The following is a 56,268-nucleotide window of genomic DNA, read 5'->3' on the forward strand; positions in this document are numbered from 1 at the left end:
TACCGGCCAGCTTGAGGGGATCAACAATAAGATCAAAGTGATCAAGCGCATGGCCTATGGGTACCGCGACACCGATTACTTCTTCCTGAAGATCAAGGCCGCGTTCCCCGGACATACGTGATGAACCTAAAAAAAGGCCTAGCCGAAGCTAAGCCTTTGAAATCGTTGGTGGCTACACCTGGACTTGAACCAGGGACCCCAGCATTATGAATGCTGTGCTCTAACCAACTGAGCTATGTAGCCATCCGAGGCTGCGCATTATTCATTTCCGCGCGGGGGTTGTCAAGCCTGCGTGCTTATTTTTTAACTGGCATTTCAACTGGTTAACTTTTTCAGTCGGCAGACGTTGCGGGTTGCGCTGTTACCGTAACCGGGCAGTGCCTGGTTGCCGGTTATTCACTGCCCAAATGCAGTGCCGACGCTACGTGGCCGTCGCTTGCTTGTTCGGTGATGCTAACGTCTATCAGGTAAACGCGTTCGGGGTCCAGGCCGCCAGCGTCAACCAGATAGCTTTTTATTGCCGCGGCACGGCGCTGTGCCAGTTTGCGTAACATCAGGTTGCTGTGACTCCACAGGTCCAGCAACGCCTGTTCCATTTTTGCCGCGCGTTCCTCCTGGTTGAGTTGGCTCCATTCCTCCGGGGGCTGTTGTTTCAGGCGGGCGCGATAGATGCCTTCAAGCAGAGCAGGCTTATCTTCATCGTCGACCTCTATCAGCTCGCGAGAGGCGGGTACTTGTTCGCCCATGGCTTGTAGTGATTTGAACTGAAGTCGCTGGTATTCGCGGACGAGGCGCTCGCTTGCCAGTTGCGGGCCATCTACTGCTGCCGAGCTTACGCCCTCTACCTCCAGGGTGAGAGCCGGGCGCTGTTGCAGCGCGCTCGCCAGGGTGGTCAGCGTGGCCTCTGCGCCACTGCCAAGGGTCTCTCGGCCCGCGGTGAAGCTGACTTCGCTCAGGTCTTGCTCGTTGCCGCCAACGAGACCGGCAATAAACTTGAAAGGTGCCTGTGCGGCTCTGCCCACCAGATTGCGCAGCGTTTGCCAGATAATGGGCATGACGCTGAATTGCGGATCTGCTAGGTTGCCGGCTACCGGCAGTTGAATATCGATATTGCCTTTGCTGTCTTTCAGTAGGGCGATGGCCAAGCGTACTGGTAGATCCACGGCATCCGGACTATCGACCTTTTCACCGAGCTGCAGCCCTTCCAGCAGCACCTTGTTTTCGGCATTCAGTTGGCCTTGCTCAATCCGGTAGTGCAGATCCAGGTTTAGTCTCCCTTTGCGAATGCGGTAGCCAGCAAATTTGCCGGAATAGGGCGTGAGTGTGGTCAGTTCTACGTTGCGAAAGGTGGTCGCTATATCGAGGCTGTTGAGTGGGTCAAAGGGGGTCAGGCTACCTTTGATGCTGACCGGTGCGTAGCGGTCAATTTTGCCGGTCACGTTTACGCTGGCAGGTTTTGTACTTTGGTTATCCAAAGTGCCAATGTCGCCGTTGAGCTGGCCGATAGCTGCCGAGAAATCCGGCTGCAAACTGAAGTCGGCAAAATTGGCAGAGCCATCAGCAATGGTGACGCCACCAATACGAATAGCCATCGGAGCGCTGCTGCTTTGTTTCTGACTGGTGCCGGGTTGCTCAACGAGCAGGCCACTGAAGTTGGTGGTCAGGTTTTCGTTGATAATGAAACGGACATAGGGCTGTTGCAGCGCTACCTTATTGATTGTCAGGCTGTTGCCCTGATAATCGATGCTGCTGAGCTCAAGCTGTTGCCATTTCAGCAGGTCGCGCTCGCGCTCGGCATCAATGATGTGCAATTGGCTGACCTGTGCATCTCCGCTTACTTCAAGCGCTAGTGGTTCAAGTCCGTTTAAATTGATGTTGAGGTCGCTGTTGGCTAGTCCGCTGCGCAGCTGGATGCGCACCAGTGGCTCAAAATAGGGTCGAGCCAGTCGCAGGTCTATATTGCGCGTACTGGCTTTCAGAGTGGCACTCAGAGGCTTTAACTGTACCTGTCCGCTAGCGGATAGCTGCCCGTTGTTGTTGAGGCCGGTGGTCAGCTGCACGGAGAAGGGGGTGGTGCCAAGGCTATCGAACTGACTGATGCTGATATCGAGCGGGCCTACCTCCAAGGCAACTGGCTTACTTGGTACCCGATCAACCAGGTGTAGTTGGCTACCGTCCAGTGTCGCGTCCTTCAGTTGCACTCGCCATGGCGGGCTCTGAGTTGCAGGCGTCTGGGCTGCGGTAGCGGGGCTGGGCGCAGGATTGGCGACTTGCTGGGTGCTGTCCGTGACGTCAGCCGCTTGCGTTTGTCTGGTGCTCTGCTGGCTGGGCTCGGGTGTGCTCGTTTCCGCCTGGTTGGCGCTCGCTTGGGGTTTGCTGTCCAGTAGTGCCAGTAAGTCTATTGTTCCGTTTTGTTCGCGGGCGGCCCAAGCTTCCAGTTCGCTGCTGTGCAGCTGACCAATAACGACCTCACGCTTGGCCAGGTTTAGCGCGCTGTCACTGACGGTGAGGCTGGGCAGGCGCAGACGCGGTTTACCGTTGGCGTCGATACTGAGGGTGGTTAGCGCCAACTGCGCATTCTGTAATCTAAAGTCAGTTTGCTCTGAGAGGTCCAATTGATACTCGGTGCTCGCACTGAGCGCGCCGCTGTCGAGGTCCAGGTCGAACTGGTCACGAATATAGGGCCATAAGGTACTCAGTTGCGCATCCTGAATACTGAGGCTGCCGCTGGATGTGATGTTGGGAGCCAGGGTGGCGTTGCCTTGCCAGGCCAGGCGAGCACCGTTAGGGCCGCTGGCATTTAGCGTGATGGCGGTGGTTTCATCGGGTCTGGTGCTCAGGTTCTTGAGCTCCAGCGACAGGTCGTCATAGGCAAACTCGACTGCGGTTTGTGTGCGCTCGTCGATAAAATGCAGACTGTTTTTATTGAGCGCAACGCGGTCGATGCGCAGCGGGAAAAGGGCTTGGCTGGTATCGTCGCTAGCCGCCGCGTCCGCCTCAGGCAGGTTGAACAGCTTTGCCAGGTTGAGCGTGCCATCTTTGGCAAAGTGAACCTCGCCGTGCGCAGCATCCAGTTCAACGTCGGCCAAGTGCAGGGCCCCGGTCCACAGGCTATCGAGCTCGGCGTTCACGTAAAGTCGCTGAAAGGAGATATCTGGAGCGTCAGGGTCGCCGATCTGCAGATCCCAGAGCGTGGATTGCATGCTGAAAGGATTGAACTCGACCCTGCCCAGTTGCGCAGGCACTGTCGCCAGCCTGGACAGTTGGCTATTGATGGTATGCAGCGCTATGGCTGGGACTAGCAGAAACCCTGCTGTTGTGTAGATAAAGCTGGCGATCAGTAGTCCGACCGCAAGGCTTTTCTTGCGTATACGCATGAGCTAGCCGTCTCGGATGCAATAAGTAGGGAGATTATGGCACGTGAAGGCCGGTTCTGCGGCCCATGTCAGGCAAATATCAAGGCTGTTGCGACCTACACGGTCGTGCTTTGATATACCTGAAAGCCCTTACAATGGTTCTATAAAAATAAATAAGCGAATGACCATGCAGATAAAAAGATCGGGGGCAGTAGCTCTCCTGGCGCTGTGTTTATTGGGTGTTTTGGGGTTTGTATGGCCTCACTCTGGCAACGATATGATTTTCTTCGGCGGCCCCATCCTGACTGTTAATGCGAGCAACGAGGTCGTTGAGGCGCTGGCGGTGCGTGATGGCATTATCGTTGCTGTCGGCAGTCTGGATGAGGTCATGGGCGTCCGGTCCGCAGACACGCAACTTGTCGATCTGCAGGGCAGAGCCTTGATGCCGGGGTTTGTTGCGGCTCATGAGCATCCCACGTTAACCGCTGTATTCAATGGCGCGCATGACCTGTCGGGATTCAGTTACAAGCATAATGCTGAGGTATGGGCGGCGTTGCGTGAGGCGATTGCGGCTACACCCAAAGGCGACTGGGTGTATGCCGGCGGCATTGATGCGATTCTGACGCCTGATCTGCAGGTGCCCATGCGCGAAGCGCTGGATCAGTTGGCGCCGGACAATCCGGTGCTGCTGATTTCGCAGACGCTGCATTCGGCCTGGGCCAATTCTGCCGCCTTTGCCGCAGCGGGCGTGACCCGCGATACGCCTGATCCGGGTAAAGGGTCGTATTACGAGCGTGATGCTAACGGTGATTTCACGGGCTTCATCGCTGAAACACGTGCAATGCAGCCCTTTGTCACAGGCCTGCGCTCGCCGTTGCGGCTGCTTGGGCGTTATACCGATACCCTGGACGGATATCTTGCCGAAGGTTTCACCTCGGTCGCCTCGCTAGGCTACAACGTGCCGCCTTTGCTGGCTCGGTTTGCCGCTTCGCGACACCTTCAGCCGCGCATCCGGCAGTTCTTTTATCTGGTTGAGAGTGAGCTCGATTACCTGCCGGATTTGCCAGATACGCGTAACCCGTTTTTTCGTGTGCTTGGCGTCAAACTGTGGCACGACGGTTCACCTTATACCGGCAGCATGTTCACCTCGGCACCTTACCTTGATAGTCGGTTGGGCCGCACATTGGGTATTGAAGCGGGCAGTCACGGTGCGGCGATGATTGCCGAGCAAGAGCTGATCGAAAAAATCCAGGGATACCGTTCACAGGGCTGGCAGGTAGCGATCCACAGTCAGGGCGATGAATCTAATCGTCAGGTGGCTAAGGCCATCCTGGCGGCAGGTCAGCCCGGTTCCGGCGACGCCCTTATCCGGCTGGAGCATGCTGTGCTGTTACCGGCGGATTTGATGCCGGCGCTGGCGGAGCAGGGCGTGACGGTCAGTTTTCACATTAACCATATTCGCTATTACGGCGATGCTCTGGCGGAATCGATCATCGGCCGCTGGGCGGCGCAGCAGGTATTGCCAATACGCACCGCAGTGGATCTGGATATGCAGCCATCGCTGCACGCAGACAGCCCTATGTTTCCGACCGATGGATTTAGCCTGATGCAGACGGCGATCACTCGCAGAACTGATAGCGGTCGGCTTTTGAATGCGGATCAGTCTATCAATGTTCGCCAGGCGCTACGCGCGATGACTATTAACGCGGCCTACCAGCTCGGCATCGATAGTCAGACGGGCAGTTTGGAGGTCGGTAAATGGGCAGATCTGCAGGTGGTGACAGAGAACCCGTACGAGGTTGACGCAGAACGGCTCAATCGCTTGCAGACCCAAAAGGTGTATGTGGCTGGTAGGCTGGAGTTTGATAAAGCAGAGTAGTGCTGACGTAAAAAGCCCCTGCTCACTCAAGGCGGGCAGGGGCTTTTATGACAAACGCAATGCCTTAGACGTTGAAGCGGAAGTGGACTACGTCACCATCCTTGACGATGTATTCCTTACCTTCCAGGCGCCATTTTCCGGCTTCCTTGGCTCCGCTTTCACCGTTGTATTGAATAAAGTCTTCGTAGGCGGTGACCTCGGCGCGGATAAAGCCTTTCTCGAAGTCGGTATGAATGACGCCGGCGGCTTGTGGGGCTGTGGCACCGATTTTTACCGTCCAGGCGCGTACTTCCTTTACGCCAGCGGTGAAGTAGGTCTGCAGGCCCAGTAGCTCGTAGCCCGCGCGAATGACGCGGTTCAGGCCAGGCTCTTCCATCCCCATGGTCTCAAGAAACATCTGCTTTTCTTCGTCGTCATCCAGTTCGGCGATTTCGGCTTCGATCTTGTTGCAGACCGGCACGACAATAGCGCCTTCTTCGGCAGCGATGGCCTTCACTACGTCGAGTAGCGGGTTATCTTCAAAACCTTCTTCCGAGACGTTGGCAATGTACATGACCGGCTTGACGGTAAGCAGGTGGAACTGGCGCACAGTGGCACGTTCTTCCGGGCTGAAGTCTTTCAGTAGGGTGCGTGCAGGCTTGCCTTCGCTAAAGTGCGGAATCAGCTTTTCCAGCAGGGCTTTCTGCGCAATCGCCTCCTTGTCGCCGCCTTTGGCATTGCGGCTTACCCGGTATAGCTGCTTCTCGCAGCTGTCGAGGTCGGCGAAAATCAGTTCCAGGTCGATAATCTCGATATCGCGCTTGGGGTCAACACTGTTGGCAACGTGAATGACGTTTTCATCTTCGAAGCAGCGCACTACATGGGCGATGGCGTCTGTTTCGCGGATGTTGGCGAGAAACTTGTTGCCTAGGCCTTCACCCTTGGAGGCGCCTTCGACCAAGCCAGCGATGTCCACAAACTCCATGGTCGTTGGCAACACTTTCTGCGGCTTGACGATGTCGGCCAGCGCATCCAGGCGTGGGTCGGGCATCGGCACGATGCCGCTGTTCGGCTCAATGGTGCAGAAAGGGAAGTTTTCTGCCGCGATGCCGGATTTGGTCAACGCATTGAACAGGGTGGATTTGCCAACGTTGGGCAGACCGACAATACCGCAATTGAAACCCATAGTGATGTCCTTTGCCGTGTGTGGCGGCGCAAATTAGTTCAGGCTTTAAAACTGTGCAGGCGTTGCATGACGGCCGACCACTGTCCCTGGCTGATGCCGGGTAGTTCGCGGATGGCTTCGTCGATGCAAGCGTCGAGTGCTTCCTGTTCGGCTTTGGGCGCGCGGCCCAGTACAAAGCCGGTCACCTGCGAGCTGTGGCCAGGATGGCCAATACCCAAGCGCAGGCGGTAAAAAGTATTCTGATTGCCCAATTGAGCAATGATGTCCCGCAAGCCGTTGTGTCCGCCATGACCGCCGCCCTTTTTGCACTTGACCACGCCAGGCGGTAGATCAAGCTCATCATGGGCTACCAGAATTTCTTCCGGCGTAATGCGATAGAAACCAGCCAGCGCGGCAACAGCTTGCCCACTGCGGTTCATAAAGGTGGTGGGGATCAACAGGCGAATATCCTGACCATCAATTGTCAGGCGGCCGGTAAGGCCAAAAAACTTGCTTTCAGCACGCAGGCCGACGTTATGCCGGTCAGCCAGGCGCTCAATAAAAAGGGCGCCAGCGTTGTGGCGGGTCAGGTCATATTCAGGACCGGGATTTCCCAGTCCTACGATTAACTTGATTCCCTGCGTCACAACGGGCGCCCCTCTCGAGTCAGGCGGGAGTTTACTCCGCAGACTCCTCACCTTCGTCAGCTGCTGGAGCATCTTCTTCAGCTTCAACGGCTACGCGAGCTGCGTGCACGTTGGCGACTGGAAGATCGTGATCAGCGCCTTGGGCCAGAGCAGGAATGCTCACGCCTTTTGGCAGCTTCAGGCTGGACAAGTGAACGATATCGCCCAGATCGACTTCAGCCATGTCCACTTCAATGAACTCTGGCAGGTCTTTCGGCAGGCAGTTAACTTCAACGTCGGTCATGGTGTGAGAAATCACGCCACCGCTTTTCTTGACGCCGACACAAGTGTCTTCGTTCAGGAAGTGCAGGGGAACGTGAACAGTCACTTCGTGACCAGCTACCACGCGCAGGAAGTCAGCATGCATAACCATCGGCTTGGCGGGGTGACGCTGCAGAGCTTTCAGCAGTACGTCTTCTTTTTTGCCGTCAACTGACAGCTTGATGACGTGGGAGTAGAAAGCTTCGTTTTCCAGTGCTTTGTTCAGCTCGCGAGCAGCGATAGAGATGCTCTGCGGCTCTTTGTTGCCACCGTAAACGATAGCCGGCACCAGTGCATCGTTACGACGCAGGCGGCGGCTCGCACCTTTCCCCAGGTCGTTACGGGTATTCGCATTCAGAGAGAAGTCGACCATAAGTAGTCTCCTTGCAAAAACATCCGGGCACTTGCGACCAGTGCGTCGGATGATTGATGAAAAACCCGAGCTTATGCCCGGGTCGTTAAATCAGCGTCTTGTTCCTTAACGGAACATGGCGCTGATGGATTCTTCGTTGCTGATACGACGCATCGCTTCGGCAACAATGGGTGCCATATCCAATTGGCGGATACGATCACAGGCAGCTGCCGCGGGAGACAAGGGGATAGTGTTAGTCACTACCAGTTGGTCCAGTACGGAGTTGCTGATGTTTTCGATTGCCTTGCCCGATAGAATCGGGTGCGTGCAATAGGCAAATACTTGCGCCGCGCCGTGGTCTTTCAGAGCTTTGGCGGCATGGCACAGTGTGCCTGCAGTATCGACCATGTCGTCTACCAGCACGCAGTTGCGACCTTCGATGTCACCGATGATATGCATCACTTCAGACTGGTTGGCCTTTGGCCGACGCTTATCGATGATCGCCAGGTCTACACCCAGGCTTTTTGCCACTGCACGGGCACGCACAACGCCGCCGATGTCAGGGGAGACAATCATCAGATTGTCAAAACGTTGGTCCTGAATATCGTCAATCAGTACCGGTGAACCGTAGATATTGTCGACCGGAATGTCGAAAAAACCCTGGATCTGGTCAGCGTGCAGGTCAACGGTCAGCAGGCGATCAACGCCTACAGTGTCGAGCATGTCTGCTACGACCTTGGCGCTAATAGCGACACGGGCAGAGCGGGGGCGACGATCCTGGCGAGCGTAACCGAAGTAGGGAACGACAGCGGTGATGCGTGAGGCGGATGAGCGACGCAGAGCGTCAGCCATAACCACCATTTCCATCAGGTTGTCGTTGGTCGGTGCGCAGGTTGGCTGCAGGATGAAGACGTCTTTGCCGCGCACATTCTCATTCAGTTCGACGTTAACTTCGCCGTCACTGAAGCGGCCAACAGTGGCATCGCCCAGAGGAATGTGCAGCTCACGCACGACGCGCCGTGCCAGATCGGGGTTGGCGTTCCCCGTGAATACCATCATCTTGGACACGCAGCATTACCTTTTTTGGGTAGTGGTCTTTGCGATTATGGATTCACGTCTGGAGTGCAGAAAGCATCAACCAGTCAGACGTGGATCACTCTGTCTTGATTGCTGCCGGAGAGAAAATGGCAGGGGCGGCTGGATTCGAACCAACGCATGGCAGGATCAAAACCTGCTGCCTTACCGCTTGGCTACGCCCCTGTAACTATCCGGATGCACGGCTGCATCCTTAGTGCTTACTTGTTGATCAATTGATGTAACGGTGAAACGTTACAACCCTTGGCAACAAAGCTTCGCAGTGTGGCTGGCAACCGGGCGCGAACTTTATCAGCTTCGCGTTCATTTGGGAAGGCCCCAAATAAGCAACTGCCAGTTCCGGTCATCTTAGCCTCACAATAATTGTTTAGCAAGATCAACGTGTTACGAATTTCTGGGTAACGCGCTGCAACAACCGGTAAGCAGTCATTCCGACCGCCGACCTCACGGAAGGCCGCTAATGTAATGGGCGATGTGTCGCGCGTCAACCTCTGATCTGAAAAAATCTCTGCAGTACTGACTGAATAGGGCGGAATAACCACCAGATACCAGGGTTCTTCCAGCTCTACCGGGGTTAGTTTTTCGCCCACGCCTTCCGCCCAGGCGGCCTTGCCGTGCACGAATACCGGCACGTCAGCGCCCAGGGCTATTCCGATAGCAGCCAACTGGTCGTCGCTTAGATTGCTTTCCCATAGACGATTTAGCCCTACCAGAGTGGTCGCAGCGTCAGAGCTGCCGCCGCCGATACCGCCACCCATGGGCAGGCGCTTCTCAAGCGTGATATCAGCGCCGAGTGATGTTCCTGTGGCGTTTTGCAGGCGTTTAGCGGCTTTGACGATCAGGTTGTCTTCTGGAGCGACGCCCGGCAGCTCGGTGTGCAAGTTTATCTGGCCGTCGTCGCGGCAACTAAAGTGCAGGGTGTCGCCATAGTCAACAAACTGAAACAGGGTCTGCAGGTTGTGGTAGCCGTCTGCGCGGCGCCCGGTTATATGCAGAAACAGGTTGAGTTTGGCTGGTGCCGGCAGGCTGAGTGTTGCTGTGTTCATTCAGGGATTCGGGGTTTCCAGTCAGTGACGACGAGGGTGAGTAGCAGATCGTGCCCGGAAATTTGCAGTCGCTGCGGCAGTTGTACTTCGCCGACCTGCTGGTAACGACTGTACTCGACGGTCCAGCCACTTTGGTTCAGCCGCGCGAGGCGGCTATGGGTGTCCAGCTGCAATCGGCTGGGCGCATCTGGTGCGGGTAGGCCGCGTACCCACCAGAGCAGGTGTTCGACCGGCAGACGCCAGCCAATTTGCTGCTCCAGTAATGCCTCGGCGGAGTCGGCACTGACGGGTGCGCGACCGGCCACTTCAAGCGTGGTCTGTTTGTCGTCACCCTGAATGCGGGTCGCTCCGCGCCCCATGGGGCCGGACAGGCGAATGTCATAGTAATCATTGCGTTGCAGCCAGAAGAGGGTGCCGCTACCCGACTCTTGCGGTGCCCGCACGCCCAGTTTGCCCTGTAGTTCCCAGCTGCGGATGGGTTCTACCTGCTGACGATGGTGCTTCCATGCCTGAGGGTCACCGCCGAGCTCCAGCGTTTCCTTCTGGTGCAGGCTACTGCAGGCTGCGAGAGTCGTGGCTAGCAGGATGACGGTCAGGGTGCGCATAAATGACATGATTTACTCAGCTTCCAGGCGTTCGCGGGTGGCAGGGATCAATTGGCTGTCAGGTGCCTGTTCCAGGCCTTGCCTCCAGACCTGGCGGGCCTCCCGTTTGTTCCCTTGGCGCCAGAGCACTTCGCCCAGATGAGCAGCGACTTCCTGGTCAGGGAAGTTGGTAAAGGCGTCCCTCAGTAACTGCTCTGCGCGATCAAGATTACCGAGTCGATAGTGAACCCAGCCAAGGCTGTCGCGCACTGCCGGGTCATCCGGCGCTAGTGCGGCGGCCCGCTGCAGCAGGTCGAGCGCCTCGTCCAGCCTTTCATTGCGGTCGGCAAGGGTGTAGCCGAGGGCGTTCAGGGCCATGGCGTTATCAGGTTCGCGCTCAATAATGGTACTGAGATCCTGCACTGCGGCCTCGGAGTTGCCAAGCTGCTCGTTCAGCATGGCGCGGGTATACAATAAGCTGCTTTCCACTGGGTAAGCACGCAGCGCAGCGTTGGTTCGCTCGATAGCTTGCTCGGGCTGGTCGGCAAGCGTTTCAATCTCAATCTGGTATAGCGTCAGTGCGTGTTGTGGATACTCTTCGCGGTCCTTTTGCAGTAGCTCGCTCAGGGCGTCCAGATGCCCCTGTTTAACCAGGAGCTGACTGATCTGCAGGCGAGAAGTCAGCAATTCCGTGCCGCTGTTGATGCTTTGCCAAGTCTCTAGTGCAGCATCCGGGTCGCCGTTAGCCAGTTGCGCGTTGCCCAAATGGTAGCGCGCTGTGTTGTTGTTTGGATTGGTGTCCAGCACCTGTTGCAGTTGATCAACGGCTTCAGCGCTGTCGCCGAGTTCCAGATAGACCAGCCCTAGAGACAGGCGCAGGTCAGGGTCGTCCGGATTATCCCTGACCAGTTTGGCGTATTGGGTGCTAGCGGCGCGGTAGTCGCCGGAGCTCACCAGCATGCGGGCCAACAGTAAGCGCAAGCGGGTATCTGCCGGAAATGACTCCAGTCCGCGATAGAGGATTTCTTGGGCGCGCTTGGGATCGTTTTCTATTACCAGGCGGCTGTGCAGCAGGATGGCGGCGGGTGCCTTGTCCGTGCCGGGATGTTGCTCGAGTAGCTCAAGTGCTTCTTGCGAGCGGCCAGCCTGTTGCAGTAACAATGCCTTGGCAAAGGCTAATTGGGTGTTTTCAGGATGGCGTTGCAGCATCTGCGAAAGACTCTCAAGCAGCGCTTTGCGGGTTGGTTCGTCTGTTTCGGCTGCGGCCAGGGCGAGGAAGTCGAAGTGCGTCTCTCCATGCAGATCCAGAGCGCGCTGCATCATGTCCATGGCCTGCTCGTGCTGACCGGTACGAGCTAGGTGGATAGCCGCTGAGCGCAGGGCTTCCGGGTTCTGACTATCGAGTTCGACCCAAAGCAGCGCCATATCAAGCGCCGGTTTTTCAGCGCCGAGGAATTCGGCCACACGCATAGCTCGCTCGGTTACACCGGCATCGCGGGTCTCACGCGCCTGGTAGATATAGTTATCGAGCGCAATATCGAAGCGGTTGCGCTGCCCGGCAATCTCGGCGGTCAGCAGGTCGTAAAGCGTGTCCTGACGAAACTGGCCATACTCGACCGGTTCGGCCGGCTTTTCGACGGCTACGGCTGGTGCTGGCGCAGCTGGTTCCGGTGTTGACAGCGCACTGCAGCCGCCAAGCAGAAGTCCGCCCAGAGCCAACAGCAGCGGGGACGGAATAGATAAAGCCTTCATAGACACTCTCATACGCGACGTTTTGGTGGCTGTTGAACCGGTGCAGTATGGGGACGCTGCACCGCTGGGGATTGGTTAAGACGGCACGTGGAGGCCGCCGGCCAGGCTGGTTTCATCATGACACAGGATGTGACGCAAACCCATACTCTGCAAGGCGTGCGAGCGAAAACCGCGAAGGGCGCGGCGAATTGCCACCCCATAGGTTGGGAGCGGAAGCCAAGCGGTAATTGATCGACGTGGGGTAACATAGGACAATTAGTCGCTTTAGCAGTCGTTTCGTTCCGGCATCATGAGGCACCATGGGCTTTATTGCATTGGGCATCAATCACAAGACCGCAGGCGTGGAGGTACGCGAGCGCCTGTCGTTTGCACCTGAGCAGCTACCGGACGCGTTGTTGCGCCTGCGGGAAGAGACTGTCACTCAGGAAGTAGCCATTCTTTCTACCTGCAACCGCACCGAGCTTTATTGCGCTCAGGATCAGTTGGATGCAGACGGTCTGGTTAACTGGTTTGCTGCCTTTCACGGTATGACCGCTGAAGAGGTGCGTCGTTGCAGCTATCTGCATCAGGATGCGGGTGCGGTTAATCACATGATGCGCGTTGCTGCCGGACTGGACTCCATGGTGCTGGGCGAGCCTCAGATTCTGGGGCAGATGAAGGACGCCTGGCAGGCGGCGCGCACCGCTGGCACACTGGGGCCGCACCTTGATCGCTTGTTCCAGAGCACGTTCAACATGGCCAAGCAGGTGCGCACTGATACTCGTATTGGTGAAAATCCGGTCTCGGTCGCCTTTGCGGCGGTAAGCCTGTCCAAGCAGATATTCTCTGATCTTGGTCGTAGCACAGCGTTGCTGATTGGTGCCGGTGAAACCATAGGTCTGGTTGCGCGTCACCTCTACGATCAGGGTGTGGGCAAAATTATCGTCGCCAACCGCACGCTCGAACGCGCTGCAGTACTGGCCGAGCCTCTGGGTGGGCAGTCAATCGTGCTTAACCAGATTCCAGACGTGCTGGCGCAGTGCGATGTGATCATCAGCTCCACCGCCAGCCCCTTACCCATTCTTGGTAAGGGCGCGGTAGAACGAGCGCTCAAGCAGCGCAAGCATAAGCCCATGTTTATGGTCGATATTGCGGTGCCGCGTGATATCGAGCCGGAGGTAGGCGATCTGGCTGACGTTTATCTTTACAGCGTGGATGACCTGCATCAGGTGATCGAGGAAAACCTGCGGTCGCGTCAGGGCGCAGCCAATGCGGCTGAGCGGCTGATTGAGGTAGGTACCGATGACTTTATGCAGCGGCTCCGCGCGTTGGCTGCGGTGGACATAGTGCGCGACTATCGCACCAAGGCCGAGCAACTGCGCGACCAGGAGCTGCTCAAGGCGCAACAGAAACTGCAGCGCGGCGTGGATCCTGCGCAAGTGCTGGCCGAAATGGCGCGCGGTCTGACCAACAAGCTATTGCATGATCCCAGCGTCAAGTTAAAGCAAATGAGCGCCCAGGGGCGGGTCGAGGCGTTGGCGTTGGCGCAAGAGCTGTTCGCCTTGGGCGGAACGGCCGCAGACGTTGGCAGCCAAAGCAACACATCTTCATCCGATGCCGCACCGAACGCTAGACCCTCGAGCGCTGCGCATACCATCTTACAAGGCAAACAATGAAAGCATCCCTGTTGAACCGTCTGGATACCCTGAGCGAGCGTTTTGAGGAATTGTCAGCGCTGCTCAGCGATGCCGAGGTGATCAGCGATCAGGATCGTTTTCGGGCCTATTCCAAGGAGTACGCCGAGCTTGAGGCCACGGTAAAATGTTATGAATCCTGGCGCAGCGTGAAAGGCGACCTGGAGGAAGCCCGCAGCTTGCTCAAGGACAGCGACCCTGATCTGCGTGAGATGGCTGAAGAGGACGCTGCGGCCAGCGAGGCGCAGTTGGTAGAGCTGGAAGAGGAGTTGAACCGCCTGTTGCTGCCCAAAGACCCGAACGATGGGCGCAATGTGTTTCTCGAGGTGCGCGCCGGCACCGGCGGTGATGAGGCGGCGATCTTTGCCGGTGATCTGTTTCGGATGTATAGCCGCTATGCCGAGCGTCAGGGCTGGCGTATCGAGATATTGTCGGAAAACCAGGGCGAACATGGTGGCTACAAAGAGATAATCGCGCGCGTAGAGGGTCAGAGCGTGTATGCCAAGCTGAAATTTGAATCAGGTGCTCACCGTGTGCAACGCGTGCCTGCGACTGAATCTCAAGGCCGCATTCATACCTCAGCCTGTACGGTCGCGATTCTGCCGGAGATGGACGCGCAGGCCGAGATTGAGATCAACGCCAATGACCTGCGCGTGGACACCTTCCGCGCCTCTGGTGCAGGTGGACAGCATATCAACAAGACCGACTCTGCAATTCGCCTGACCCACCTGCCGAGTGGCATGGTAGTCGAGTGTCAGGATGAGCGTTCGCAGCACAAGAACCGCGCGCGCGCCATGAGCCTGTTGCAGGCAAAGTTGGTGAATCAGCAACGCGAAGCGCAGGACAAGGAAATTTCCGATACACGGCGCTCACTGGTCGGCTCGGGCGATCGCTCCGAGCGTATTCGCACCTACAACTTTCCGCAGGGGCGGGTCACCGACCATCGTATCAACCTGACGTTGTACAGCCTGGATGAGGTTATTCAAGGTGGTCTGGATGCGGTGGTTGAGCCATTGTTGCGCGAGTATCAGGCTGACCAATTGGCGGCGCTGGAAAACGTATGAGCCTGACGGTTGCAGAGCTGCTGGCGCAAGCCAATCTGCCGGACTCCGAAAGCCCCGTTCTGGATGCCGAGCTGTTGTTATGTCATGTGCTGGGAAAGGGGCGCAGTTATCTGCGTACCTGGCCTGAAGCACAGCCGAGTGCTGAGCAGGTTGAGCGCTTTTTGGTGCTGCTGGCTCGTCGCCGCACCGGCGAACCTGTGGCTTATTTGCTAGGCGAGCGCGGCTTCTGGAGCCTGGATTTACAGGTGAGCCCCGCTACTTTGATACCCCGTGCCGATACTGAGCGTCTGGTTGAGCTTGGCCTGGAGTTGGGGCCGACAGGCGTTGCGCAGGTGCTTGATCTGGGTACCGGCACCGGTGCGATTGCGCTGGCGCTGGCGGCGGAGCGTGGCGACTGGCAGCTGACCGGCAGTGATCGAGTGCCTGACGCGGTAGCCTTGGCGCAAAGCAATGCCGAGCGGCTGCAGTTGAGCAATACCCGCTTTTTGTTAAGTAACTGGTTTTCAGCGCTGCAAGGGCAGTGTTTTGATCTGATTCTTTCCAATCCGCCCTATATTGCCGCAGACGATCCGCATCTTGCCCAGGGCGATGTGCGTTTTGAGCCGCGCAGTGCACTGGTTAGCGGTGCCGACGGGCTGGACGACATTCGATTGTTGGTTGCTGCCGCACCGGATCATCTCAAGCAGGGCGGTTGGTTTTTGCTTGAGCATGGTTGGCAACAGTCTGCAGCCGTTCAGGCACTGTTGGTTGAGCGCGGGTTTGTTGACGTTGATAGTTGGACTGACCTGGCCGGCCATCCCCGGGTTACTGGAGGGTGCTGGCGTGGATGATCAGACGTTACTGCGCTACAGCCGACAAATTCTGTTGCCGCAAATTGACATCGATGGCCAGCAACGGCTGCTTGAGAGCCGGGTTCTGATTGTCGGGCTGGGCGGTCTGGGAGCGCCGGTTGCACTTTATCTGGCCGCTGCGGGCGTTGGCACCCTGGTGCTGGCAGACCACGATCAGGTCGATCTGACCAACCTGCAGCGCCAGATTATTCACCATAGCGACAGCGTCGGTCAGTTCAAGGTCGACTCTGCGCAAGAACGAGTACAGCAACTCAACCCGCAGGTGGTGTGTCGTAAAATTCCCTCTGCCTTGGCAGGAGAGGCGTTGCATGAAGCCATTGCCCAGGTTGATCTGGTACTGGACTGTTCTGATAACTTTCCCACCCGGCAAGCGGTAAACGCGGCCTGTGTCGCATTAGCTAAGCCGCTGGTCTCGGGGGCGGCAATTCGGTTGGAAGGCCAGCTCAGTGTATTTGATCCGCGTGACCCGCTCAGCCCCTGCTACCAGTGCCTGTATGGCGAAGGTGATGATACTGCGTTGAGTTGCAGTGAGGCCGGTGTGCTCGGACCACTAGTGGGTCTGGTTGGCAGTTTGCAGGCACTCGAAGCGCTCAAGCTACTGGTAGGTTTTGGTAAGCCTCTGGTGGGGCGCCTGCTATTGATTGATGCGCTGGATACACGCTTTCGCGAGATGCGCGTGCGGCGCGATCCGGCCTGCAGTTGCTGTTCCGGTGGGCCGCTGCCGTGAGTGCGCCCGTCGGTGTGTTCGACTCTGGCGTAGGCGGGTTGTCCGTGTTGCAGGAGATTCAGCAGCTACTGCCGTCCGAGTCACTGCTCTATGTCGCTGATAGTGCTTATGTGCCTTATGGCGAAAAACCGCCAGAGCAGATTCGTGAGCGCAGCCGCCTGATTGCCCGGTTTTTGTTCGAGCAGGGCGCCAAAGCGCTGGTGCTGGCGTGTAATACCGCGACGGCGGCCGCGATCAACGAACTGCGTGGCGAGTTTGATATGCCCATTATCGGTATGGAGCCGGCAGTTAAGCCCGCTGCTCTGGCGACGCGCAACGGTGTGGTGGGTGTGCTGGCCACAACCGGTACGCTGCAGAGTGCAAAATTCGCTGCGCTACTTGATCGCTTTGCCGGCTCGGTGCGAGTGCTTACCCAGCCATGTCCGGGTCTGGTCGAGTGCGTTGAGCGTGGTGAGTTGAATGGCCCTGAGGTAGAAGCCTTACTGCAACGCTACACCGCGCCGCTGCTGGCTGCCGGATGTGACACCCTGATTCTCGGCTGCACCCATTACCCCTTTCTTCGACCTGCGCTGCAACGCATCTTGCCAGCACAGATACAAGTGGTGGACACCGGCGCAGCCGTTGCTCGGCAGTTACAGGTAAGGCTGGCTGAAAGCGGCCTGCTGGCTGAGCCCGGACAGGCCATAACGCGATTCTGGAGTAGTGGCGACCCGCAATTGATGGGTTCGATATTACCGACTTTACTGAAAGTGGACGGCGCGGTAGATATTCTGCCTGTTTGAGAACTTTTTGCCGAAACACAGTCTATTTACTGTGTTTTTAACGAGAAGCTAAGGATTAAAGGATGAGAAAACAGAGCTTGCTGCTGGGCAGTATGCTGTCAGTCATGGCGTTTAGTTCCTCTGCTTGGGCGCTGGACGGTTTGACCTTCGAGGTAGGCCAGACCAATGAGTCCACGCAGACCTATCGCGTGGGGGCGCAGTTTGATTTTACCAACCCCCTTTGGCGGAGTGACGGCGGCGCCGTTGCCTTGGGTGGCTACTGGGATGCCGGTTTGACTCACTGGAGTGGCCTGGGCAGCGATAGCATCTCTTTGACGCCTATGTTTCGCCTGGAATTTGGGCCGGATAATGGTGGTGTGACACCTTTTCTTGAGGCGGGTATAGGGGCCTCGGTGTTTTCTGAGCCAGACCTGGGTGATGAGCGTGATCTGGGATCCAATTTCCAGTTTGAAGACCGCCTTGGTGCCGGTGTGCGGTTTGCCTCTGGTTCGGAATTAGGCTTGCGTTATTACCACTACTCGAACGCCGGTCTCGATGAGAGTAACCCAGGCATCAATAAGACGGCGCTCTATTATCGCTTCGACATCTAGTATCCAGTTCGACGAGACTTTCTAGTCTCGTCGTGACATTTGCAGCAGCCGAAACTGCTCACGATAGAGATGAGCGAAACCGTGCAGCAGAGGGAATATGAGTGCCCATATCGGCGCAAGTATCAGGGCTGTATGCTGGGGCCCCAGGGGTAGCATCACCGAATCGTTCAGCGCGCTGCCAGTGAAGTAGGACAAAGGTCCTGATATGGCGCCCAGGATGCTTGCCAGCCAGATAGGTTTGGCGGTCCAGGCCAGGCAGTGATTGAGCGTGGTTGCCAATAGCGCCCAGAGCAATACGAGCCAAATGGGCACCAGCGTATCCGTGCTGGCGAAGTCAAATACCCCGAGTTGCAACAGAAAAGAGTCTATCGCCGCTCCTACCAGGGCGACGCTGACCACCAGCTTACCCTCCGCCGCCCATGAACTGATCCAGATGAAGTGAATCAGGAGCGCCGCCGCCGGTATCAGCAACCACCAACTGGTCCCCCCCATGACACAAGCGAACCAGGCTGCTTGAAATAGCAGGGCGTTGGCAATCAGCCGGATTGGCATTTCATTCCCCCATGGCGTAAAGGTCCAGCTTGGGTCTGGCGTCTGGCTTGCTCAACAATACTTGAGCAGTGCCAATCGAGCGCTCGATAAAACCTCCCTCGCAGTAGCAAAGGTAGAACTCCCAGAGCCGAAAAAAGGCGTCATCATACCCGAGATGCTGAAGCTCGCCACGCGCAGCAATCAGGTTGTGGTGCCAGTGGCGCAGGGTTCTGGCGTAGTGGCTGCCGATGTCTTCCAAGTGCAGCATAGCCAGGTCGGTATGTTTGCGCGTCAGCTCACCAATGAGACTGATGGACGGGAGTGAGCCGCCCGGGAAGATATAGCGCTGGATGAAATCGACGCTGCGTCGCGCCTGATCATAGCGTTGGTCACGGATGGTGATTGCCTGCAGCAGCATCAGGCCGTGTGGCTTGAGACGTGCGGCGCAGGTTTCAAAATAGTTGCGAAAGTATTCATGGCCAACCGCTTCGATCATTTCGATGGAGACGAGTTTGTCGTATTGCCCCTCCAGCTCGCGATAGTCCTTGAGCAGCAGGGTAATACGGTCCTCCAGACCCAGTTCGCGGATACGTTGGGCGGTAAAGGCGTATTGCTCGTCAGACAGGGTAGTCGTGGTGACGCGGCAGCCATAATGGGTGGCAGCGTAGATCGCCATGCTGCCCCAGCCGGTGCCAATCTCCAGCAGGTGGTCATCGGCGGTCAGCTCCAGCTTGTTGCAGATGCGCTTGAGTTTATTCCACTGCGCTTGCTCCAGGTCATCTTCGCTCGGCGGGAAGATGGCGGCGGAGTACATCATGCTGGGATCGAGGAAGTTCTCAAACAGTGAATTGCCCAGGTCGTAATGGGCCTGAATGTTGCGCCGCGATCCATCCAGCGTATTGCGATTTAGCCAGTGCAGCCACTTTAGCGCTGGAGCGCCAAGGCGAGCGATACCCGTTTCCATGGCATCGAGCACGTCCAGGTTGCGCACGAACAGGCGGGTGACTGCGGTCAGGTCTGGCGTCGACCAGAAGCCATGGATATAAGCTTCGCCGGAGCCCACGCTGCCGTTGCTGGCAATGGTGGAGTAGGCGGCAGCGTCGTGCACATGGATCTCGGCGTGCAGTCCATCGCTGTCAGCCTGGCCAAAATGCAGCGTTTGCCCGTTCTCGTGGACGCTGAGGGTACCTCGATTCAGTGCCCTGAGCTGTCGCAAAACAGCTTGTCGACTGAGCCGGGTCAACCAGCTTTCCTTGTTGCTGCCAGCCAGGCTGCGGAGCGGTGCCGGCTGATTACTGCTAGTGCGTGAGCTCTTGGATGGAGACACGGGAGTTTGCTCAGGAGGTGTGTGTGTCATCGGACTGCTCCTTGGCTGTCGCGGCGGAGGAGGACTGCAGGGTGGTTTTAGTTTTTTGGTGGTCGAATATCGGCGTGCGTTTGAGCAGCAAACGTCCGGCCTCCCAGTAAATTGCGGCCAGTGTTTTCAACACCATAAACGGGAACGAGAGAGCCTCACCGCGCAGTAGCTTGCGGCTGAGCGGCTGGCGTTGCAGCGTCAGAGTGGCGTCAAATAGCCTGAGTGCTCCGTCCCAGTCTTCCATATGCACTCGCAGGTGTTCTGCGGGCTGGCTGAAGCGCATCCGGTAATCGAGGTCTTGCGGCAGAAACGGAGAAACGTGAAAAGCCTTTCGGGTTTCAACCTGTTGCTCTGTGCTATCCGGGTCTGCCTTGATGACATAGCAAAAGCGCTCATGCCACGGGGTGTTGGTTACTTCGGCGATGATTGCCTGCAGCAGACCCGCACGGTCGTAGCAGTAGAAAAACGAGACCGGGTTGAAGACGAAGCCAAAGCTGCGTACTTGAGTAAGTAGCTGTATCGAGCCATCAGCAATTACCCCCAGCTGGTCGGTTACCACACGCTGGGCACAGGCTTTCAGGGATTCGTCTGCAACACGCTCGTTGCTCAGGTAGTCGCTTTCTCGAAAACGCATGGGTGAGAACCAGCGACCGGACCAGAGTTTGCTCAGACTGAACACCTCACGCTGCTCGTCCAGATCCAGCAGCAGCAGGCTGGTACGGTACTTGAACGCATGCTGGCGCGGAGCGTGCCTGCGGTGGCGGACAAGTCCGCTGTACAGTGCGCTGGCCAAGGCCATTAGATTGACTCACCAAAGGCTTCGGTAACACGCAGGGCACTGACCACGCCATCTTCATGAAAACCGTTTGCCCAGTAGGCTCCGCAGAAGAAACTGTGGTTTTTACCCAACAGTTCTTGCCAGCGCCCCTGGGCTTGGGCCGCGGCCAGGCTGAATTGCGGGTGGGCGTAGGTGAAGCGCCGCAGAATCTTGTCCGGGTTGATTTGCTCGGTCTGATTCAGGCTGACGCAGAAGGTTTCATCCGCCTCCAGACCCTGCAAAATGTTCATGTTGTAGGTGAGGGCAGCCGGTTTTTCCTGCGTATCGCCAAGCCGGTAGTTCCAGCTGGCCCAGGCCAGTTTCCGGCGCGGTAACACGCTGGCATCGGTATGCAGTACCACATCATTATCGGCATAACCGATGGCGCCCAGAATCTCTTGCTCCGCCGCCGTTGCGTCGGCCATTAGGGCCAGGGCCTGATCGCTGTGACAAGCAAATACCACCTTGTCGAAACGCTCTTCGCCCGCAGCGGTAAAAATGGCCACATCCCGCTCGTTGCGCTCCACCCGTTGTACTGGCGTAGATAGGCGAATACGGTCTTTGAAAGGCTCGATGAGCGGCGCCACATAGCTGCGCGAGCCACCACAGATCACGCGCCATTGAGGCCTGTCCTTGATAGCCAGCAGGCCATGATTGCGGAAAAAACGGACAAAAAATTCCAGCGGAAAGTTGAGCATATCCTTTAGCGGCATTGACCAGATCGCTGCGCCCATGGGCACGATGTAATGCTCGGTAAAGCGTTTGCCGTAGCGCCGCTCGCGCAGGTAGTCACCCAGCGTCGGGTTTTGCCCCAGGGTGCCGTCGCGTAAGTCTTGCTGCGCCTCCTGATTGAAACGCAGGATATCGCGCAGCATCATCAGAAAGCCCGGTGAAATCAGATTGCGTTTGCGCGCAAACAGGGTTCTCAGTGTATTGCCGTTGTACTCAACACCACTCTTGGGGTCACTGACCGAAAAGCTCATTTCGGTAGGCTGTGATTCCACCCCGAGTTGTTGCATCAACTTGATGAAGTTGGGATAAGTCCAGTCATTGAACACGATAAAGCCGGTATCGATGGCGTAATCGCGACCACCAACATTCACGTCCACGGTGTGGGTGTGGCCGCCGACCCAGTCGGAGGCTTCAAATACGGTCACCTCGTGACGGCGTGAGAGCAGGCGGGCGCAGACCAGCCCCGATATTCCTGATCCTATGATTGCAACGCGCATTAGTTACTGCCCTCTTCGCTGGCCGGTCGCGCCAGCCGGCGGGTTAAAAGTACCCGTAACGCCGCCGGCAAGCTGCCGATCAGGCGTAGGATGGAAATGAAAACGGTGGGGAAGCGTATTTCGCGCTGTCCGCGCTCAATGCCCCGCAGTATGGTGCGCGCAGCTTTCTCGCTGCTCACCTGCATGGGCATGGGAAAGTCGTTGGCAGCGGTCAGTGGTGTATCCACAAAGCCCGGGCTGACCAGGCTGACCTTGATATCCCACTGAGCCAGGTCCAGTTCCAGTGATTGAAACAGATAGCGCACTGCGGCCTTGGACGCGCCATAGGCCTCAGCGCGCGGCAGCGGAACGTAAGTGACACTGCTGCCTACGCCAACCAGATGGGGTTTTGTGCCGGCACGCAGCAATGGCAGTGCCGCTTCAATGCAGTGCACCGTACCTTGTACGTTGGTTTGCATGACGCGGGCGAACAACGCCGAATCAAACGTCGGCAGGTCCATATACTCGCAGGTACCGGCGTTGAGAATCACCAGGTCCAGCGCCCCCCACGCAGAGTTGATTTGTTCTGCTGCGGTCTGTACGGCGTTGAGATCAGTCAAGTCGGCGGTAATAACCAGGATTTGCCCCGGATAGCGCTCGGCCAGCTCAAGCAGTGGTTTTGCACTGCGTGCGGTCAGTGCCAGTTTGTGGCCTTGTGCCGCGAGCTGTTCTGCCATGTTCAGCCCCATCCCGCTGGACGCGCCAGTCAACCAGACTCGCTTCTGTATGCTCATGCCAATCTCCTTTTCAGCCAGGCAATTATTCGCCCTAGCACGGGTAGGTGTTCGTAGAGCAGGGCGCCGGCGTCGTAGTAGTCGATATGTCGATATACTTTGCCGTCGCGGAACTGAATTAGAGTGCAGCCAGGGACGCAGATTGTTTTGCCGCCGGCCAACCGTGGGTGGCTGTAGCGCATGTTCCAGCGTAACAATGCTTGGTCTTCGTCAATACCGCTGCATTGCAGGAACTCGAACTGCAAGTCGCTGACATTGCTGTAGAGGTTTTCGCAGTAGCTACGCAGCGCGTCCAGCCCATGCACATCGTGTAAGGGGTCGGTGAAATGAATCTGCGCATCATAGAGATCGGCTAAGCGCGCAAGGTTATGCTTGTCTAACGCAGCGAAGCCCTCAGCGAACTCGTTGGCGAACTGGCTGGCGTTCATGGCGATTCTCCCAGGTTGCGAAAAGCATCGATGGCGCGCTGGCGACTGCTTTTCAGGTCGACGATGGGCGCGGGATAATCGAGTTGATTGAACATGTCCGCCGCTGGAGGGCTGTGAATCTGTTTAGCCGAGAGTCCAGCGAGCGCAGGCAACCAGGTACGAATAAAGCTGCCATCAGGATCGCACTTGAGTGACTGGCTGTGCGGGTTGAATACGCGGAAATAAGGTGCCGAATCGGTGCCGGTAGAAGCACTCCATTGCCAACCGCCGTTGTTGGCAGCCAGGTCACCGTCAATCAGGTGCTGCATAAACCAGCGCTCACCCTCGCGCCAGTCAATCAGCAGGTTTTTGCTCAAAAACATGGCGCTGATCATGCGCAGACGATTATGCATCCAGCCTGTTTGCAGCAGCTGCTGCATTGCAGCATCGACGATGGGAATACCGGTTTTACCCTGTTGCCAGGCGCGCAGACCTTCGGGGTCATTACGCCACTCCACCGCTTCGGTATCAGGCCGGAAGGCGCGGTGCATTGAAACTCTTGGGTAGCAGACCAGAATATGTTTGTAGAACTCGCGCCATAACAGCTCGTTTATCCAGCTGACGGCGCCTGGGTTGCCGCTATCAAATTCGCCCTGGTTCAGTTGTAGCGCAGCGTGCAGGCACTGGCGCTGCGAGAGCACGCCGGCAGCCAGATAAGCTGACAGTCGGCTGGTACCGTCGAGGTCAGGACGATCACGAGACTCTTCGTAATCTTCCAGCAGTTGTTCGCAAAAATACGACATGCGCTGTTGCGCCGCCTGTTCACCGGCAGGCCAGAGCTTTTGCTGATTTTCGCTTGTCGGGGTATAGCCGCTGAAGTGATCAGGGAGCGCACTGCTCTCGATGCCTGTGTCGGCCTGCTTGGCTGGCGCTGGATAGCAGGTTGGCAAGTGTCTGTGCAGTGACTCGTAGGCTTTGCGTCTGAACTGACTGTAGACCTTGAACATGGTGTCAGACTGGGTTCTGAGGCTCCCGGGCACGAACAGCAGCTGGTCGGTAAAGCGCTCGCACTGCAAGCCAGCTTCTTGCCAGGTGTCTTGTGTTGCGTCGTCGCGAGCTTGTTCGTGCACGCCATATTCATCGTTGAAGAAGAGCGCATCTGCACCCAGCTTCTGCGCGCAGTCGAGCAGTTTTTGCGGGCATTGTGACCAGCTATCTGCGTGCAGAAGCAGCAGTGGAATATTCAACTTTTGCAGGTCTTTTCTCAGCGCAGCAAGGTTTCTACGCCAGAAGTCGACTTTGATCGGGGCATCGTCGTGTTCTTGCCAGGTGCTGGGTGTGGCGATAAAAACGGCGACTGCCGCGCCGCGCTCCGCGGCGTGATACAGAGCCTGGTTGTCGTTGACGCGCAGGTCTGCGCGCAGCCAACACAGAGATAGCGTCGCCGGTTTTGTCATGACAAGGCCTCCGGCGCTGCCAGTTGCTGATGCAGGAGTTCAAAGCTTTTAGCGGGGCTGTTGCTCAGAAGTTTAATACCGCTGGCGCTCAGCTCATTCGCGTGCATCTGGATGATGGGACCTACAGCGAAGCGCTGGCAGTCCGTTTGCGCATTGAGCCTCGGCAGCTCGCGTTCCAGCTGTGTTGACTCCATGCGCTGGCTGCTGATTAGCACCATCGCTTGCAGCGGACAGCGCTCGTGCAGCAGCGTCAGCTCGCTGGCGGGCACCTGACCTTCCAGCATCACCAGTTGATAGCCAGCGCTGCTGAGTAGCATGCAGAGTAAGCTTTGGCGCGGTTCTGGGCTGGTATCCGAGAGATTGGCGAGGACTAGTCGCGCGCCCTGGTTATGTTCCTGCTCCTGCGTCAACCGGGAGGTAAGTTGGTTATGCAGCCAGGATTGCAGGAACTGCTTTTCCAGTTGGTTGCCGTAGTGGTTTGCCGGACGCTGCTCCAGTTCATCGAGCACGGGCTCAAGTAACTGTGCACAGACCAGTTGTGCGGGATAAAGCGCCATGAGCTCGCGGTATTGGCTTGCCAACTGGCGACCGTCAAAGCGCGAAAGGCTTAACAGAAAGATGTCTATCTGGTGCTGCCACAGCGATAGTTCAGGCGTGCTCGGCTCTGGTTGCTCACGTAGCAGGGTCGCTACCTGGCTGATAGCCACGCCACGCTCCAGCCAGGTAAGGATTTGCTGTATTTGCTGTAGCTGGTCAGCGGAGTAGAGCCGGTGACCCTTGGCGGTACGGTGCGGCTTTACCAGCCCGTAGCGTCTTTCCCAGGCGCGCAGGGTGACCGGGTTTACGCCCGTTTCCCGAGCGGCATCACGAATGGGGAGCATGGTAGGTTTATGGTTGGTCATGGTTGGCCTAGATGGCGTTGCGCAGGCTGAGTTCAGCCGGGTGCGGTTGCAGATAGGCCTGCTCTCCCAGATAAGGGTCTGGATGGTTGAGCAGATGATGTTTGAGCAGGGTGATAGGAACCACCAGTGGAACGGTTCCACGACGATAGTCATGGATCAGCTGGCTCAGCTCCTGTTTTTCCTGGGGTTTGAGCACTCTTTTGAAATGCCCAGCCAAATGTTGCAGGGCATTGCTATGGCCGCTGCGCTTTGCCGGTGTCTTCAAACATTGCATCAGCAGCGCGAAGTAACGTTCGGCCGTGATGTACAGATCTGTTTGACGCAAGTCGGCGAGCAGGGGGCCAAGTTGCCGATAGAGATTTTGCTGATGAGCCATGGCCAGGTACTTGTGGCGGGCATGAAATGACAGCAGCCGCGTAGATGTCAGTCCATCGCGTTGCAGCGCCCGCCATTGCGAGTAGACGATGACTCGGGTAACGAAATTCTCGCAGAGTACCGGGTCGTGCAGACGTCCTTCCTCTTCTACCGGCAGTAGAGGATTGCGCGCCATTAACCGTGCGGCGAAAGCGCCGCTGCCGGTGCCATCAGCCGGGTGACCGTTGTCACGGTATACCTTCACCCGCTCCATGCCGCAGCTGGGTGACTTCTGCATCAGGATAAAACCACAAAGCTCAGGATGTGCCTGGCTGACCTGCTCGGCGTAGTGTTGCAACGGCACCGTCAGATCCATGTTTGGATTTTTGCTGCCTAGTACCCGCGGCGAGGCGGCCTCGCCAACGAGTCGAATGGCGGGGCGGGGCGTCGCCATGCCAATGGCCACCTCCGGGCAGAAAGGCTTCAACGCGAACAGACGTCCCAGCTTTTGGGTGCACAGCGGCGAATGTTTGTGGCTGGCGTTGAAGCGCACAGCGTCGCCCATCAGGCATTGGCTAATGCCTACGGGAATGGGCTGCTCGATAGTTGCCTGCATGTGGCACCTCTTGCTGTGATAATTGCTGTGCTTGTACGTCAATATTTTTCGTGTACAAGAATAAGTGTACATAAGATCCATACTTGTACAAGTGATTTACAGGAATTATCTTCAGCCTACTTCCACCCCTGCTGCCAGGTATCGGCATCGTGTAAATCCTGCCAGTCAAGCTGCTGGCAGCGACCCGTCAGCACGGCTTCCAGCTCAATACTCAGCAGTGTGCTCTCGTCCTCGCTCCAGTGACAGGCGGTGACCATGAAGTGTTTTTCACGATGTTGCGGCTGCCGCGCTGTCCACTTTGAGCGCATCAGCTTGCGTGGGTTGAAGCGGTTTTGGCCGGCCATCATTGCACGCTCAGTACGGCTTTCGCGGCTTGCTGACCGCTTACCCAGGCTGCCTCCAGTCGCCCCCCCAGGCACCAGTCGCCACAGACATAAATGCCTTGTTCAGGTGCGGCCAACGCGCCCCATTCGCAATCTGCAGCGGGGCGGGCATACAACCAGCGGTGGGCCTGCTGAAAGACAGGTGTGGGAATATGTATGCCCAGTACCTCACCCATGGCAGCAACGAGCGCATCTACGATCTGCGCGGGGTCATCGTCCAGATGGGCCTCAGCCCAGGCGGGGGTTGACTGCAAAACCCAGTTTTCACTGTTGGCTCGACCAGGCTTGCTGGCCTCGCGTGCAATCCAGTCGAGTGGGCCGCTGCGAACGAACACGGCGTCTGCGCTGCTATCCAGTTTCTGCGGCAGTGTGATCGCCACTGCCCAGCCCGGCTCCATGCTGCTGTTGCTCGCTGGTGCTACCAGGTTGGCAACGCCCGCAAGCAAGGGCGCTGCTTGTGCCGGTGGAACGGCAACTATTACCTGATCGTAGGGACCGTGCAGCGTTTGTTGGCTATCCACGAGGTGCCATTGCTGCGCCTGCCGCTCAAGGCGTTCTATGCGGGTGCCGCTGACCAGCTCGGAGCTTGCCAGCAGCCCACGGCTAAGTGCGGTCATGCGCGGTGTACCGACAAATCGTTGCTGGCTGTCGTCAGAGGGGATCAAGCCTTTCTCGTCGTAGCGAAATAGGCGCGGTTGCCAGGTACTGATCAGGCCGGCGTCTGCCCAGCTTGCCGCTGCAGCGGCGAAGCCTGGGTCGCGCGCTGTGAAGTATTGGGTACCCATGTCAAAGGTGCCAAAATCGGTGCGCTTGCTGCTCATGCGCCCACCACTGCCGCGGCTTTTATCAAACAGGGTGACTTGAACTCCTGCTTCACGCAGCTTGCTGGCGGCGCTTAAGCCCGACATGCCGGCGCCAATAATCGCTACTCTTGGAGTGTGGCTCATGGTGTTCCTCAATAAATGTTAATCAGTGTTATAGGTTAAAATTATACATAAAAATAGTTTTGTATAAGATATTCTCTTTGCCTGTATCATATTTCAGCAATGAACTGCGAACTGGTTTGTTTGCGGCGTATTGATAGCCGCAGGCAGAGGTGTTTAATTGGAATATTTATCGACAGGGGATAGTGATGAATATACTGCTCACCGGCGGTACCGGTCTGATAGGTCGAGCCTTGTGCCGACGTCTGCTGACTGAAGGGCACCAGCTCACTGTGTGGAGCCGACGCCCCGCTGAAGTGCCTTCGCTCTGTGGCGCGCAGGTTAAGGGTGTGGCAGAGCTGGAGCAGCTAGACGGCCAGGCATTCGATGCGGTGGTCAACCTCGCGGGTGCTCCCATCGCTGATAAGCCGTGGACAGCCAAACGCAAGGCCGAACTATGGGAAAGTCGAGTGTCGTTGACCGAGCAACTTGTACAGTGGATAGGGCGCCAATCGGAAAAGCCTGCCGTGCTGGTCAGCGGCTCGGCAGTTGGCTGGTATGGCGATGGGGGGAGTGCTGAAATTACCGAGCAAAGCCCGCCCAGATCGGAGTACACCCATACGCTGTGCGATGCCTGGGAGGCCGCCGCAAAGCGTGCCAACTCCTATGGCGTGCGCTTGTGTATCATGCGTACCGGTCTGGTATTGGCTACCAAAGACGGTTTTTTGGATCGCCTCAAGCTACCGTTCAAGTTGGGTTTGGGCGGTCCTATCGGCGGCGGCGAGCATTACATGCCTTGGGTTCATCTGGATGACGTTGTCAGCCTGATCGTATGGATGCTGCAAACACCTGATTGTCGTGGCCCTTACAACGCTACTGCGCCGCATCCGGCAACCAACCGGGAGTTTGTGCGCGCGCTGGGCAAGGCGCTGCACCGACCGGCTTTCATTCCTCTGCCGGGCTTTGTGCTCAAGCTGGCACTGGGAGAAATGTCCCGTCTGCTGCTGACCGGACAGCGGGCGCTGCCTGCCAAGGCAGAGGCTGAGGGCTTTAGTTTCAAGTACCCGCACCTGGACAAGGCGCTGGCGGCGGTTACTTAACCAAAAATGAATTGTAATAGCGGAGTATTCGATGTCTGAGCGTGGGATTTTGCTGGTTAATCTGGGGTCACCCAAGAGCACTCAAGTGAGTGATGTACGCCGCTATCTAAATCAGTTTTTGATGGACCCTTATGTAATCGATATTCCCTGGCCGCTGCGTCGGTTGTTGGTGGGCTTGATCCTGTTGACCCGGCCCAAGGCGTCTGCCCATGCCTATGCCTCTATCTGGTGGGAAGATGGTTCGCCATTGGTGGTGATCAGCCGTCGGGTGCAGCAGGCGCTGCAGGCACGTCTTGATATGCCGGTTGAGTTGGCAATGCGCTATGGCGAACCGTCCATTGAGCAGGGGCTGCTTAAGCTGGCCGCCACGCCGGGGGTGAAAGAGGTGCTGTTCATGCCGCAGTACCCGCAATTTGCGGATAGCACCATCACCACGTCTATTGTCGAGGCCAAGCGTGTGATCGCGGCGCATGGGTTGCAGATCAAGTTGAATGTGCTGCCCCCTTTCTACGACCGCCCGGAATATTTGGATGCCCTGGCTCAGCGCACTCAGCCGCATTTGCAGCAAGGCTTCGATTTTCTGCTGTTGAGCTATCATGGCTTGCCCGAGCGGCATCTGCGTAAAGCGGACCCAACGGGTAGCCATTGTCTGGCGACGCCGGACTGCTGCTCTCGTCCGTCGCCAGCGCATGCGAGCTGCTATCGTGCGCAGTGCACCTCTGTGAGCCGAGCGCTCGCTGAACGCTTGGGCTTGCGTGATGATCAGTGGTCGCAGTCCTTCCAGTCGCGCCTTGGACGCGACAAGTGGATTGAGCCTTATACCGAAGCGCGTATCGATGAGTTGGCGGCGCAGGGCGTGAAGCGCCTGTTGGTGGCTTGTCCGGCGTTTGTTACCGACTGCATCGAAACCCTGGAGGAGATTGGTGATCGAGCGCGCGAACAATTCATTGCCGCAGGTGGTGAGGAGTTGGTGCTGGTGCCTTGCCTGAATGATGATGCGCAGTGGCTCGATGTGTTGCAAGGCTGGAGCGAGAACACACCCGCTATGGCATAAGCGGGCGTGTAGGGGCGCGGCTTAGCCGCGCTTTAGCCACTGCGATAGTGCTAAATGCAGGCCCAATCCAATCAGAACAGTGCCCATCAAACGGTCGAACCAGTGTCCCATGCGATTGAAGCCGCGTCGCACTGAATCCCGGCTAAACAGCAGCGCCACCAGACAGAACCAGGCCCCCGTCGCGACGGCCAGGTAGAGGCCGTATCCAGCCTGAATCACCAGTGGTGTGTCGTGACTGATCACGACGGTAAACAGTGAAAGAAAAAACAGGGTTGCCTTGGGATTCAGGCCGTTGGTGATGAAGCCCTGTGCAATAGCCTGTCGCGCACTCATGCTCTTGAGTGGCGAGGCGATGTTGGTTTGCGCGCTGCTCTGCGGCTTGGCCCGTAACGCACGAATGCCGATGTATAGCAAATAAGCAGCGGCGAGCAATTTCATCAGATTGAACAGCCAGACTGACTGCGACACAATCAAGCCTATTCCCAGCAGCGAGTAGGTGACGTGAACGACGATGCCGCTGCCCAAGCCTAGCGCGGTAAATAGGCCGGCGCGCCGGCCACTGCTGACGCTATTGCGGATAACCACCGCAAAGTCGGGTCCTGGACTGATCACTGCCAGAAGGTGCACCAGGGCAACCAGCATAAATTCATTCCAATACATATCAGGGCTCCTTTTCGAGGCGGGTATTTTAACCACCCTCTGCCCGGACAGACAGGTACAGCGAGTATGCAAAATGCCTTCTCCATCGTTTTTTTAGATCAATCCACTCTGGATCAGGGTGACCTGGATATGCGGCCACTGACCGAGCTTGGCGCACGCTACCAGAGCTATGCGGTCACCGACCTTGAGCAGCGTATCGAGCGCATGCAGGATTGTGAGGTTGTGGTCACCAATAAGGTGCTGATAGATGCGCAGGTGATGGATGCCTGTCCGCAGCTAAAGTTGATCCTGCTGAGTGCAACGGGCACCAACAATGTTGATCTTGCCGCCGCTCGGGAACGTGGTATTGCCGTATCCAATTGCCAGGGTTATGGCACGCCTGCGGTGGCACAGCACACGCTGATGTTCATGTTGGTACTGATTACCCGGTTTGAATCCTATCGCCAGGCCGTGCGCGATGGTGCGTGGCAGCGTAGCAGTCAGTTTTGCTTGCTGGACTATCCAATTGGCGAATTGAGTGGTCGCACCTTGGGCATCCTGGGTTACGGTGAACTGGGGCAAGCGGTTGGTCGCTTGGCCGAGGCATTTGGTATGCGCCTGGTGGTGGGCGCACTACCCGGACGTGAGAAAGAGGGTAGGCCGGGGCTGGATAAACTGCTTGAGCAGGTCGATGTATTAAGCCTGCACTGCCCGCTGACCGAGCAAACACGCGACCTGATCAGCGCGCCTGAGTTAGCGCGTATGCGCCCTGGCAGTCTGCTGATCAATGCGGGTAGAGGCGGCCTGGTGAATGAGCAGGCGCTAGCGGATAGCCTGCGTGCAGGCCATCTGGGCGGCGCGGCTTGCGATGTGCTTACCAGCGAGCCGCCGCGTGACGGCAATCCCTTGTTGGCGGCAGATATACCTAATTTGCTGATCACTCCCCATAGTGCCTGGGGCAGTCGTGAAGCGCGGCAGCGCATTGTGGGTCAGTTGGCAGAGAATCTCCGGGCTTTCGCGCAAGGCGATGAGCTGCGCCGGGTTAATTGAGCGGGGATTACGCTAATTGTCGGGTAATACTCATTAGCGGCTCTGCACTCACCCAAATGGGTGGTGAGTAGTCAGGCATTTGGGCACTAGGGTGGTTTCCAGTAAAGGATAACCCTTGCCGTGGTTCAGCTGTCCCGGCTAATTCCCATGGATACGGGAACGCTGAATATGCCTGCTGCTTATCCCCAGTCCGCCCACTCAGGCGGCTTCTCTCTGCTGGAAGTGCTGATAGCAGTGCTGGTGCTTGCACTCGGTATTCTCGGTGCCGCGTCGCTGCAGCTCAACGCGCTGCGTTATCACTCCGGCGCGCTGTACGCGACCCAGGCCAACGTGCTGGCTCAGGACATGCTCGAGCGTATGCGGGCCAGCCCGGGGCAGCTCTCCGACTACAACCTGACGGTTGCATCGCCTTGTCTGGAGGGCCAATCCCTTCAGTTGGCACCGATCGCTGGCAGCATTATCGAGCAGGACAAAATCGACTTTTCCCGCGCTGTAGCCTGTGAGCTGCCAGACGGCCGTGCCTGGCTGACGGTCAAGAATGGAGTAGCGCTGGTGCGTCTGAGTTGGTCTGAGGACCGCCAGTTTGCAGATGCCCAGGATGCCGAGCTTGAGTTGTCTGCGCTGATTGGTGTGTCGCCATGACGACGGTTGATATTCGACTGAATCGAGGCTTCAGTCTGGTCGAGTTGCTGATTGCCATGGCATTAGGGTTGATGCTGACCCTGGGAGTGCTGGACGTTTTTCTCGCAACCAAAGAGAGCTTTGTTTTGCAGCAGCGCTCCGCTGCGATGCAGGAAAATGCGCGTTTTCTGTTAAGTCGTATGGCACAGGATATTCGCCAGGCGGGCCAGCTAGGTTGTCTTGATCTGCGCCGTTTACCGGCCGCTCAGCGCGCGGCCGTGCCGCCACAGGTGTCTGTGCCAGTAGCCTATCAGGGCGGCGTACTGCGCCTGGTCAGCGCGCAACCACTGTTGGCTGCTACTGCCACGGGGCAGCAAGTTTCTGCCGATAGCTTCGGCGCTCGGTGGCTGCTGGTCAGCAATTGTCTGAATCGGGCGCAGGTGCTAGAGGCGGATACACCGGTTACCGTCGGCCCTGACGACATGCTGATCCCTCTACGCCTGCTGGAATACCGGCAACAGGGGCAGCGAATCCAGGTACGCAGCAATGGGCGCGGTAATTTTGAGACCTTGATTGAAGGCGTAGCCAGTTTTGAACTGAGCTTTGGTATGGCGGCGCAGGCGCCTGATGTGGGTGCCTACGCCAGTTCTGTGGCAGCCGCTGACGCCGAACGTATCCGCAGTGTCCGCCTGGCAATGGTGCTTAGCGAACGTCCTGGCGAAGCTAATCAGAGGGGGCTGCAAGCCCAGCGTTATGTGCAGGTAACGGCAATACGTAACAGGATAGAGTGAACAGGGAGGACTCAAATGCTGTGCTATTGGAAGCAGCGTCAGCGTGGCGCGGTGCTACTGGTGAGTTTGGTTTTTTTGCTGCTGATGTCACTGGCGGCGCTAGCGGGAGTTGGTTCGGCTGCCAGTCAGGAAAGGATGGTGGCCAATTTGCAGCAGCGTAACTTGAGCTTTCAAGCCGCCGAGGCCGGTATACGCTGGGTTGAACAGCAGATTCGTATTAGTGCCCTACCGCTGCCGACCCGGCGTTGTGAGCTGGCGTCGTGTGCGTCGGCCATTGTGCCAGCTGAGATAACAGTTGGCTCCATGGCCGGTTGGCAACCCTTGCCCATCAGTGAGGGCAGTAAGCTGCGCAGTGGTGATGTACAGCTTTGGTACCGCCTTGAGCGTATCGGCAAAAGCACCATTCCGGTTCGTGTCGCTGTCAGCTCGCCCAGCATGCTGTATCGCCTTTCGGTGTTGAGTTTAAGCGGCACCAGCCGCACTGTGCTGGAGGCCACCTATGCGCATACGCGTCTTTAATCGCGGTTGGTTGCGGCTACTCATGACAGGGCTGGGGAGTTTTATAGTCGCTGGCGCGCACGCTTTCACGCCCATCAGCGGGCCTATTGCTGCAGTGCCTCAGGTACCGGCGAATGTGGTGCTGGTGCTGGATAACTCGACCAGTATGGTCTTGAACAAGATCGGCAATGAAACCCGATTGGATCTGGCGCGACGCACCGCGCGGCAGGTTATGTCCGAGTATCGGCACCTGCGTTTTGGTCTGTTTTCTTTTCGCGCTACCGAAGGCAGTGGCGACAGTACGCGTGATGCGCCCGGTGGCGAGCTACTGGTCCCTGTTGACAGCATTGACGCGGACTCTGTGGCAGGGCGGCAGCATTGGCAGCGGCTAAATGCTGCAATGGACAAGCTGGAGCCGCACACGGGCGATAATCGCGACGCCTGGACCTGGGCGCCGCTGGCAGAAACCCACTACGAGGTAACCCGTTATCTGCGCGGTATGCGTGCGTTTTATCCGCAGTCGCGCGGCGAATTGGAGCGGGAGCAGTTTGAGAGCCCGATTGAGTATCGTTGCCAGCGCACCGCCGGGCTCATCCTCGGCAGTGGCCTGCCTACCTATGATCGAGAATTTCCGCGGGGTCTGGCGCAGGACCCTGACGGCAGACGTCCAGAACAGAGTGCTGGCTTTCACTTGCCAGACTGGGATCAGGATCCGCTAGGCGACCTCGATGGGAGTAGTCCGATGGCGGAGGGCAGTAGCTTCTATCTGGATGATATCGCCGCCTTTGCCCATGATATCGACCTCCGCCAGAACGGGCGCGGCGCCTCTACGGATGCTGCAGGCAAGAGCTGGGATGATCCCGCCTTTATGCGCCAGTCCATGCAAACCTACATTGTGGGATTCAACAAAGAAGACCAGCGCCTTGACTCCGCCGCAAGGGCTGGAGGAGGCCGCTATTTCTCGCTCGACGATGCACAAGAGCTGCCATCAGCCATGGCAAGTGCCCTGCTTGAGGTCAGCTCATCATCCGGTTCGGGCGCGGGTGCTGTCGTAGCGGGCAGCGTTTTGCAGGCGGGCAGCAGTCGCTATTACCACACCCGATACGATCCTGCAGACTGGAGCGGCAGTCTGCAGGCATCCGTTTTGGACCAGCAAGGCTTGCCGTCGCGCTTATTATGGAGCACCGATCAGACGCTGCCTCCGGGTCAGACTGTGGGTGTTTTGCAAAGCTGGCGCTGGGGCGAAGGGTCTCAGTCCGGGTCGCCTGTATCGCTGGATACTAGTGCTTTCCAGCGGTTTAACCTTGATCAACAAAACCAGCTGCACGCCGCTGCCAGCGCGCTGGGCCTTGAGGGTGTGGATGCTGGGCAGCGGCTGCTCGATTGGGCTCGTGGTGAACGTGTTGACGGCTTGCGCTCCCGCCGTCATCAGTTGGGCGACATAATCAACTCCGCGCCAGTGCTGTTATCGCAGGTACCGTCTATCGGCGTGGCAAGTGATCAATACCGGCAACACCTGGCGAAACGACAGACCATGCAGGAGCTTATTATGGTCGGCGCCAATGATGGCTTCTTGCGTATCTTTGATACTGGCGGTCGTCAGGCATACGCTTATCTGCCCGCCACTTTGCATCCACGCGTAGGCGATTGGGCGCGCGCGGACTATGGTCGGAGTCAGCCTCACCTCAGTGGTGTAGATGGACGCATTAGCCTGGCGGATATTGAGCTATCGGGCGGTTGGGCAACCCTGGCGGCCAGTGGTCTGGGTGCGGGTGGTAAAGGCCTGTTTGCCCTCGAGGTCTTGGCCCCGGGGCGCACCGTTGCTCAACCTCGGGTACTTTGGGAGGTGAATGCCAATCAGCCTGGTTGGGATAGCCTTGGGTATGTATACGCCGAACCGCAGCTGGTTAATGCGGGCGGGAGAGCGTTGCTGCTGACGGGAAACGGTTACGGCAGCGAGCGCGCACTGGCAGAGCTGCTGGTCATTGATGCGACCAGTGGGCAGCTGCTGCGCAGCATTGCAGTCAGTGATCGAGCAGGTGTGGCCAGGGAAAACGGCCTGGCCGGTTTGACCCTGCAACGCGATGAGCAGGGGCGACTCACTGCCGCCTTTGCCGGTGACCAACACGGTCAGTTGTGGAAGTTTGATCTGAGTGATGCTGATTACCGGCATTGGTCGGTTGCGCATGGGGGATCGCCACTGTTTACCGCGGCCGATGATCAGCCCATCAGTGTTGCACCTTTACTGCACTCGAGTGCTGCGGCGTTAGGCGATTTGCTGCTGTTTGGAACGGGCCAGTTTTTGCAGTCGCAGGATCTCATTGATATCCAGCCCCAGTCTTTCTATGCGGTATTGGACGCGGCCTCACCGCCAAGCGGTGGGCTGACGCCCGGGCATTTGCAGCAACAACGTATATTGACTGAGCAGCCAGCAGGCGTGTCGGACGCCACTGTTCGTCTGTCTTCTGCCGCGTCGGTGGACTGGTCGCACCAGTATGGTTGGTATCTAAGCTTGCCTGGGCGTGGTGAAAAGGTCACCCGTACGGCGCGTATTAAAGATTCGCGCGTATTGTTCAGTAGCGGCTTTGTCCTGGGCGATGGCAGCGACCCCTGCGTTAGCCAGGCGGGAGGTTGGCTGATGTCATTGGCGCTGGATACAGGCGCGATGCTGTCGGTTGCGATCATGGACTCTGATGGCGACGGGCATGTCGATGGTCAGGACCAACCGATAGCGGGTGTCAGTCTGGATATAGGGCTGCCGGGGGAGTTGAGCCCATTGGATTTACCCGTCCGTGCAGGCAGTAAGGCGCAAACCGATTGCAACCCAGAGCTCTACCTGGTGCAGGGTTCGGATAACACTGCCGCAGTTCAGGGTCAGTCGCACTGCCTGTTTCAGCGGATTTTGTGGCGGCAGCTACTATGACGCCGCTCTCACCGAGCGTTTCTCGGGGTTTTACCCTGATCGAGTTGCTGGTAGCTCTGGTGATCGTTGGCATTTTATCGGCTATCGCTTACCCGTCCTATGTAGAGCATGTACGCAAAGTACATCGAGCTGAAGTGACCGGATTGCTGTTACAGAATGCGCACCGAATGGAGCGACACTTTGCTCGCCAGGGTAACTACGCTGAGGGGACAGTCGAGGGCTTGGCCAAGCAGAGCCCGGTTAACGGTAAGCCGGTGTATCGCTTGAGTCTGACGCATGAAAAGCAGCGTTACGAACTGCGAGCCACTGCAGTGGCTGGGGGGCCTATGGCGGATGATGTCTGTGCTAACTATCGCATTAATCAGATGGGGCAACGCACGCCAGCAGACCCGCGCTGCTGGCGCCGTTGACAGCGGTTACTTGGTCAGCTCTGCCTGGCCTTTGTCTGCGGGCAGTACCAGGTTCAGGATAATCGCGACTACGCCGCACAGACTGATACCCTGCAGGCTCAGGCTGTCGTTGCCAATCGCCATACCGCCAATACCGAATACCAGGGTCACGGACACGATGCACAGGTTGCGCGCTTGTGACAGGTCGACCTGCTGACGGATCAGGGTGTTCATGCCTACGACCGCGATTGAGCCGAACAGCAGGCAGAGAATGCCGCCCATGACAGGAACCGGCATGCTCAGCAGTACGGCGCCGAATTTGTCGACAAAAGACAAACCGATAGCGAATACCGCCGCCCAGATCATTACGTTGGGATTGAAGTTACGAGTCAGCATCACTGCGCCGGTCACTTCCGAGTAGGTGGTATTAGGTGGGCCGCCAAAGAGGGCAGCAGCGGACGTGGCGAGACCGTCACCCAGCAGGGTGTTCTGCAGGCCAGGCTTTTGCAGGTAATCCTTGCCCGTCACGCCACCAATCGCCAGCACATCGCCGATATGCTCGATGGCCGGTGCAATGGCTACCGGGATCATGAAAAGTATGGCGGCCAGCTTGAACTCGGGGGTAACAAACTCGGGAACCGCCAGCCAGGGCGCGGTAGTTACACTATCCAGGCTGGTTACACCCAGTATCCAGGAGAGCCCATAGCCGACGATCACGCCCGCGAGGATGGGGACCAGGCGGAACAGTCCTTTCGCGTACACAGCGACAAAAATGGTAGTTGCCAGGGACGCCATTGAGATGATCAGCGCCAGGTTGGTATCGACCAGCTGTTGACTGCCGTCGCCCGATTTCCCCGTTGCCATGTTGACGGCCACTGAGGCCAGCCCCAAGCCGATCACCATGATGACCGGACCTACTACCACTGGCGGCAGCAGACGTTGAATAAAGCCGGGCCCCCGCCAGCGAATTACCAGACTCAGCAAAATATAGGTAATGCCGGCAGCGAGCAGCCCGCCGAGGGTGGCGGGCAAGCCCCAGGTCTGGTTGCTGTAAAGAATAGGGGCGATGAAAGCGAAACTGGAGGCGAGAAAAATCGGGATCTGGCGGCGCGTGGTGAACTGAAAAATCAGCGTGCCGATACCCGCTGTGAACAGTGCCACGCTGGGGTCCATACTGGTGATCAATGGCATCAGTACCAGGGCACCAAAGGCGACAAACAGCATTTGCGAGCCAGCTAGCGCAGTGCGCCAGCCGTGAGTCTGAACGCCCTCCATCAAACGATATCCTTCTGCTTGGTACCGAAGATCTTATCGCCGGCATCACCGAGGCCGGGAATGATATAGCCCTGCTCGTTCAAGCGCTGATCCACCGAGGCGGTATAGATTTCCACGTCAGGGTGGGCTGCGTTGACACGTTCAATGCCCTCGGGTGCGGCAACCAGCACCAACGCGCGAATCTCGCGAGCCCCGGCCTTCTTCAACATGTCGATGGTAGCGATCATCGAGCCGCCGGTAGCCAGCATAGGATCGATGATGAGTGCGGTACGCTGGTTCAGTTCGCCTACCAACTTTTCCAGATAGGTATCGGCTTCCAGGGTTTCCTCATTACGAGCCAGACCGATGACGCTGACCTTGGCACTGGGGATAAGGCTGAGTACACCGTCGAGCATGCCCAGGCCAGCGCGCAGGATGGGCACCACGGTGACTTTTTTACCGCTCAGTTTTTCGACCTGAACGTCGCCACACCAGCCCTGAATGGTATGCGTTTCAACCAGCATGTCTTGCGTGGCTTCATAGGTCAGTAGCGCGGCGACTTCCTGGGCCAGCTCGCGGAAATTCTTGGTGCTGATTTCGTCGCGGCGCATCAGGCCCAGTTTGTGGCGGATCAGAGGATGACGGATTTCTTTGACATTCATTAGGGGCTCTCTCGTGCTGGCGTCAAGCGGGCGTGGAAAAATACTGCTATAGACTAAACGAATGTGAACAAGCGGTCATCTTCCGCAAAAGCTCCGTTATACTTGCGCATCGCACGCAACATCAGTATTTTTCGCCCCCTTTCTTATCATCCAGCTCTGGAGGTTCTGCATGTCGGCAGATCTGCAACACATTAAACAGGTCATGGCCGAGGCGGATTGCCTGTTCACCGAGGCTCAGGTAGAGGCCGCGCTAGACAGTCTGGCTGCTGATATTTGCGACCGCCTGGTGGACAGTAACCCGATTGTCTACAGCGTTATGAACGGTGGTTTGATCATTACTGGAAAGCTGTTGCCCAAGTTGCCTTTCCCGATGGAAGTCAGCTATCTGCATGCGACCCGTTATCGCAACAAACTGTCCGGTGGTGAGCTGTTCTGGAAGGCGCGCGCGGAGCATTCGCTGGTCGGGCGCACGGTATTGATCGTCGATGACATTCTGGATGAGGGCCACACTCTGGCAGCTATCGTTGAGTATTGCCGCGATGCAGGCGCGGACAAGGTCTTCACCGCGGTGCTGCTCGACAAGCAGCATGATCGTAAAGCCTACGCCGGTATGCGGGCCGACTTTACCGGGCTGGATGTCGAAGACCGCTATATCTTTGGTTACGGTCTCGATTACAAGGGGTACTGGCGTAACGCGGCGGGTATCTTCGCGCTAAAGGGGCACTGACAACATGCGTCTGTGCGTATTGATCGCGCTGGCTATTATCAGCTGCTATACGTTAGCAGCTCCGGTGACGCTGCCGCATGATGAATACATGCCGGCAGATGTTTACAGCCTACGGCAGGACAAGCCTGAGCAAATACTCTTTCAGGTAGAGCAGTATCGGGTTTTGTTTGCCACTGAACAGCGTCCAGGCGTTGTTTCTTCTACGCCAGAGGCGAGCAGTTTATTGTTTCTGCAGGGGCGGTCGTTGCTGCCAGGCGCTGCGATTACGCGAGCGCAAGTGAGCTTTGTGCCGCCAGGGGTAACCTTGCGTCCGGCGCAGCTGGATGGCCGTAGCCAGACACTGATGCTTATGTATCCCGAGTCGATGCTGCCGCTACTTTTGCAGCAGCTGGAAAGCCCCGGCGCGGAGTACGTGCAGGCTCGCTTTTACGGCAATGGCCTGATTTGGGGTGATATTCATTCCGCGGCTCAGGTAGCGCGACCCTGATAATACTGCGCTGGTGAGCATCGGTCCGGGTGGTTACAATGCCTGCTTTCCAGCCTGCCAATGAGGAATTGTTATGCGTAAAGATAAAGAAAAAGTGATTGGCGAGCCGATGACCGATGAGCAGGTGGCAGTCTTTCTGCAGGCTCGGCCTTATGCGGATGAGTCGGCGGATCTGCATGTACTGGTGCGCGCTTATCGCGGCTTGCGGGTTGAGGACTTCGAGCGTTTTCTAGTGATGTTCAAGGCGGAAGGCTTTGATCTCAACGCCACTGATGAGCAGGGCCGCACTTTCTTGCAGACGGCTAAAAATCATGCTCAGAGTGAAGATTATGTTGCGGTGTTGGAAGCGGCAGGCGCACGCTGAATCTAGATGTGCTGTAGAGGCCAGCGCTGACTGCTCGTAACCGTCTGTGCTGGCAACAATGCATGACGGGGTAGCGGTGCGCCAATCCAGCGAAAGTTGATTTCAGTAACGCGAGCCCAGTTGTCACCGGCAGGGGCTCGCTTCAGCTCCCACAGTGCGACACAGCGACCGCGTTGATCCAGTTGAGCATAGTATTGGCGTTGACGACGCAGAAGCAGGCTTAAGCCAAACATGGAGTGTCCTCCGCTGTGTGTTTGTACCTAGTCTAGGTAGCCGCCATTGCAGCTTTATGACAGCTCAGGCAGCTGTTTCCGCGCTGGGAACCGGCGTATGCTGCGCCTGTCGAAGGTTTCAAGTATCTTTTTATTATCCCCTTTTGATTTAACGGCAGGAGTCCCGCGTTATGCTCAAGCGTGCAGGTATTTTTATGTTGGCTATGGTTACCATTGGCTTGGTGGGCTGCGCCCACAGCCCTCAGCAGCTCAATGTGCAGCCACAGATTAACAAGCCGCTCAATTCAGTGGCGCGACAGCAGCCAGTGGTGGTGACAGTTCAGGATGTGCGTCAATCAAAGATTCTAGGCACTCGCGGTGGCATTTACCCTGACTCCAGCAGCATTACCCTGAGTGACAACACGATCAATGCGGTGCGTCAGCAGGTAGAGCAGGGCGTGCGTCAGCTGGGCTTCAATGTCGTGCCTGAGGGTACGCCAAACGCGAATCATCTTACGGTTGGTTTGAGCGACATGACGTATCAGTCGCCGAAAGGCACTGCCTATGTTACCCAGGCCGACTTGAGTGCCACCTTTACGGCCGAGGCGCGCAATATGAACAAGAACTACCAGGGGCGTTACAGCTCATCGTTGCAGCAGCGTTTTGGTTATGCACCTAATCAGGCAACTAATACCAAAATGGTGACGGATGTGATGAGTGATGCCTTGACTCGCGTTTTTCAGGATCAACAGCTGATTCAGATTCTTCAGCAGTAGTTATTCAAGGCCACAAAAAAACCAGCCTGCGGGCTGGTTTTTTTGTGGCTGGATGCGCCCTAGCTGGCAGGTGCCGGTGGCTCGTCCTGCAGCATCTCGTCATGCTCTGTCATATTCCAGGGCAGTACACCCGGAGAAATATGCAGGAAGTGCAGATACTTCTCGAAGTGATCGAGTATGTCGCCGATGATTTCCTGCTCGTCATAGCCGTAAACATCGTACGTCTGGCCACCGCGGCGCAGGAAGACTTCGGCGCGATAATAGTACTGATCGTTTTCTCCCTCGCGTTGCATTTCAGGATAGGCAAACGTTGGGCGGCTGTACTCGCGCAGGCGCACCTCGTAGATAAAGTCCAACTGATCAGGTTTGTTGATCTCCAGATAAGCGCGGCCATGCTCGGTGTCGAGTTTGGCCTCCGCTGGCCAGCCTTGCTCAATCAGACTTTGGCTCAGGCGCTGCATTCCCGGCATTACCGTTTTGTCGATGAACCCTTCTACGTCATTACGATCGGGAAAGTTGACGATCCCCGCCAGACGTTTTTTCCAGTTCGCCGCCAGACTGTCTTCGCTATAGCGGCTGACCTGCATATGATGCAGCAGACTGACATCACGATGCCCCTCGATGACCAGGGCCCGCCACATCCCCAACATGGCGATGATCATGATGATGGCAAAAGGCAGGGCCGTAACGATGGTCATGGTTTGCAGCGCACTCAGGCCGCCCGCCATCAGCAGTACCGCGGCAACCACACCTTCGAGGATGGCCCAGAACGCTCGCTGTAGTGCAGGTGTATGCATCAGGCCGCCTGAAGCGAGCGAGTCGATAACCAGGGACCCGGAGTCCGAAGAGGTGACGAAGAACGTGACGATCAGGATAACCGTGATAAAGGAGACGATAGACGTCAGCGGTAAGTGTTCAAAGAGCTTGAACAGCGCTATCGCTTTGTCGTTCTGCACCTCGGTGATCAGCGCGGTATAGCCTTCGTTCATGATCAGGTGCAGGGCGGTATCACCGAACACTGAAAACCACATAAAGGTAAAGATCGTTGGCACCAGCATGACGCCGAATACAAATTGGCGGATGGTGCGGCCGCGGCTGATTTTGGCGATAAACAGGCCAACAAATGGTGCCCAGGCAATGGTCCAGCCAAAGATAAAGAGGGTCCAGTTGCCGATCCAGTCGCTGTGGGTGTAGGCCTGCAGGTTGAAGGTACGCTCGACAATATTATTCAGGTAGCTGCCGGTATTTTGCAGGAAAGCTTCCAGAATAAAGATCGATGGACCCACCAGGAACACGAACAGCATCAGGGCAACGGCCAGTACCATGTTGAGAATCGACAGGTTCTTAACACCCTTGTCCAGGCCTGCGACGACTGAGATCAAGGCCAGGGCAGTAACTGCCGCAATAGTAATAACCTGAACAGTATTGCTGATGGGGATGCTCGGCCACAGGTAGTGCAGCCCTGCGTTGATCTGCGCAACGGACAAACCCAGTGTGGTGGCGATACCAAAGAGCGTGCCAAGGATAGCGACCACGTCGACGGTGTGACCGATCGGGCCATAAATTTTGTCGCCGATTAAAGGGTAAAGCGCAGAACGCATTGATAACGGCAGACCGTGACGGAAGGAAAAGTACGCCAGTACCAGGCCAACCAGGCCATAGATGGCCCAGATATGAAAGCCCCAGTGAAAGAAGGCAATTTGCATCGCCTGCTTGGCAGCATCCAGTGTTTCGGCCGTGCCTGCGGGGGGATTGGCGAAGTGGGTTACTGGTTCAGCAACGCCAAAGAAAAGTAGCGCGATGCCGTAGCCTGCTGAGAACAGCATGGCAAACCAGGCTGGAAAGCTGTATTGCGGCGCGGCGTGGTCCGGGCCCAGCTTGATATTGCCCCAGCTGCTGCAGGCAACGATCACGATGAACAGCAGGAAACTGGCCACGGCCAACATGTAAAACCAGCCAAAGGTTTCGGTGATGTAAGCCAGTGTGACGGAAAAAACGTCGCCGGCTAGCTCTGGGCTACTTATGGTACCTATTACCAGTAGTAAGGTGACGATGACGGCAGGCGCGAATACGGGGACCAGAATGGTCGAGCGCCAGCCGGATTTGGCTTCTGTCATGAACGGCTCCTTCTTCGAATTCAGGTCGCCAATTCTCCGCGGCGACCGGGTCGGCTAGCGCCGAGCCTGTCATCAGTATAGTGATGAGCAGGACTTCGCCATCCTCCTTATGAGAATAAGCGCAGGGTCAGTCTACTGATTGCTCCTCTGCTTCGTCTTCATCGTTATAGTATTCGACCCGCACGCGCACGCTGCCTGTGCGGATCATGCCAAGTTGCTCAGCCGCTATCTGTGACACATCAATAACGCGATGGCCGACAAATGGACCGCGGTCGTTTACCCGCAACACAACGCTGCGGTCGTTGTATAGATTGGTAACCTTGATCAAGGTTCCGAAGGGGAGTGTCGGATGGGCTGCGGTGAGCGCCGTTTCGTCGTAGGGTTCGCCGCTAGCGGTACGTCGACCATGCAGGCGGGAGGAGTAGTAGGAGGCCTTGCCTACCTGCGTCCACTGCTCTCCCTCCTGGCTCTCAAGGTGATCGGCGTAAGCAAAGGCCGGGCCGCCTCTCAGCGAAAGTAATAGCAATATGGCTATCCAAAGCGCTGCTTGGCGCATGGCTGGATCCTCGAATAGGGTCGGGGGTACAAGGACCTATGACCCTGTAACCCCCTGATCGGTTCAGCTATCCAGTTTTTTGCGCAATAGCTCGTTGACCTGCTGCGGGTTTGCTTTGCCTTTGGAGGCTTTCATTGCCTGACCAACGAAGAAGCCGAACATTTTGCCGCGCTTGGCTTCTTCGGCCGCACGGTATTGCTCTACTTGCTCGGCATTGGTAGCCAGCACTTCGTCCAGCATAGCTTCAATGGCGCCGCTGTCAGTGACCTGCTTCAAGCCCTTTGCTGCAATGATGACGTCGGCGCTGTCACCTTCACCGTTGGCCAGTGCCTCAAACACCATCTTGGCAATCTTGCCGGAGATAGTGTTGTCCTTGATGCGCAGGATCATGCCACCCAGTTGGGCCGCACTGACGGGAGACTGCTCGATGTCCAGGTCGGCTTTGTTTAGCAGGCTGGACAGTTCACCCATCACCCAGTTGGCAGCCAGTTTTGCGTCACCGCATACGCGCTGTACTTCTTCGAAGTAATCCGCCAGTTCACGTTGCGCTGACAGCACGCTGGCATCGTAAGTTGACAGGCCAAACTCGCTTTCAAAGCGCTCGCGCTTTTGTTGCGGCAGCTCAGGCAACTCGGCCCGTACTTCCTCAAGGAAAGCTGGCTCCAAAACCACGGGCAATAGATCAGGGCAGGGGAAGTAGCGGTAATCGTTGGCTTCTTCCTTGCTGCGCATGGAGCGGGTTTCGTCTTTGTTTGGATCGTACAGGCGGGTTTCCTGCACCACCTTGCCGCCGTCCTCGATCAGCTCGATCTGGCGCTGTACTTCGGTGTTGATCGCCTTCTCGATAAAGCGGAACGAGTTGACGTTCTTGATCTCGCAGCGGGTGCCAAACTCGGCTTGACCCTTAGGGCGGATAGACACGTTGCAGTCGCAACGCAGCGACCCTTCGGCCATATTGCCATCACAAATGCCCAGGTAGCGCACCAGTGAGTGAATAGTCTTGGCGTAGGCGACCGCTTCTTTGGCGCTGCGCATATCCGGTTCTGAGACGATTTCCAGGAGCGGGGTGCCGGCGCGGTTGAGGTCGATGCCACTCATGCCCTGAAAGTCTTCGTGCAGGCTCTTGCCGGCATCCTCTTCCAGGTGCGCCCGGGTGACGCCAACGCGTTTTACCGTGCCGTCTTCCAGGGTGATGTCGAGATAGCCCTTGCCGACGATGGGGTGATCCATCTGGCTGGTCTGATAGCCCTTGGGTAGATCCGGATAGAAATAGTTTTTGCGCGCAAATACGTTGGTCATGCCGATCTCGGCATCAATTGCCAGGCCGAATTTGACGGCCTTGCGCACGGCCTGGGCGTTCAGCACCGGCAGAGTGCCGGGCATGCCCAGGTCGATCAGGCTGGCCTGGGTGTTAGGCTCGGCACCAAAGGCGGTGGCACTGCCGGAGAAGATCTTCGACGCGGTGGTGAGCTGGGCGTGTATTTCCAGCCCGATGACGATTTCCCATTGCATAGCTGTCAATCCTCTCAGTAACCGGCCGGAGCGCGTTGGTGCCAATCAGTGACCTGCTGGTACTGATGCGCAATGTTAAGCAGGCGGGCTTCGCTGAAATAGGGCCCAAGTAACTGCATGCCCAGCGGCAGACCGTTGGCAAACCCGGCAGGCAGGGCAATGCCCGGTACACCGGCGAGGTTGGCGGTAATGGTGTAAATGTCGGTTAGATAAAGACTGACTGGATCGTCGATCTTCTCGCCAATTTTAAAGGCAGGCGTTGGTGAGGTCGGGCACAAAATGACATCGACCTGCTCGTAGGCAGCCATGAAGTCGTTCTTGATCAGGCGGCGAATTTTCTGCGCCTGCATGTAGTAGGCATCGTAATAGCCGGCTGACAACGCATAGGCGCCGACCATGATGCGGCGTTTTACTTCCGCGCCAAAGCCTTCACCGCGCGAGCGTTTGTACAGATCGGTCAGATCGGCCGGATTGTCACAGCGATAGCCAAAACGCACGCCGTCAAAGCGCGACAGGTTGGAGGACGCTTCAGCAGGCGCGATGACGTAGTAGGCCGGGATCGCCAGTTCGGCGTTGGGCAGACTGATTTCCTTCACCTCGGCGCCTAGTGCCTGGAATTGTTTGACCGCTGCATCAATGGCGTCTGCAGTAGCCGCGTCAAGACCGCTGGCGAAGTACTCTTTAGGTAGACCAATGCGCAGGCCCTTTAGCGAGTCGTTCAGGCTGGCGCTGTAGTTGTCGACCGGTTGATCGACGCTGGTCGAGTCTTTTTCATCAAAACCCGCCATCACCTGCAGCATCAGTGCGCAGTCTTCGGCCGTGCGAGCCATAGGGCCGCCCTGGTCAAGGCTGGATGCGTAGGCAATCATGCCCCAGCGCGATACGCGCCCGTAGGTTGGCTTTAGGCCAGTCAACGCGGTAAAACCGGCTGGTTGGCGAATTGAGCCACCGGTATCGGTCCCTGTGGCCGCAGCGCAAAGACGCGCTGCTATGGCAGCAGCGGAACCGCCGGAGGAACCGCCGGGCACGCGTTCAGTATCCCACGGGTTGCGGGTCGGGCCGTAGAAGCTGGACTCGGTAGAGGAGCCCATGGCGAACTCATCCAGGTTGGTCTTGCCCAGGGTTACAGCGCCAGCATCAATAAAGCGTTGGGTGACGGTCGACTCGTAGGGCGAGATGAAGTTGTCGAGCATCTTTGAGCCACAGCTGGTGCGCAGGCCCTGGGTGCAAAACAGGTCCTTGTGCGCCAGTGGGATGCCGGTTAGTGCCGATGCTTCACCTTTGGCGATAACTTCATCGGCCGCTGCGGCCTGGCGCAGGGCCAGTTCCGGCGATACCGTGATGTAACTGTTCAGCTCACCGTCAAACTGCTCAATGCGGGTGAGGTAGTGCTGGGTCAGCTCGACACTGGATAGTGTCTTGCTCTGCAGGGCCTGGGACAGTTCGGCCAGCGTTTTCTCGTGCATGGGGTAGTCTCTCGTCTGGGCGCGGCAGGATTATTCGATGACCTTGGGAACCAGGTAGAGTCCTGATTCTGTCGCCGGGGCGATGGTTTGGTAGTCGTCGCGGTGATTGCTCTCGGTTACGGCGTCCGGGCGCAGGCGCTGAGTGGTTTCCAGCGGATGAGCAAGGGGCGCGACGCCGTCGGTGTCCACCGCCTGCATCTTGTCGATCAGGTCTAGAATGCCTGACAGCTTGGCGGTAGTAGCGGGTATCTCGTCATCGCTTATCGCTATTCTTGCAAGATGAGCGATCTTTTCCACATCTGTGCGGTCCAAGGACATGTATTGAGCTCCATGTAGCCGGGTATGATCCGGTATTTTGCTGGCGACGGGCGCCTTTAGGCGGTTTCCAGGCGGAATTGCGGACAAAGGCGCGAATTTACCACAGTCGTGCCTTGCCCAAAAACCCCGCCGTTGTTAGAGTTGCGACACTTTCAGAAGTACCGATCAGTTACCTGTTGGACCCTATTCTCTGGGCCATTCATCCGGGCCTTTTGCCACCGTTTCATTTTGGTGTGACTGCGGGCAGGTGATTTATCAGTACTTCCTTTTAATTAACCCACGCGTCCTCGGGGTATATTCAACGCATGTTCAAAAAAATTCGTGGCATGTTTTCCAGTGATTTGTCCATCGACCTGGGCACTGCCAACACGCTTATTTACGTTCGGGATCGCGGTATTGTACTGGACGAGCCATCGGTTGTGGCAATTCGTACCACCGCCGGTAATCAGAAAAGCGTTGTGGCTGTCGGTACTGATGCCAAACGCATGCTTGGCCGCACGCCCGGTAACATTCAGGCTATCCGTCCAATGAAGGATGGCGTTATTGCCGACTTCAGCGTGTGCGAGAAGATGTTGCAGTACTTTATTAACAAAGTGCATGAAAACAGCTTCATCCAGCCTAGCCCACGCGTGCTGATCTGCGTGCCCTGCAAGTCCACTCAGGTTGAGCGTCGGGCCATTCGTGAGTCTGCGCTGGGCGCAGGTGCGCGTGAGGTATACCTGATTGAAGAGCCCATGGCTGCCGCCATTGGTGCCGGTTTGCCGGTCGAAGAGGCGCGCGGCTCCATGGTTGTCGATATCGGCGGTGGTACCACCGAAATCGCGCTGATCTCGCTCAATGGCGTCGTTTATGCCGAGTCTGTGCGGGTTGGTGGTGACCGTTTTGATGAAGCGATTGTGACCTATGTGCGTCGCAACTACGGCAGCCTGATCGGTGAGTCGACCGCAGAGCGCATCAAGCAGGAAATCGGTGTTGCCTTCCCAGGTGGCGAAGTGCTCGAGGTTGATGTGCGCGGCCGTAACCTTGCGGAAGGCGTGCCACGTGCCTTTACCCTGAATTCCAACGAGGTGCTTGAAGCCTTGCAGGAGTCTCTGGCGACTATCGTTCAGGCTGTTAAAAGCGCGCTGGAGCAATCTCCGCCCGAGCTGGCATCTGACATTGCTGAGCGTGGTTTGATTCTCACCGGTGGTGGTGCGTTGCTGCGTGACCTCGACAAGCTGCTGGCGCAGGAAACCGGTTTGCCGGTCATTGTGGCGGAAGAGCCGCTGACCTGTGTGGCTCGGGGTGGCGGTAAGGCCCTGGAGATGATGGATCAGCACACTATGGATCTGCTCTCGACCGAATAAGTCGCCGGCGGCAGGAGGACTCTTCGCGCCGGACTTTTCCGGCAATGTCCGGCTTGCCGCTGATCGCATCAAGCTTGTGGCTGCGAGGAGCTTGCCATTAAACCGTTATTTATCAAAGGCCCTTCGCTGGGCGTCCGTCTGGTCGTTTTGACCACTTTATCCATCGCCCTGATGGTCGTCGACGCCCGCTTTGACGCACTTAAACCCCTGCGCTCGCAATTGGGGCTGTTTGTTTCTCCTTTGTATTATGTCGCCGAGTTGCCGGTACGTGCTTGGGATAGTGTCACCGAGCTGGCTTCCAGCCGGGCGCAGTTAATCTCTGACAACGACCGCCTGCGCGCCGAAGCCTTGCTCACCCAGCGCAAACTGCAAAAGCTGGCCACGCTGACCGAGCAAAACGTGCGTTTGCGCGAACTGCTCAACTCGTCTTCCCTTGTGGATGAGAGGGTATTGGTGGCTGAGCTTATTGGCGTGGACCCCAATCCTTTTACCCAGCGCATATTGATCGATAAAGGCGAGAACGAAGGTGTCTTTCTCGGTCAGCCAGTGCTGGATGCGACCGGCCTGATGGGCCAAGTGGTGGAAGTACTCCCGCATTCTGCTCGGGTTTTGATGATTACCGATGCGTCCCATAGTCTGCCGGTGCAGATCAATCGCAACGGTTTGCGCGCTATTGCCAGTGGAACCGGCCGCAATGAGTGGCTTGAGTTGCGTTATGTTGGGGATACTGCCGACATTCGCGAGGGTGACATCGTAGTCAGCTCTGGTTTGGGGCAACGTTTCCCGGCGGGCTATCCGGTGGGCCGGGTACAGTCGGTTGTGCGCCATCCCAGTCAGTCCTTTGCCGAGGTGCGCGTAACGCCCTCGGCACAGCTCAATCGTAGCCGCTATCTGTTGCTGGTATTCAGCCCTGAGAGCGGTTACGGCGCTGTATTGCCAGCCCTTGATCTGACACCAGAGGCAGATCTGCCAGCTGAGGCGGTGGGTGCCCAGGGCAACACTACCCCGGCAGCGCAAGGAGAGGAGGGCGGCAGCGATGCGCAATAGTCTGGTCATCGCGGCCACCATTGTGGTGGCGCTGCTGCTTAGTGTCATGCCGATGCCGGAGCCCTTTAATATGGGGCGTCCGATGTGGCTGGCGCTGGTTTTGTCGTTCTGGGTTATGGTGCTGCCGCACCGCGTTGGCATGCTTACGGCCTGGCTGGCAGGCCTGCTTACCGATGCATTGTTCGGACAGCTATTCGGCCAGCATGCCTTGGTTATGACCCTGGTTGTCTGCCAGCTATTGCTGTTGCATCAGCGCATTCGTCGCTTCCCATTGTGGCAGCAGAGCCTGGTCATGCTGCCGGTCTTCGGTATTGCCCAGATGGTACTTTTATGGCTCAACAGCTTGAGCGGTAACCGTCCGCCCACCTTGCTGTTTCTACTCCCCGCACTGATCAGTGCCATACTCTGGCCGTGGATCTTTACCCTGCTGCAGGGCGTGAAGCGGCGATTCCGTGTTAACTGAGCAGCGCTTGCTGTTGGCTTCGGCTTCGCCGCGTCGCCGTGAGTTGCTGGCGCAGATAGGTATTCCTACGACGCGTGTGGTGTGTCAGGTTGATGAACGAGTCGAGCCAGGCGATACGCCCGCGGTCTATGTTGAGCGAGTGACGCGCGACAAGGTGCGCGCTGGTGTGGCGGCGGCGCCTGCAGGATCGGTGGTGCTGGCGGCTGATACCGCCGTAGTGCTGGACCAGCAGATTCTTGGCAAGCCGCGTGATCGCGCGCATGCATTGCAGATGCTGGGCGCGCTCTCGGACCGTGAGCATCAGGTAATGACTGCTGTGGCAGTGGCCTGCGAGGATCGGGTGGATGTGCGTCTGGTTGTCACTGAGGTACGCTTTCGTGCGCTATCGGTAGCCGAGTGCGAGCAATATTGGGCGAGCGGGGAGCCGGCAGACAAGGCAGGCGCCTATGGGATTCAGGGATTGGGCGCCGTGTTTGTTGAGCATATCAGCGGCAGCTACAGCGCTGTAGTCGGGTTGCCTTTGATGGAAACTGCTGCATTACTCGATGGATTTGGCATTTCCTGTTGGCAATCCTGCTGACACGCTGTCATGGCGCGCTTAACACCGGTATTCTGGGGCCAAGACTTGAACGGAAGAGCCCATGAGCGAAGAAATCCTGATCAATATCACCCCGATGGAAACCCGGGTAGCACTGGTTGAGAACGGTGTGCTGCAGGAAGTGCATATTGAGCGCACTCTGCGCCGTGGCATCGTCGGCAATATCTATAAAGGCAAGGTAGTCCGCGTATTGCCAGGTATGCAAGCGGCGTTCGTGGATATCGGCCTTGAGCGCGCTGCCTTCATCCATGCCTCGGAAATCTCTGACCGTGAAGGTGCGGCGGTCGAACCTATCAGTGCACTGGTACATGAAGGCAAAGCGCTGGTAGTGCAGGTAACCAAAGACCCGATCGGTACCAAAGGTGCTCGCCTGACCACACACCTCTCGATTCCCTCGCGCTACTTGGTTTATATGCCGCGCACCCCGCATGTGGGGATTTCGCTAAAGATCGAGGATGAGGTTGAGCGAGAGCGACTCAAACAAGTGGTTGCCGACTGTGTTGAGCAAGAAGGCATTCAGGAGGAGGGTGGCTATATTCTGCGCACCGCTGCCGAGAGCGCGCGGGCGGAGGAGATTCTGGTCGATATTCGCTATGTTCGCCGCCTGTGGTTGCAAATTACCCAGCAGATGGGAGCAGCCCCGGCGCCGTCGGTAATCTACGAAGACTTGCCGCTGGCACTGCGCACCCTGCGTGATCTGGCCAACCCTCGTTTGGAAAAGGTCCGTATCGATTCGCGGGAAACCTTCCAGAAGGTCGAGCAATTTGTGCAAGAGCTGATGCCCGGCGTAGAAGAGTTGCTGGAGCACTACCCTGGTGAACGGCCTATTTTCGATCTTTACAGTGTCGAAGACGAAATTCAGAAGGCCATGGAGCGCAAGGTCATGCTCAAGTCCGGTGGTCACCTGGTGATCGACCAGACCGAAGCCATGACCACCATCGATGTGAATACAGGCGCTTTTGTTGGGCATCGCAATCTGGAAGAAACCATCTTCAAGACCAACCTGGAAGCAGCTACCTCTATTGCTCGCCAGCTGCGTCTGCGCAACCTCGGCGGCATCATCATTATCGACTTTATCGATATGGAGGATGAGGAGCATCAGCGTCAGGTGCAACGCACGCTGGAAAAGCAGCTGGAGCGTGATCACGCGAAAACCAACATTATCGGCATTACCGAGCTGGGTCTGGTGCAGATGACCCGCAAGCGCACACGCGAAAGCCTTGAACAGATACTGTGCGAACCTTGCCCCTGCTGCCAGGGTCGCGGGATACAGAAGACCCCAGAGACAATCTGCTACGAAATATTCCGCGAGATACTGCGTGAGGCGCGCGCGTACCAAGCGGGTGCTTACATGGTGCTCGGCTCGCAGTCGGTTATTGATCGGCTGTTGGATGAGGAGTCCGGTAATGTCGCGGACCTGGAGCTCTTTATTGAGCGCCCGATCAAGTTCCAGGTGGAAACCATGTATACCCAGGAACAATACGATGTGGTCCTGATGTGATGGGCTGGTAATCGGGGTGCAATGGCAACGCTGGATCAAGCAAGGGCTTAACGGTCTGATATTGCTGCTGGTCGCCTGGCTTTTACTGGCGGCCGCCTATGTCAGTCTGGGGCGTCAATTTGTCCCGGCGATTGCCAATTATCAGTCCCAGCTGGTCGCTGAGGCGGAGTCGCTTACAGGCCGCTATATTCGACTTGGTGGCCTGAGTGCGCAGATGCAGGGCGCTCAGCCGGTTTTTCGCCTGCGTGGGCTGGAGGTCCATGCCGACGCGGACCCTGGCAGCCCTGTTCTGTTTGCGCTGGATAACGTAACCGCGCGCCTGGACGTTTGGAAGAGCCTCTGGCACCGCCGTTTGATGATGGATGCGCTGCAGATTGAGGGGTTGTCACTCTCGGTCAGCGAAGATGCACAAGGGCAGTGGCACTTGCGTGGACTGGGCCGACAAACCCAGTCTCTGGGTGGTCTGGATCAGGCAATCAAGACACTGCGCGAGCAGCGCCGCATTACCTTGTTGGATACCCAGATCAGCGTCAGCCCTTATGACGAGCCCCGTTGGCAGTTTGAGCATGGCGAGCTGACCTTGATTAACGGCGCTGGCTGGCAGCGACTCGATGGCCGTTTGCGCTTACCCGACGGTGAGCTGGTGCGCTGGCAAGTCAGCGGTTTGCTCGATAGTGATAATCTGGCTGACCTGTCGTTGGGTTTCTTTCTTGAATTACCGGCGAGTGACTGGAGTCGCTGGCTGCCGCGCGATTGGCTGCAGCGCAGCCATCTGCAGCAACTGGTAGCCGGCGGGCGCTTCTGGGGGAGCTGGCAGAATCAGCGCTTGCAGCGCTTGCAGGCAACTCTGGTGGCCCCTGATGTCAGTTTTGACTTTAAAGACTCACCTCCGTTAGAGGATGTCTTTAGTCGTTTTGAGTACCGCCATAGCGAAAGTGGCGAGCATATCCTGGTCGAGGATTTCAGCCTGCGGATAGACGAGCAGGTATGGCCAATGATGCGCGTTCAAGCAGAGCGCCAGGGTGCGAATGGCGACTGGTCTCTGGCAGTAGACCGGCTATCACTTGATCGTCTGCGTGACTGGGTCCCGCGCTTTGTCGATCACCCGCCCATGGCTGAGTTGGTTACGACTTTGGCGCCCCAGGGTACCCTGCGTAATCTTCATCTCGCTGGACACGGTTCGCCGACCGACCTTAATGCGCTGCAGGTCAGCGCTGTCCTTGATCAGGTTGGTATTCAGGCCTATCACAATGCACCTATGCTGCAGGGTGTCAGCGGCAGTCTGGTGGGCTCGCCGGCGTCCGGTGAGTTACGGGTGAATAACACGCAGTGGAGCATGCAGCTGCCCCATCTGTTTCCAGAGGTCTGGCAGTACGACAGTGCGTTGGGCGCATTGAATTGGTCCTGGTCCAGAGACGATGGGTTAAGGCTGAATACGCCTGGCATGTCGGTAGCAGGCCCGGACGGCAATGGAGCGGCGCTGCTGGATTTGCATCTGCCGCCGAGCGGGCAAACCCCGACCATGGATTTGCGCGTTGCATTGCGTGACTCACAAGCCCCGGTGCATCGGCGCTACCTGCCGTTGCGCGCCCCTGCCTTTAATCCGGCGTTGGCGACCTGGCTGGCCGCCAGCGGTATCAAGGGCAAAGTCCCGCTGGCGATTTTTAGCTACAGCGGCTCACTATTGAAAAGCGCCACCAACGACGAGCGTCAGCTCGGCCTGTACGCCGAGCTGCGTGACGGCGAGCTATTGTTTCAGAACGGTTGGCCGCTGTTGACCGAGGTGAACGCAGATCTGCGGTTGCAGGACGGGATGCTCGATATTCGTGGTGAGCAGGCGCAGCTGTGGAGCACCAAGGCCAGTGATATTCGCGTAGGTGCGCAGGTGCTGGGACGCACCGGTCCGCTCATGTTGCAGGTGGAGTCTGGCTTCGACGGTCCGGTTGGCGATGCGCTTAAACTCATGCAGGAAACCCCGCTGCGCGACCTGAGCAATGATCCGCTGGCCGACTGGACGGTGGGCAGCGGTCAGGTTTCCGGCGATTTGGCGCTGAGTATTCCCTTACAGTCTGGTGCCCAGTCTCAAACCCGGGCTGACGTGAGCTGGCGTTTGAGTGCCAGTAGCCTGCTTATCCCGCAACTGCAGGAGCCGTTGCGCAAGCTGCGGGGCAATTTCGTGTATTCGCGTGAGCAGGGGCTGCGCTCTGACGATTTAACCGGCACCTTTCTTGGTGCAGCCGTTAAAGCGAGCCTGAGCCAGGCAGACGGCGCCCAGCAGGTAAGCCTGTCAGGCAGCCACAGCGTGGAGCAACTGCGCAGCTGGTCGTTGGCTAGCGCGGTGCCAGCGGGATTGGCCAGTGGCCGGTTCAGTTGGCAGGCGCAGGTCAGGGTGGCTGCGCAGCAACAGCGTATTCAGGTCAGTAGTAATCTGAAAGGCCTGGCTCTGACGCTACCGGCGCCCTTTACCAAGGAGACGCAGAGCGAATTACCGGCCAAGCTGGATTTGCGCATGGCCAATAGTGGCGTCCAGCGCTGGCATATCTCCGCAGATAATGGCCTGGACGCGCAGTTGCTAAAACAGGGCGATCAGATTTCCGGTGACCTTCGCTTTCGCGCCGGAGAAGCGACACAGTCAGCCACTCCCGGTGTAGTCGTGGTCGCCAGGCTGCCGCGGTTGGACTGGGATGAGTGGCAAACGTGGCTGCGTCAGTTACCGGCTGCGTCCAGCCAGGGAGGCGGCCGCGCTGGTTCAGCGGCGAAGGTGCTGCGTCGTGCTGATATAACGGCTGATCAATTTACCGGCATGGGCTTATCGCTGCGTGACCTGCAGGCTGGAATACAGAGAAGGGCAAGTGGCTGGGATCTGGCGTTAACGCAGGCTGATGTTGAGGGCGATATTTATCTTCCGGATAACGACGCTGAGCCTATCAACGTCGACTTGCAGCGCCTCAAGTTGGGGGCGACAGATAAGGAGGCTGCGCAGCTTCTGCCAGCCATAAGCGCTAGCGAGGTTAGTGCTGATGCCGAGCCTGCTGATCCGCTGGAGCGTATAAAGCCATCAACACTGCCAGCGCTGGACGTGCAGATTGCCCAGTTGTCCTGGGGGGCTGAGTCGGTTGGTCGCGTCGCCTTCAAGTTACGCCCGGATGCAACCGGTGCTCAGTTGCCAGAGGTGTTTGCTGATTTACGCGGGCTCAAGGTAGAGGGGAGCATGGATTGGCGTGAATCGCCTGCGCACAGCGTATTCGACGGTAGCATATCCGCTGACAATATTGGTGAGGTGCTGACTGCCTGGCAGTATGCACCGACTATTACCAGCAAGACGTTCTCTACTCGAGCGCAGCTGAACTGGCCCGGTTCGCCAGCCCTTTTCAGTATGCGCCGTTCCTCGGGTAGTCTGGAGCTTGCTGCGCGTGACGGCATGTTGCAGAGTGGCGACAATGGTACGCAGGCTCTGCGCGTCTTTGGCTTGCTCAATTTCAATTCGCTGACACGCCGCCTGCGCCTGGACTTTTCTGACCTGTTCAGCAAAGGCACTGCCTACGATACCCTGGACGGTGCGATCTATGCTGATAACGGCGTGTTGCACAGTGATAAGCCAGTAGTACTGGAAGGTCCTGGGGTTAAAATGCAGTTTGAGGGTAGCCTTGATCTGCGCAGCGATAAGGTGGATATGGGGGTGCTGGTCACGCTACCGGTAACCAACAACCTGCCGCTCGCAGCGCTGCTGGTAGGCGCGCCTCAAGTAGGTGGCGTACTCTTCCTGGCCGACAAGATTCTGGGTGACAAGGTGGCTCGCTTTGCCTCGGTCAAGTACAAGGTCAGCGGTGACTGGAAACAGCCGGAGGTCGAATTTGATCGTGCCTTTGATGATAAGGCTGCGCTGGAAGAGGATTGAGGTCTCATTCTCATTGCCGCCGTTATTTAACCCACTCGTAAAAGGTTAGCCCTATGTCTCGTGTCGCCGCTATTCAGATGACCAGTCAGCCTGATGTGCAGGAAAACCTGCAACAGGCCGCAGGTTTGATTGCTCGCGCCGCAGAGCAGGGGGCCGAGTTGGTTCTGTTGCCAGAGTGTTTTGCTGCCATGGGTAATCGCTCGCTGGTAGCGATCGCCGCCGCCGAGTTTGGTCCGCAGCGGCCGATTCGTCATTTTCTTGCCGAGCAAGCGCGCGAACACGGTATCTGGTTGGTCGGCGGCAGCCTA

General features: G+C 57.4%; 55 protein-coding genes and 2 tRNA genes (1 of these 57 only partly in view). 27 read left to right on the plus strand and 30 right to left on the minus strand.

Annotated features, from left to right (window positions below):
• On the plus strand, nt 1–121 hold a 121-nt coding region (locus H4J77_RS12045), incomplete at its 5' end, for a transposase (protein ID WP_182247079.1).
• Nucleotides 122–166: 45 nt separating this feature from the next.
• Here the strand turns inward: H4J77_RS12045 and H4J77_RS12050 are convergent.
• Nucleotides 167–243: transfer RNA gene (locus H4J77_RS12050), tRNA-Met, on the minus strand.
• A gap of 149 nt (nt 244–392) precedes the next feature.
• A complete protein-coding gene (locus H4J77_RS12055) occupies nt 393–3,377 on the minus strand; it encodes a DUF748 domain-containing protein (protein WP_182248526.1) in 2,985 nt (994 codons plus the stop codon).
• 256 nt (nt 3,378–3,633) lie between these two features.
• Between H4J77_RS12055 and H4J77_RS12060 the strand changes: the two genes are divergently transcribed.
• The gene (locus tag H4J77_RS12060; RefSeq protein WP_182248528.1) at nt 3,634–5,235 is read left to right on the plus strand and encodes an amidohydrolase; all 1,602 of its coding nucleotides are present in this window, start codon (nt 3,634–3,636) and stop codon (nt 5,233–5,235) included.
• 64 nt (nt 5,236–5,299) lie between these two features.
• On the opposite strand, the gene ychF is transcribed toward H4J77_RS12060, so the two are convergent.
• From ychF to H4J77_RS12100, 8 genes are all read right to left on the minus strand, one after another.
• Nucleotides 5,300–6,400 (minus strand): redox-regulated ATPase YchF, encoded by a 1,101-nt coding sequence (gene ychF, locus H4J77_RS12065; protein ID WP_182248530.1) that lies wholly within the window; start codon nt 6,398–6,400, stop codon nt 5,300–5,302.
• Nucleotides 6,401–6,438: 38 nt separating this feature from the next.
• Nucleotides 6,439–7,026, minus strand: coding sequence for an aminoacyl-tRNA hydrolase (gene pth / locus H4J77_RS12070; RefSeq protein ID WP_235869664.1), 588 nt, complete (start codon nt 7,024–7,026; stop codon nt 6,439–6,441).
• 31 nt (nt 7,027–7,057) lie between these two features.
• Nucleotides 7,058–7,699 carry a 50S ribosomal protein L25/general stress protein Ctc gene (locus tag H4J77_RS12075; RefSeq protein WP_123889066.1) on the minus strand — a complete coding sequence of 214 codons (642 nt, stop codon included), beginning with the start codon at nt 7,697–7,699 and terminating at the stop codon, nt 7,058–7,060.
• Nucleotides 7,700–7,804: 105 nt separating this feature from the next.
• Nucleotides 7,805–8,746, minus strand: a complete 942-nt coding sequence (locus H4J77_RS12080) for a ribose-phosphate pyrophosphokinase (protein WP_123889067.1) — start codon at nt 8,744–8,746, stop codon at nt 7,805–7,807.
• Nucleotides 8,747–8,863: 117 nt separating this feature from the next.
• Nucleotides 8,864–8,938, minus strand: a tRNA-Gln gene (locus H4J77_RS12085).
• A 35-nt stretch (nt 8,939–8,973) separates the two neighbouring features.
• Nucleotides 8,974–9,819, minus strand: a complete 846-nt coding sequence (gene ispE / locus H4J77_RS12090) for a 4-(cytidine 5'-diphospho)-2-C-methyl-D-erythritol kinase (RefSeq protein ID WP_182248532.1) — start codon at nt 9,817–9,819, stop codon at nt 8,974–8,976.
• A complete protein-coding gene (gene lolB / locus H4J77_RS12095) occupies nt 9,816–10,433 on the minus strand; it encodes a lipoprotein insertase outer membrane protein LolB (RefSeq protein WP_182248534.1) in 618 nt (205 codons plus the stop codon). The genes ispE and lolB overlap by 4 nt, the downstream gene beginning before the upstream one ends.
• A gap of 3 nt (nt 10,434–10,436) precedes the next feature.
• The gene (locus H4J77_RS12100) at nt 10,437–12,155 is read right to left on the minus strand and encodes a tetratricopeptide repeat protein (protein WP_259364824.1); all 1,719 of its coding nucleotides are present in this window, start codon (nt 12,153–12,155) and stop codon (nt 10,437–10,439) included.
• Nucleotides 12,156–12,454: 299 nt separating this feature from the next.
• Between H4J77_RS12100 and hemA the strand changes: the two genes are divergently transcribed.
• The 6 genes from hemA to H4J77_RS12130 all read left to right on the plus strand — a co-directional run bounded on the left by hemA (nt 12,455) and on the right by H4J77_RS12130 (nt 17,842).
• Entirely contained in the window at nt 12,455–13,810 is a 1,356-nt protein-coding gene (gene hemA, locus H4J77_RS12105; RefSeq protein ID WP_182248537.1) for a glutamyl-tRNA reductase, read from the plus strand.
• Nucleotides 13,807–14,892 carry a peptide chain release factor 1 gene (prfA, locus tag H4J77_RS12110; protein ID WP_182248539.1) on the plus strand — a complete coding sequence of 362 codons (1,086 nt, stop codon included), beginning with the start codon at nt 13,807–13,809 and terminating at the stop codon, nt 14,890–14,892. Before hemA ends, prfA begins: the two co-directional genes overlap by 4 nt.
• Entirely contained in the window at nt 14,889–15,722 is an 834-nt protein-coding gene (gene prmC / locus H4J77_RS12115; RefSeq protein WP_182248541.1) for a peptide chain release factor N(5)-glutamine methyltransferase, read from the plus strand. The genes prfA and prmC overlap by 4 nt, the downstream gene beginning before the upstream one ends.
• Entirely contained in the window at nt 15,715–16,470 is a 756-nt protein-coding gene (locus H4J77_RS12120) for a molybdopterin-synthase adenylyltransferase MoeB (RefSeq protein ID WP_182248611.1), read from the plus strand. The genes prmC and H4J77_RS12120 overlap by 8 nt, the downstream gene beginning before the upstream one ends.
• Nucleotides 16,467–17,252, plus strand: coding sequence for a glutamate racemase (gene murI, locus H4J77_RS12125; RefSeq protein WP_123889073.1), 786 nt, complete (start codon nt 16,467–16,469; stop codon nt 17,250–17,252). The genes H4J77_RS12120 and murI overlap by 4 nt, the downstream gene beginning before the upstream one ends.
• A 62-nt stretch (nt 17,253–17,314) precedes the next feature.
• A complete protein-coding gene (locus tag H4J77_RS12130) occupies nt 17,315–17,842 on the plus strand; it encodes an acyloxyacyl hydrolase (protein ID WP_220469349.1) in 528 nt (175 codons plus the stop codon).
• A gap of 21 nt (nt 17,843–17,863) precedes the next feature.
• On the opposite strand, the gene H4J77_RS12135 is transcribed toward H4J77_RS12130, so the two are convergent.
• The 11 genes from H4J77_RS12135 to H4J77_RS12185 form a co-directional block, all read right to left on the minus strand.
• Entirely contained in the window at nt 17,864–18,394 is a 531-nt protein-coding gene (locus H4J77_RS12135; RefSeq protein WP_182248543.1) for a DUF2878 domain-containing protein, read from the minus strand.
• Nucleotide 18,395: 1 nt separating this feature from the next.
• Nucleotides 18,396–19,730: a cyclopropane-fatty-acyl-phospholipid synthase family protein gene (locus tag H4J77_RS12140; protein WP_123889076.1), complete on the minus strand. Its 1,335-nt coding sequence runs from the start codon at nt 19,728–19,730 to the stop codon at nt 18,396–18,398.
• The gene (locus tag H4J77_RS12145; protein ID WP_259364826.1) at nt 19,711–20,529 is read right to left on the minus strand and encodes a DUF1365 domain-containing protein; all 819 of its coding nucleotides are present in this window, start codon (nt 20,527–20,529) and stop codon (nt 19,711–19,713) included. Before H4J77_RS12145 ends, H4J77_RS12140 begins: the two co-directional genes overlap by 20 nt.
• On the minus strand, nt 20,529–21,776 hold the full coding sequence (locus tag H4J77_RS12150; protein WP_123889077.1) for an NAD(P)/FAD-dependent oxidoreductase: 1,248 nt from the start codon (nt 21,774–21,776) through the stop codon (nt 20,529–20,531). The genes H4J77_RS12145 and H4J77_RS12150 overlap by 1 nt, the downstream gene beginning before the upstream one ends.
• Nucleotides 21,776–22,549 (minus strand): SDR family oxidoreductase, encoded by a 774-nt coding sequence (locus H4J77_RS12155; RefSeq protein ID WP_182248545.1) that lies wholly within the window; start codon nt 22,547–22,549, stop codon nt 21,776–21,778. The genes H4J77_RS12150 and H4J77_RS12155 overlap by 1 nt, the downstream gene beginning before the upstream one ends.
• Nucleotides 22,546–22,977: a nuclear transport factor 2 family protein gene (locus tag H4J77_RS12160; RefSeq protein ID WP_182248547.1), complete on the minus strand. Its 432-nt coding sequence runs from the start codon at nt 22,975–22,977 to the stop codon at nt 22,546–22,548. The genes H4J77_RS12155 and H4J77_RS12160 overlap by 4 nt, the downstream gene beginning before the upstream one ends.
• Nucleotides 22,974–24,413: a deoxyribodipyrimidine photo-lyase gene (gene phrB / locus H4J77_RS12165; RefSeq protein ID WP_182248549.1), complete on the minus strand. Its 1,440-nt coding sequence runs from the start codon at nt 24,411–24,413 to the stop codon at nt 22,974–22,976. The genes H4J77_RS12160 and phrB overlap by 4 nt, the downstream gene beginning before the upstream one ends.
• Nucleotides 24,410–25,315 (minus strand): MerR family transcriptional regulator, encoded by a 906-nt coding sequence (locus tag H4J77_RS12170; protein ID WP_182248551.1) that lies wholly within the window; start codon nt 25,313–25,315, stop codon nt 24,410–24,412. The genes phrB and H4J77_RS12170 overlap by 4 nt, the downstream gene beginning before the upstream one ends.
• 7 nt (nt 25,316–25,322) lie before the next feature.
• Nucleotides 25,323–26,285 (minus strand): DUF523 and DUF1722 domain-containing protein, encoded by a 963-nt coding sequence (locus H4J77_RS12175; protein WP_182248553.1) that lies wholly within the window; start codon nt 26,283–26,285, stop codon nt 25,323–25,325.
• Between the two features lie 116 nt (nt 26,286–26,401).
• Nucleotides 26,402–26,632, minus strand: coding sequence for a TIGR02450 family Trp-rich protein (locus H4J77_RS12180; RefSeq protein WP_235869667.1), 231 nt, complete (start codon nt 26,630–26,632; stop codon nt 26,402–26,404).
• Nucleotides 26,629–27,615 (minus strand): NAD(P)/FAD-dependent oxidoreductase, encoded by a 987-nt coding sequence (locus tag H4J77_RS12185; RefSeq protein ID WP_182248555.1) that lies wholly within the window; start codon nt 27,613–27,615, stop codon nt 26,629–26,631. The genes H4J77_RS12180 and H4J77_RS12185 overlap by 4 nt, the downstream gene beginning before the upstream one ends.
• A gap of 185 nt (nt 27,616–27,800) precedes the next feature.
• On the opposite strand from H4J77_RS12185, the gene H4J77_RS12190 reads away from it, so the two are divergent.
• The gene (locus H4J77_RS12190; RefSeq protein ID WP_123889084.1) at nt 27,801–28,691 is read left to right on the plus strand and encodes a TIGR01777 family oxidoreductase; all 891 of its coding nucleotides are present in this window, start codon (nt 27,801–27,803) and stop codon (nt 28,689–28,691) included.
• A gap of 31 nt (nt 28,692–28,722) precedes the next feature.
• A complete protein-coding gene (hemH, locus tag H4J77_RS12195) occupies nt 28,723–29,745 on the plus strand; it encodes a ferrochelatase (RefSeq protein WP_182248558.1) in 1,023 nt (340 codons plus the stop codon).
• A 21-nt stretch (nt 29,746–29,766) separates the two neighbouring features.
• Here the strand turns inward: hemH and H4J77_RS12200 are convergent, their stop codons facing one another.
• Nucleotides 29,767–30,405, minus strand: a complete 639-nt coding sequence (locus tag H4J77_RS12200) for a LysE family translocator (protein ID WP_182248560.1) — start codon at nt 30,403–30,405, stop codon at nt 29,767–29,769.
• Nucleotides 30,406–30,471: 66 nt separating this feature from the next.
• Here H4J77_RS12200 and H4J77_RS12205 point away from each other — a divergent pair, with 66 nt between their 5' ends.
• From H4J77_RS12205 to H4J77_RS12230, 6 genes are all read left to right on the plus strand, one after another.
• Complete coding sequence (locus H4J77_RS12205) at nt 30,472–31,434, plus strand: 2-hydroxyacid dehydrogenase (protein ID WP_182248562.1); 963 nt, start codon at nt 30,472–30,474, stop codon at nt 31,432–31,434.
• Between the two features lie 147 nt (nt 31,435–31,581).
• On the plus strand, nt 31,582–32,076 hold the full coding sequence (pilV, locus tag H4J77_RS12210; RefSeq protein WP_182248564.1) for a type IV pilus modification protein PilV: 495 nt from the start codon (nt 31,582–31,584) through the stop codon (nt 32,074–32,076).
• Nucleotides 32,073–32,846, plus strand: coding sequence for a PilW family protein (locus H4J77_RS12215; RefSeq protein WP_182248566.1), 774 nt, complete (start codon nt 32,073–32,075; stop codon nt 32,844–32,846). Before pilV ends, H4J77_RS12215 begins: the two co-directional genes overlap by 4 nt.
• Nucleotides 32,847–32,861: 15 nt before the next feature.
• Complete coding sequence (locus H4J77_RS12220) at nt 32,862–33,365, plus strand: PilX N-terminal domain-containing pilus assembly protein (RefSeq protein WP_182248568.1); 504 nt, start codon at nt 32,862–32,864, stop codon at nt 33,363–33,365.
• Nucleotides 33,346–36,267 carry a PilC/PilY family type IV pilus protein gene (locus H4J77_RS12225; protein ID WP_182248569.1) on the plus strand — a complete coding sequence of 974 codons (2,922 nt, stop codon included), beginning with the start codon at nt 33,346–33,348 and terminating at the stop codon, nt 36,265–36,267. Before H4J77_RS12220 ends, H4J77_RS12225 begins: the two co-directional genes overlap by 20 nt.
• The gene (locus H4J77_RS12230; RefSeq protein WP_182248571.1) at nt 36,264–36,677 is read left to right on the plus strand and encodes a type IV pilin protein; all 414 of its coding nucleotides are present in this window, start codon (nt 36,264–36,266) and stop codon (nt 36,675–36,677) included. Before H4J77_RS12225 ends, H4J77_RS12230 begins: the two co-directional genes overlap by 4 nt.
• Before the next feature lie 6 nt (nt 36,678–36,683).
• On the opposite strand, the gene H4J77_RS12235 is transcribed toward H4J77_RS12230, so the two are convergent.
• On the minus strand, nt 36,684–37,931 hold the full coding sequence (locus H4J77_RS12235) for a uracil-xanthine permease family protein (RefSeq protein ID WP_182248573.1): 1,248 nt from the start codon (nt 37,929–37,931) through the stop codon (nt 36,684–36,686).
• Nucleotides 37,931–38,572 carry a uracil phosphoribosyltransferase gene (gene upp / locus H4J77_RS12240; protein ID WP_123889092.1) on the minus strand — a complete coding sequence of 214 codons (642 nt, stop codon included), beginning with the start codon at nt 38,570–38,572 and terminating at the stop codon, nt 37,931–37,933. Before upp ends, H4J77_RS12235 begins: the two co-directional genes overlap by 1 nt.
• Nucleotides 38,573–38,741: 169 nt before the next feature.
• Here upp and H4J77_RS12245 point away from each other — a divergent pair, with 169 nt between their 5' ends.
• From H4J77_RS12245 to H4J77_RS12255, 3 genes are all read left to right on the plus strand, one after another.
• Nucleotides 38,742–39,299 carry a hypoxanthine-guanine phosphoribosyltransferase gene (locus tag H4J77_RS12245; protein ID WP_182248575.1) on the plus strand — a complete coding sequence of 186 codons (558 nt, stop codon included), beginning with the start codon at nt 38,742–38,744 and terminating at the stop codon, nt 39,297–39,299.
• Between the two features lie 4 nt (nt 39,300–39,303).
• Nucleotides 39,304–39,786: a hypothetical protein gene (locus H4J77_RS12250; RefSeq protein WP_123889094.1), complete on the plus strand. Its 483-nt coding sequence runs from the start codon at nt 39,304–39,306 to the stop codon at nt 39,784–39,786.
• 73 nt (nt 39,787–39,859) lie between these two features.
• Entirely contained in the window at nt 39,860–40,150 is a 291-nt protein-coding gene (locus H4J77_RS12255) for a PA4642 family protein (protein ID WP_123889095.1), read from the plus strand.
• A gap of 2 nt (nt 40,151–40,152) precedes the next feature.
• Here H4J77_RS12255 and H4J77_RS12260 read toward each other — a convergent pair whose 3' ends face one another.
• Entirely contained in the window at nt 40,153–40,383 is a 231-nt protein-coding gene (locus H4J77_RS12260) for a hypothetical protein (RefSeq protein WP_123889096.1), read from the minus strand.
• 170 nt (nt 40,384–40,553) lie between these two features.
• Between H4J77_RS12260 and H4J77_RS12265 the strand changes: the two genes are divergently transcribed.
• Complete coding sequence (locus H4J77_RS12265; RefSeq protein WP_123889097.1) at nt 40,554–41,138, plus strand: YajG family lipoprotein; 585 nt, start codon at nt 40,554–40,556, stop codon at nt 41,136–41,138.
• A 59-nt stretch (nt 41,139–41,197) separates the two neighbouring features.
• Here H4J77_RS12265 and H4J77_RS12270 read toward each other — a convergent pair whose 3' ends face one another.
• The 5 genes from H4J77_RS12270 to gatC form a co-directional block, all read right to left on the minus strand.
• Nucleotides 41,198–43,255: a BCCT family transporter gene (locus H4J77_RS12270; RefSeq protein ID WP_182248577.1), complete on the minus strand. Its 2,058-nt coding sequence runs from the start codon at nt 43,253–43,255 to the stop codon at nt 41,198–41,200.
• Between the two features lie 127 nt (nt 43,256–43,382).
• Entirely contained in the window at nt 43,383–43,811 is a 429-nt protein-coding gene (locus H4J77_RS12275; RefSeq protein ID WP_123889099.1) for a septal ring lytic transglycosylase RlpA family protein, read from the minus strand.
• A gap of 63 nt (nt 43,812–43,874) precedes the next feature.
• Nucleotides 43,875–45,323: an Asp-tRNA(Asn)/Glu-tRNA(Gln) amidotransferase subunit GatB gene (gene gatB, locus H4J77_RS12280; RefSeq protein WP_123889100.1), complete on the minus strand. Its 1,449-nt coding sequence runs from the start codon at nt 45,321–45,323 to the stop codon at nt 43,875–43,877.
• 14 nt (nt 45,324–45,337) lie between these two features.
• Nucleotides 45,338–46,789: an Asp-tRNA(Asn)/Glu-tRNA(Gln) amidotransferase subunit GatA gene (gene gatA / locus H4J77_RS12285; RefSeq protein ID WP_182248579.1), complete on the minus strand. Its 1,452-nt coding sequence runs from the start codon at nt 46,787–46,789 to the stop codon at nt 45,338–45,340.
• A gap of 30 nt (nt 46,790–46,819) precedes the next feature.
• Entirely contained in the window at nt 46,820–47,107 is a 288-nt protein-coding gene (gatC, locus tag H4J77_RS12290) for an Asp-tRNA(Asn)/Glu-tRNA(Gln) amidotransferase subunit GatC (RefSeq protein ID WP_123889102.1), read from the minus strand.
• 305 nt (nt 47,108–47,412) lie between these two features.
• Between gatC and mreB the strand changes: the two genes are divergently transcribed.
• The 7 genes from mreB to H4J77_RS12325 all read left to right on the plus strand — a co-directional run.
• On the plus strand, nt 47,413–48,453 hold the full coding sequence (mreB, locus tag H4J77_RS12295; RefSeq protein WP_123889103.1) for a rod shape-determining protein MreB: 1,041 nt from the start codon (nt 47,413–47,415) through the stop codon (nt 48,451–48,453).
• Between the two features lie 111 nt (nt 48,454–48,564).
• Nucleotides 48,565–49,500: a rod shape-determining protein MreC gene (mreC, locus tag H4J77_RS12300; protein WP_182248603.1), complete on the plus strand. Its 936-nt coding sequence runs from the start codon at nt 48,565–48,567 to the stop codon at nt 49,498–49,500.
• The gene (gene mreD, locus H4J77_RS12305) at nt 49,490–49,963 is read left to right on the plus strand and encodes a rod shape-determining protein MreD (protein WP_182248580.1); all 474 of its coding nucleotides are present in this window, start codon (nt 49,490–49,492) and stop codon (nt 49,961–49,963) included. The genes mreC and mreD overlap by 11 nt, the downstream gene beginning before the upstream one ends.
• Nucleotides 49,953–50,543 carry a Maf family protein gene (locus H4J77_RS12310; protein WP_310734973.1) on the plus strand — a complete coding sequence of 197 codons (591 nt, stop codon included), beginning with the start codon at nt 49,953–49,955 and terminating at the stop codon, nt 50,541–50,543. The genes mreD and H4J77_RS12310 overlap by 11 nt, the downstream gene beginning before the upstream one ends.
• Before the next feature lie 61 nt (nt 50,544–50,604).
• On the plus strand, nt 50,605–52,062 hold the full coding sequence (gene rng, locus H4J77_RS12315) for a ribonuclease G (RefSeq protein ID WP_123889107.1): 1,458 nt from the start codon (nt 50,605–50,607) through the stop codon (nt 52,060–52,062).
• A 16-nt stretch (nt 52,063–52,078) separates the two neighbouring features.
• Nucleotides 52,079–55,960 carry a YhdP family protein gene (locus H4J77_RS12320; RefSeq protein WP_182248581.1) on the plus strand — a complete coding sequence of 1,294 codons (3,882 nt, stop codon included), beginning with the start codon at nt 52,079–52,081 and terminating at the stop codon, nt 55,958–55,960.
• Nucleotides 55,961–56,013: 53 nt separating this feature from the next.
• On the plus strand, nt 56,014–56,268 hold the start of the coding sequence (locus H4J77_RS12325) for a carbon-nitrogen hydrolase family protein (RefSeq protein WP_182248582.1). 606 nt of this gene lie beyond the right edge of the window; the window shows 255 of its 861 coding nt (coding positions 1–255); the start codon lies at nt 56,014–56,016; its stop codon lies beyond the right edge, outside the window.

It is taken from the genome of Pseudomonas sp. 5Ae-yellow (genome assembly GCF_014077575.1).
Lineage (GTDB): Bacteria > Pseudomonadota > Gammaproteobacteria > Pseudomonadales > Pseudomonadaceae > Halopseudomonas > Halopseudomonas neustonica.

Excerpts from the sequence above, each read along its gene's own strand:
- H4J77_RS12055 (WP_182248526.1), bottom strand. The coding sequence starts at position 3,377 with ATGCGTATACGCAAGAAAAGCCTTGCGGTCGGACTACTGATCGCCAGC.
- H4J77_RS12060 (WP_182248528.1), top strand. The coding sequence starts at position 3,634 with ATGATTTTCTTCGGCGGCCCCATCCTGACTGTTAATGCGAGCAACGAG.
- ychF (WP_182248530.1), bottom strand. The coding sequence starts at position 6,400 with ATGGGTTTCAATTGCGGTATTGTCGGTCTGCCCAACGTTGGCAAATCC.
- H4J77_RS12075 (WP_123889066.1), bottom strand. The coding sequence starts at position 7,699 with ATGGTCGACTTCTCTCTGAATGCGAATACCCGTAACGACCTGGGGAAA.
- ispE (WP_182248532.1), bottom strand. The coding sequence starts at position 9,819 with ATGAACACAGCAACACTCAGCCTGCCGGCACCAGCCAAACTCAACCTG.
- lolB (WP_182248534.1), bottom strand. The coding sequence starts at position 10,433 with ATGTCATTTATGCGCACCCTGACCGTCATCCTGCTAGCCACGACTCTC.
- H4J77_RS12100 (WP_259364824.1), bottom strand. The coding sequence starts at position 12,155 with ATGAAGGCTTTATCTATTCCGTCCCCGCTGCTGTTGGCTCTGGGCGGA.
- hemA (WP_182248537.1), top strand. The coding sequence starts at position 12,455 with ATGGGCTTTATTGCATTGGGCATCAATCACAAGACCGCAGGCGTGGAG.
- prfA (WP_182248539.1), top strand. The coding sequence starts at position 13,807 with ATGAAAGCATCCCTGTTGAACCGTCTGGATACCCTGAGCGAGCGTTTT.
- prmC (WP_182248541.1), top strand. The coding sequence starts at position 14,889 with ATGAGCCTGACGGTTGCAGAGCTGCTGGCGCAAGCCAATCTGCCGGAC.
- H4J77_RS12130 (WP_220469349.1), top strand. The coding sequence starts at position 17,315 with ATGAGAAAACAGAGCTTGCTGCTGGGCAGTATGCTGTCAGTCATGGCG.
- H4J77_RS12135 (WP_182248543.1), bottom strand. The coding sequence starts at position 18,394 with ATGCCAATCCGGCTGATTGCCAACGCCCTGCTATTTCAAGCAGCCTGG.
- H4J77_RS12140 (WP_123889076.1), bottom strand. The coding sequence starts at position 19,730 with ATGACACACACACCTCCTGAGCAAACTCCCGTGTCTCCATCCAAGAGC.
- H4J77_RS12145 (WP_259364826.1), bottom strand. The coding sequence starts at position 20,529 with ATGGCCTTGGCCAGCGCACTGTACAGCGGACTTGTCCGCCACCGCAGG.
- H4J77_RS12150 (WP_123889077.1), bottom strand. The coding sequence starts at position 21,776 with ATGCGCGTTGCAATCATAGGATCAGGAATATCGGGGCTGGTCTGCGCC.
- H4J77_RS12155 (WP_182248545.1), bottom strand. The coding sequence starts at position 22,549 with ATGAGCATACAGAAGCGAGTCTGGTTGACTGGCGCGTCCAGCGGGATG.
- H4J77_RS12160 (WP_182248547.1), bottom strand. The coding sequence starts at position 22,977 with ATGAACGCCAGCCAGTTCGCCAACGAGTTCGCTGAGGGCTTCGCTGCG.
- phrB (WP_182248549.1), bottom strand. The coding sequence starts at position 24,413 with ATGACAAAACCGGCGACGCTATCTCTGTGTTGGCTGCGCGCAGACCTG.
- H4J77_RS12170 (WP_182248551.1), bottom strand. The coding sequence starts at position 25,315 with ATGACCAACCATAAACCTACCATGCTCCCCATTCGTGATGCCGCTCGG.
- H4J77_RS12175 (WP_182248553.1), bottom strand. The coding sequence starts at position 26,285 with ATGCAGGCAACTATCGAGCAGCCCATTCCCGTAGGCATTAGCCAATGC.
- H4J77_RS12180 (WP_235869667.1), bottom strand. The coding sequence starts at position 26,632 with ATGATGGCCGGCCAAAACCGCTTCAACCCACGCAAGCTGATGCGCTCA.
- H4J77_RS12185 (WP_182248555.1), bottom strand. The coding sequence starts at position 27,615 with ATGAGCCACACTCCAAGAGTAGCGATTATTGGCGCCGGCATGTCGGGC.
- H4J77_RS12190 (WP_123889084.1), top strand. The coding sequence starts at position 27,801 with ATGAATATACTGCTCACCGGCGGTACCGGTCTGATAGGTCGAGCCTTG.
- hemH (WP_182248558.1), top strand. The coding sequence starts at position 28,723 with ATGTCTGAGCGTGGGATTTTGCTGGTTAATCTGGGGTCACCCAAGAGC.
- H4J77_RS12200 (WP_182248560.1), bottom strand. The coding sequence starts at position 30,405 with ATGTATTGGAATGAATTTATGCTGGTTGCCCTGGTGCACCTTCTGGCA.
- H4J77_RS12205 (WP_182248562.1), top strand. The coding sequence starts at position 30,472 with ATGCAAAATGCCTTCTCCATCGTTTTTTTAGATCAATCCACTCTGGAT.
- pilV (WP_182248564.1), top strand. The coding sequence starts at position 31,582 with ATGGATACGGGAACGCTGAATATGCCTGCTGCTTATCCCCAGTCCGCC.
- H4J77_RS12215 (WP_182248566.1), top strand. The coding sequence starts at position 32,073 with ATGACGACGGTTGATATTCGACTGAATCGAGGCTTCAGTCTGGTCGAG.
- H4J77_RS12220 (WP_182248568.1), top strand. The coding sequence starts at position 32,862 with ATGCTGTGCTATTGGAAGCAGCGTCAGCGTGGCGCGGTGCTACTGGTG.
- H4J77_RS12225 (WP_182248569.1), top strand. The coding sequence starts at position 33,346 with ATGCGCATACGCGTCTTTAATCGCGGTTGGTTGCGGCTACTCATGACA.
- H4J77_RS12230 (WP_182248571.1), top strand. The coding sequence starts at position 36,264 with ATGACGCCGCTCTCACCGAGCGTTTCTCGGGGTTTTACCCTGATCGAG.
- H4J77_RS12235 (WP_182248573.1), bottom strand. The coding sequence starts at position 37,931 with ATGGAGGGCGTTCAGACTCACGGCTGGCGCACTGCGCTAGCTGGCTCG.
- upp (WP_123889092.1), bottom strand. The coding sequence starts at position 38,572 with ATGAATGTCAAAGAAATCCGTCATCCTCTGATCCGCCACAAACTGGGC.
- H4J77_RS12245 (WP_182248575.1), top strand. The coding sequence starts at position 38,742 with ATGTCGGCAGATCTGCAACACATTAAACAGGTCATGGCCGAGGCGGAT.
- H4J77_RS12250 (WP_123889094.1), top strand. The coding sequence starts at position 39,304 with ATGCGTCTGTGCGTATTGATCGCGCTGGCTATTATCAGCTGCTATACG.
- H4J77_RS12255 (WP_123889095.1), top strand. The coding sequence starts at position 39,860 with ATGCGTAAAGATAAAGAAAAAGTGATTGGCGAGCCGATGACCGATGAG.
- H4J77_RS12260 (WP_123889096.1), bottom strand. The coding sequence starts at position 40,383 with ATGTTTGGCTTAAGCCTGCTTCTGCGTCGTCAACGCCAATACTATGCT.
- H4J77_RS12265 (WP_123889097.1), top strand. The coding sequence starts at position 40,554 with ATGCTCAAGCGTGCAGGTATTTTTATGTTGGCTATGGTTACCATTGGC.
- H4J77_RS12270 (WP_182248577.1), bottom strand. The coding sequence starts at position 43,255 with ATGACAGAAGCCAAATCCGGCTGGCGCTCGACCATTCTGGTCCCCGTA.
- H4J77_RS12275 (WP_123889099.1), bottom strand. The coding sequence starts at position 43,811 with ATGCGCCAAGCAGCGCTTTGGATAGCCATATTGCTATTACTTTCGCTG.
- gatB (WP_123889100.1), bottom strand. The coding sequence starts at position 45,323 with ATGCAATGGGAAATCGTCATCGGGCTGGAAATACACGCCCAGCTCACC.
- gatA (WP_182248579.1), bottom strand. The coding sequence starts at position 46,789 with ATGCACGAGAAAACGCTGGCCGAACTGTCCCAGGCCCTGCAGAGCAAG.
- gatC (WP_123889102.1), bottom strand. The coding sequence starts at position 47,107 with ATGTCCTTGGACCGCACAGATGTGGAAAAGATCGCTCATCTTGCAAGA.
- mreB (WP_123889103.1), top strand. The coding sequence starts at position 47,413 with ATGTTCAAAAAAATTCGTGGCATGTTTTCCAGTGATTTGTCCATCGAC.
- mreD (WP_182248580.1), top strand. The coding sequence starts at position 49,490 with ATGCGCAATAGTCTGGTCATCGCGGCCACCATTGTGGTGGCGCTGCTG.
- rng (WP_123889107.1), top strand. The coding sequence starts at position 50,605 with ATGAGCGAAGAAATCCTGATCAATATCACCCCGATGGAAACCCGGGTA.